Source organism: Flavobacterium panici, from assembly GCF_903819335.1.
In the GTDB taxonomy this organism is placed as follows: Bacteria; Bacteroidota; Bacteroidia; order Flavobacteriales; family Flavobacteriaceae; genus Flavobacterium; species Flavobacterium panici.
The window spans coordinates 57,672-110,401 of record NZ_CAIJDE010000060.1; the positions used below are offsets into that span (position 1 = coordinate 57,672).

The 52,730-nt window shown below is 33.2% G+C and carries 41 protein-coding genes (1 of these 41 only partly in view); 23 read left to right on the forward strand and 18 right to left on the reverse strand.

The annotated features are described in order from the left end of the window. Both FLAPXU55_RS19715 and FLAPXU55_RS19720 read left to right on the forward strand, forming a co-directional pair. Positions 1–744: the final stretch of an IucA/IucC family protein gene (locus FLAPXU55_RS19715; protein WP_180860543.1), read on the forward strand. 1,059 nt of this gene lie to the left of the window's left edge; 744 of the gene's 1,803 nt are visible here — the last part of the coding sequence; its start codon lies beyond the left edge, outside the window; its stop codon occupies positions 742–744. A 241-nt stretch (positions 745–985) separates the two neighbouring features. After that, positions 986–2,374: an MATE family efflux transporter gene (locus tag FLAPXU55_RS19720; RefSeq protein WP_180860546.1), complete on the forward strand. Its 1,389-nt coding sequence runs from the start codon at positions 986–988 to the stop codon at positions 2,372–2,374. Between the two features lie 11 nt (positions 2,375–2,385). Here the strand turns inward: FLAPXU55_RS19720 and FLAPXU55_RS19725 are convergent, their stop codons facing one another. The 4 genes from FLAPXU55_RS19725 to FLAPXU55_RS19740 form a co-directional block, all read right to left on the reverse strand. Further along, entirely contained in the window at positions 2,386–2,868 is a 483-nt protein-coding gene (locus FLAPXU55_RS19725; RefSeq protein WP_180860549.1) for a hypothetical protein, read from the reverse strand. 106 nt (positions 2,869–2,974) lie between these two features. Continuing rightward, positions 2,975–4,222, reverse strand: coding sequence for a hybrid sensor histidine kinase/response regulator (locus FLAPXU55_RS19730; protein ID WP_180860551.1), 1,248 nt, complete (start codon positions 4,220–4,222; stop codon positions 2,975–2,977). Between the two features lie 36 nt (positions 4,223–4,258). Next, entirely contained in the window at positions 4,259–4,699 is a 441-nt protein-coding gene (locus FLAPXU55_RS19735; protein ID WP_180860554.1) for a response regulator, read from the reverse strand. Between the two features lie 10 nt (positions 4,700–4,709). Next, positions 4,710–6,395, reverse strand: coding sequence for a PAS domain-containing sensor histidine kinase (locus FLAPXU55_RS19740; RefSeq protein WP_180860557.1), 1,686 nt, complete (start codon positions 6,393–6,395; stop codon positions 4,710–4,712). A 738-nt stretch (positions 6,396–7,133) separates the two neighbouring features. On the opposite strand from FLAPXU55_RS19740, the gene FLAPXU55_RS19745 reads away from it, so the two are divergent. After that, positions 7,134–7,478: a hypothetical protein gene (locus FLAPXU55_RS19745; protein WP_180860560.1), complete on the forward strand. Its 345-nt coding sequence runs from the start codon at positions 7,134–7,136 to the stop codon at positions 7,476–7,478. Positions 7,479–7,497: 19 nt separating this feature from the next. Next, positions 7,498–7,812, forward strand: a complete 315-nt coding sequence (locus tag FLAPXU55_RS19750) for a hypothetical protein (protein WP_180860562.1) — start codon at positions 7,498–7,500, stop codon at positions 7,810–7,812. Positions 7,813–7,977: 165 nt separating this feature from the next. Here the strand turns inward: FLAPXU55_RS19750 and mnmE are convergent, their stop codons facing one another. After that, entirely contained in the window at positions 7,978–9,378 is a 1,401-nt protein-coding gene (gene mnmE / locus FLAPXU55_RS19755; RefSeq protein ID WP_180860564.1) for a tRNA uridine-5-carboxymethylaminomethyl(34) synthesis GTPase MnmE, read from the reverse strand. A gap of 183 nt (positions 9,379–9,561) precedes the next feature. On the opposite strand from mnmE, the gene FLAPXU55_RS19760 reads away from it, so the two are divergent. From FLAPXU55_RS19760 to FLAPXU55_RS19805, 10 genes are all read left to right on the forward strand, one after another. Next, positions 9,562–10,395, forward strand: a complete 834-nt coding sequence (locus FLAPXU55_RS19760) for a universal stress protein (RefSeq protein ID WP_053472669.1) — start codon at positions 9,562–9,564, stop codon at positions 10,393–10,395. Between the two features lie 70 nt (positions 10,396–10,465). After that, complete coding sequence (locus FLAPXU55_RS19765; protein ID WP_180860566.1) at positions 10,466–12,238, forward strand: MutS-related protein; 1,773 nt, start codon at positions 10,466–10,468, stop codon at positions 12,236–12,238. A gap of 526 nt (positions 12,239–12,764) precedes the next feature. Further along, on the forward strand, positions 12,765–13,775 hold the full coding sequence (locus FLAPXU55_RS19770; protein WP_180860568.1) for a LacI family DNA-binding transcriptional regulator: 1,011 nt from the start codon (positions 12,765–12,767) through the stop codon (positions 13,773–13,775). Between the two features lie 283 nt (positions 13,776–14,058). After that, positions 14,059–17,151 carry a SusC/RagA family TonB-linked outer membrane protein gene (locus FLAPXU55_RS19775; protein WP_235992112.1) on the forward strand — a complete coding sequence of 1,031 codons (3,093 nt, stop codon included), beginning with the start codon at positions 14,059–14,061 and terminating at the stop codon, positions 17,149–17,151. Positions 17,152–17,162: 11 nt separating this feature from the next. Then, the gene (locus FLAPXU55_RS19780) at positions 17,163–18,677 is read left to right on the forward strand and encodes a SusD/RagB family nutrient-binding outer membrane lipoprotein (RefSeq protein WP_180860572.1); all 1,515 of its coding nucleotides are present in this window, start codon (positions 17,163–17,165) and stop codon (positions 18,675–18,677) included. A 447-nt stretch (positions 18,678–19,124) separates the two neighbouring features. Further along, entirely contained in the window at positions 19,125–21,113 is a 1,989-nt protein-coding gene (locus FLAPXU55_RS19785) for a beta-mannosidase (protein ID WP_180860574.1), read from the forward strand. Between the two features lie 394 nt (positions 21,114–21,507). Next, positions 21,508–23,787: a GH92 family glycosyl hydrolase gene (locus FLAPXU55_RS19790; protein ID WP_180860575.1), complete on the forward strand. Its 2,280-nt coding sequence runs from the start codon at positions 21,508–21,510 to the stop codon at positions 23,785–23,787. 142 nt (positions 23,788–23,929) lie between these two features. After that, positions 23,930–26,209 (forward strand): GH92 family glycosyl hydrolase, encoded by a 2,280-nt coding sequence (locus FLAPXU55_RS19795; protein ID WP_180860578.1) that lies wholly within the window; start codon positions 23,930–23,932, stop codon positions 26,207–26,209. Between the two features lie 5 nt (positions 26,210–26,214). After that, positions 26,215–27,678, forward strand: a complete 1,464-nt coding sequence (locus FLAPXU55_RS19800) for a glycoside hydrolase family 125 protein (RefSeq protein WP_180860581.1) — start codon at positions 26,215–26,217, stop codon at positions 27,676–27,678. 23 nt (positions 27,679–27,701) lie between these two features. Then, positions 27,702–28,601 (forward strand): ROK family protein, encoded by a 900-nt coding sequence (locus tag FLAPXU55_RS19805; RefSeq protein WP_180860584.1) that lies wholly within the window; start codon positions 27,702–27,704, stop codon positions 28,599–28,601. Positions 28,602–28,663: 62 nt separating this feature from the next. Here FLAPXU55_RS19805 and FLAPXU55_RS19810 read toward each other — a convergent pair whose 3' ends face one another. Then, entirely contained in the window at positions 28,664–29,293 is a 630-nt protein-coding gene (locus tag FLAPXU55_RS19810; RefSeq protein WP_180860587.1) for a DsbA family oxidoreductase, read from the reverse strand. Positions 29,294–29,694: 401 nt separating this feature from the next. Between FLAPXU55_RS19810 and FLAPXU55_RS19815 the strand changes: the two genes are divergently transcribed. Continuing rightward, entirely contained in the window at positions 29,695–30,348 is a 654-nt protein-coding gene (locus tag FLAPXU55_RS19815; protein ID WP_180860590.1) for a hypothetical protein, read from the forward strand. Between the two features lie 431 nt (positions 30,349–30,779). Here FLAPXU55_RS19815 and dnaN read toward each other — a convergent pair whose 3' ends face one another. From dnaN to FLAPXU55_RS19845, 6 genes are all read right to left on the reverse strand, one after another. Further along, positions 30,780–31,898 (reverse strand): DNA polymerase III subunit beta, encoded by a 1,119-nt coding sequence (gene dnaN, locus FLAPXU55_RS19820; RefSeq protein WP_053472764.1) that lies wholly within the window; start codon positions 31,896–31,898, stop codon positions 30,780–30,782. A 106-nt stretch (positions 31,899–32,004) separates the two neighbouring features. Next, the gene (gene gldG / locus FLAPXU55_RS19825) at positions 32,005–33,690 is read right to left on the reverse strand and encodes a gliding motility-associated ABC transporter substrate-binding protein GldG (RefSeq protein WP_180860593.1); all 1,686 of its coding nucleotides are present in this window, start codon (positions 33,688–33,690) and stop codon (positions 32,005–32,007) included. After that, entirely contained in the window at positions 33,690–34,415 is a 726-nt protein-coding gene (gldF, locus tag FLAPXU55_RS19830) for a gliding motility-associated ABC transporter permease subunit GldF (RefSeq protein WP_180860596.1), read from the reverse strand. Before gldF ends, gldG begins: the two co-directional genes overlap by 1 nt. Before the next feature lie 75 nt (positions 34,416–34,490). Further along, complete coding sequence (locus FLAPXU55_RS19835) at positions 34,491–34,787, reverse strand: putative quinol monooxygenase (RefSeq protein ID WP_053472655.1); 297 nt, start codon at positions 34,785–34,787, stop codon at positions 34,491–34,493. 343 nt (positions 34,788–35,130) lie between these two features. Then, complete coding sequence (locus FLAPXU55_RS19840) at positions 35,131–35,505, reverse strand: hypothetical protein (RefSeq protein WP_180860598.1); 375 nt, start codon at positions 35,503–35,505, stop codon at positions 35,131–35,133. A 34-nt stretch (positions 35,506–35,539) separates the two neighbouring features. Continuing rightward, a complete protein-coding gene (locus FLAPXU55_RS19845; protein WP_053472653.1) occupies positions 35,540–36,367 on the reverse strand; it encodes an SAM hydrolase/SAM-dependent halogenase family protein in 828 nt (275 codons plus the stop codon). 182 nt (positions 36,368–36,549) lie between these two features. On the opposite strand from FLAPXU55_RS19845, the gene FLAPXU55_RS19850 reads away from it, so the two are divergent. The 7 genes from FLAPXU55_RS19850 to FLAPXU55_RS19880 all read left to right on the forward strand — a co-directional run bounded on the left by FLAPXU55_RS19850 (position 36,550) and on the right by FLAPXU55_RS19880 (position 42,734). Then, on the forward strand, positions 36,550–37,500 hold the full coding sequence (locus FLAPXU55_RS19850) for a PhoH family protein (RefSeq protein ID WP_053472652.1): 951 nt from the start codon (positions 36,550–36,552) through the stop codon (positions 37,498–37,500). 130 nt (positions 37,501–37,630) lie between these two features. Beyond that, entirely contained in the window at positions 37,631–38,116 is a 486-nt protein-coding gene (locus tag FLAPXU55_RS19855; protein ID WP_180860600.1) for a hypothetical protein, read from the forward strand. Further along, on the forward strand, positions 38,113–38,475 hold the full coding sequence (locus FLAPXU55_RS19860; protein ID WP_180860602.1) for a DUF1801 domain-containing protein: 363 nt from the start codon (positions 38,113–38,115) through the stop codon (positions 38,473–38,475). The genes FLAPXU55_RS19855 and FLAPXU55_RS19860 overlap by 4 nt, the downstream gene beginning before the upstream one ends. A gap of 137 nt (positions 38,476–38,612) precedes the next feature. Further along, a complete protein-coding gene (locus FLAPXU55_RS19865; protein WP_180860604.1) occupies positions 38,613–39,437 on the forward strand; it encodes a Cof-type HAD-IIB family hydrolase in 825 nt (274 codons plus the stop codon). A gap of 328 nt (positions 39,438–39,765) precedes the next feature. Beyond that, a complete protein-coding gene (locus tag FLAPXU55_RS19870; protein WP_180860606.1) occupies positions 39,766–40,719 on the forward strand; it encodes a phosphoribosylaminoimidazolesuccinocarboxamide synthase in 954 nt (317 codons plus the stop codon). Between the two features lie 32 nt (positions 40,720–40,751). Further along, positions 40,752–41,882, forward strand: coding sequence for a glycoside hydrolase family 26 protein (locus tag FLAPXU55_RS19875; RefSeq protein WP_180860608.1), 1,131 nt, complete (start codon positions 40,752–40,754; stop codon positions 41,880–41,882). A gap of 465 nt (positions 41,883–42,347) precedes the next feature. Then, positions 42,348–42,734, forward strand: a complete 387-nt coding sequence (locus tag FLAPXU55_RS19880; protein ID WP_053472646.1) for an ankyrin repeat domain-containing protein — start codon at positions 42,348–42,350, stop codon at positions 42,732–42,734. A 475-nt stretch (positions 42,735–43,209) separates the two neighbouring features. Here the strand turns inward: FLAPXU55_RS19880 and FLAPXU55_RS19885 are convergent, their stop codons facing one another. From FLAPXU55_RS19885 to FLAPXU55_RS19910, 6 genes are all read right to left on the reverse strand, one after another. Beyond that, entirely contained in the window at positions 43,210–46,308 is a 3,099-nt protein-coding gene (locus tag FLAPXU55_RS19885; RefSeq protein WP_180860611.1) for an efflux RND transporter permease subunit, read from the reverse strand. 3 nt (positions 46,309–46,311) lie between these two features. Beyond that, positions 46,312–47,397 (reverse strand): efflux RND transporter periplasmic adaptor subunit, encoded by a 1,086-nt coding sequence (locus FLAPXU55_RS19890; protein WP_180860614.1) that lies wholly within the window; start codon positions 47,395–47,397, stop codon positions 46,312–46,314. 12 nt (positions 47,398–47,409) lie between these two features. Beyond that, complete coding sequence (locus FLAPXU55_RS19895; protein WP_053472643.1) at positions 47,410–48,657, reverse strand: TolC family protein; 1,248 nt, start codon at positions 48,655–48,657, stop codon at positions 47,410–47,412. Positions 48,658–48,744: 87 nt separating this feature from the next. Then, positions 48,745–50,106, reverse strand: a complete 1,362-nt coding sequence (locus tag FLAPXU55_RS19900) for a HAMP domain-containing sensor histidine kinase (protein ID WP_180860617.1) — start codon at positions 50,104–50,106, stop codon at positions 48,745–48,747. Further along, positions 50,103–50,783, reverse strand: a complete 681-nt coding sequence (locus FLAPXU55_RS19905) for a response regulator transcription factor (protein ID WP_180860621.1) — start codon at positions 50,781–50,783, stop codon at positions 50,103–50,105. The genes FLAPXU55_RS19900 and FLAPXU55_RS19905 overlap by 4 nt, the downstream gene beginning before the upstream one ends. A 63-nt stretch (positions 50,784–50,846) precedes the next feature. Beyond that, on the reverse strand, positions 50,847–51,935 hold the full coding sequence (locus FLAPXU55_RS19910; RefSeq protein WP_180860624.1) for a M42 family metallopeptidase: 1,089 nt from the start codon (positions 51,933–51,935) through the stop codon (positions 50,847–50,849). 81 nt (positions 51,936–52,016) lie between these two features. Between FLAPXU55_RS19910 and FLAPXU55_RS19915 the strand changes: the two genes are divergently transcribed. Next, positions 52,017–52,697, forward strand: a complete 681-nt coding sequence (locus tag FLAPXU55_RS19915) for a DUF4294 domain-containing protein (RefSeq protein WP_053472639.1) — start codon at positions 52,017–52,019, stop codon at positions 52,695–52,697. Positions 52,698–52,730: the final 33 nt, after the last annotated feature.

Sequence of the window (52,730 nt, forward strand, 5' to 3'; positions counted from 1 at the left end):
GGCCGAAGTATTTCGCATAATAAAATGCTGGCTGCATTATGGCGCGAAAGCCCGATTCCGAAATTAGAAAAAGGACAGGATATTATGACAATGGCGGCTTTATTGCACGTTGATCAATCCGGAAATGCCTTTGTATCAGAATTGATTCAAAAGTCGGGAATCAGCGCAAAAGCGTGGATCAGCCATTATTTAGAAGCTTATCTTTCACCTTTATTACATTGTTTTTACGAGCACGAAATGGTTTTTATGCCACACGGCGAAAACCTGATTTTAGTCTTAGAAAATCATATTCCGGTAAAAGCAATAATGAAAGATATTACCGAAGAAGTGATGCTTTTTAATGGAGAAATTCCGCTGCCCGAAAAAGCAAAACGTATTCATATCGATATGAAAGAACCGTTGAAAATTCTTTGCATTTTTAATGATATTTTTCAGTTTTATTTCCGTTTTCTTTCCGCCATTTTATCCGAAACCAAAACACTTTCCGAAGAAGATTTCTGGTCTGCCGTTGCCGATTGCATTCACGAATATCAGTCAGCACATCCACATTTGCAGGAACAATTTAAAAAATACAATTTGTTTGTTTCTGAATTCGATTCGTGCTGCCTAAACCGTTTGCAATTGCGAAACAATAAACAAATGTTAGATTTAGCAGATCCTATTGACAGTCTTCAGTTTGTTGGGAAATTGACAAATCCTATTACTGTATTTAGCAAAAAACTAAAGTCAGTTCCAGCATTATAAAAGTCATTTCTCGCAAAGTCGCGAAGTTGTTTTTGTCATTTCGACGAAGGAGAAATCTCCGCAAGTAACTCCGCAGAGAGAATCCAATCTTTGTAGAGCTTCTCGCGAAGATTTCTCCTTCGTCGAAATGACAAGATTGGGCTAAAAAACTTTGCGGCTTCGCGACTTCGCGAGATTATAACATCACAAATATTAAAAATAAAACTTTGCGCCCTGCGCCTTAGTGGCAATAAAAAAAACTATGTTCAAACGTTTAAAAAAAATATTACATACTGCAGAATCATTTGATTTCACCAAAGGAAGCATTAGAAAAGGAATCCTGATTCTCTCCATTCCAATGGTTCTGGAAATGGCGATGGAATCTGTTTTTGCTTTGGTCGATTTGTATTTTGTGGGACATCTAAAAGAAAGCAATTATGCGATTCAGGTTGTTGGTTTAACAGAATCTGTTTTTGCGATTATTTATTCGATTGCCATCGGAATCAGTATTGCAACAACAGCAATTGTCGCAAGGCGTATTGGCGAAAAGCAAACCCAAGAAGCTGCAAAATCTGGTGTACAAGCCATTATAATTGCAATTGCCATAAATGTATTTATCAGTTTAGGAGGATTTATTTTTGCCAAAGAAATACTCTTGTTAATGGGCGCTTCTGCACCTGCGGTAGTTTATGGCGTAAATTATACCAGAATCATGATGGCAGGAAGTATTTTTGTGATGCTGATTTTCCTGATTAACGGAATTTTCAGAGGTGCCGGAAATGCCATAATCGCCATGAAAAGTTTATGGATTGCAAATATTTCGAATATCATTTTATGTCCAATTCTCATTAACGGATTTTGGTTTATTCCCGCAATGGGCGTTACCGGCGCGGCTGTTGCAACCACAATTGGAAGAGGAATTGGTGTTTTATACCAATGTTATTTCCTGTTTTACGGACAGGGAATTTTAAAAATCAAATGGAATTACTTCCTGCCGAATTACAAATTAATTCAAGGGATTATAAAACTGGCAACTCCCGGAGTTTTGCAATATGTAATTGCTTCCTGCAGCTGGATTTTCCTGGCTAATTTGGTTGCCGTAACGGGTGGCGATTATGCTTCATCAGGTTATCAAACGGCAATCAGGATTATGATGTTTTTCATTCTTCCCGCTTGGGGATTAAGTAATGCCGTTGCGACTTTGGTTGGACAAAATTTGGGTGCAAATGAAATAGGAAGGGCAGAAAAAGCCGTTTATAAAACCGCCAAATACAATATGATTTTTATGGGATCTATTATGCTGGTTTGCTTTTTCAGTGCACATTATCTGATTTCGTTTTTTACAAATGACCCAATTATTATCAGGATCGCCGTAAATGCTTTACAGATTATAAGCGTTGGTTTTATTTTCTACGGTCTCGGAATGGTTTTAAACAATACGTTTAATGGAGCAGGAGATACCTGGACACCAACCTGGATCAACATTTTAGGATTCTGGATTTTTCAGGTTCCGTTTGCGTATCTTTTGGTTCATCATTATAAAATGGGACCAACAGGTGTTTTTATCGCGATTCCAACTGCCGAAACATTGATTACGATTTTGAGTGTACTTGTTTATCGACAAGGAAAATGGAAGAAGATTTTGGTTTAAGAAAATTTAATTTATTTCTTTTTATTCTCAAGCTGCACAGTGAATTTACCATAAAACGGATTATCAGCCATTTGCGAATGTCCAATTACCAAAATATAATTTCCTTTTTGTTCAAGATTTGTGTTCAGATCCATTCCGAAAGGCCCGTCTGAGCTTTTATCAGGAGAAATAATTTGATTGAAACGAATATTTCCTTTTCCGCCGGCTGGGATAATCTTTCCATTCAATTCACCTAAATCTTCATTTTTAAATTTCACATATATTCTCGAATGAATAGAATCTAAAGTGCCTTCAGCAATATAAAGATCTTTTTCATTCTTAAAATTCATGAAAATAGTATCACCAATTTGTTTGTTGTCTTCTTTGTTTTGCTTTACAACAACGGTATCTTTTGCAGCAATTGAATCTGAGGTCTGGACAGAATCGATTTTAGTTTCTTTTTGCTGACATGAAAAAAAGAGAATGGATAATAAGAGTATGGATATATTTTTCATTAGTTTATCTTTTAATATTCATCCCAAATTTAGTTTATTTTAAAATTGGGATATTACATAATAGCATTTGTATTTTTATAAAATCTTGATATCATGATTGGAATAATTAATTAAGATGCTGAAGATTTTGCTTATTTATGGGAATATAGATATTAAATGTAACTCCCTCATTTAAATTACCGTTTGCTGTAATAATTCCATTATGGTTATCTACAATTTTCTTTACAATAGCAAGACCAATTCCTGTTCCTGAATATTCTTCAATATGATGGAGTCTTTGAAATATAATAAAGACAATCTGGTTGTATTGTGGTTCAAAGCCAATTCCGTTATCCTTAAAAGTAAAATTCCAATAATCGCATACTTGCGGACTATTGGGCAGATTAAGCAGGCTGAATTCCTTATATTTAAGAATAGTGGATTCTATAGTTATATGTAGTTCACTATTTGGGATTGCGAATTTTAATGAGTTGCTGATTAAATTAAAAAGAAGCTGTCTAAATTGAAATGGTCTTATACATACAGGTATTAATTGCTTTACATTAAAAACAGCATTTTTTTGATATAAGGTATCTGAAAGTTCTGATTTTACATCTTCTATAATAGTACTCAGATCACTCATCTCATAGGGATGTTCCACAATACTTACTCTTGAAAAATTCAGTAAATCTTCTATAAGCTGCCTCATTCTTGTTGCGGAGACATGTATTCGTTTTAAATTGTTTTTTCCCGCTTCAGTCATCGTTTCCATCTCTTTTTCCATAATAATAGAAATGAAAGTCTGAATTTTTCGCAGTGGTTCCTGCAAATCATGACTGGATATAAAATTAAAGGCAAGTAGTTCTTTATTTACATTGAGTAATTCAACTGCTCTTTTTTCCTTTTCCGCATTTTGAAGTTCCAGTTCCTTATTTGCTTTAAGCAATGCTGCAGTCTGTATTTTTAGTTTTTCAACAAGCTCTTCTTTCTGAATTAATTCTTCGGCTTCTTTCAAGGCACGGATTATTTTTTGAATCAGCGATGAAAAATTACTTTTAGATACATAATCCGTTACACCTTCTTTTATAAGCATGACTGCATTCTCTTCTCCAATTGTGCCCGAAATTATTATAAAAGGTATATTAAGGTTATTGTTTTTTATCATTTTAAATGCAGAAACAGCATCAAATGAAGGAAGTGAATAATCTGATAATATAATATCCGGTAAAAATGTGTCAAGAGATTCTTCAAAAACTTTTTTTGAATCAACGATTTTTGACACAAATGTGAGTCCTGATTTTGTCAGGTGGCGGACTAATAAATCTGCATCAGATGTATTGTCTTCTAATATCAATGCTCTAATATCTTTTTTCATTTGTGAGAATCGTTGTTCGGTATAGTACTTAAATTCCTAATTGGCTGGCTGGCTCAATATCATCCAATACATTCCAAGTTCTTTTATTGCATTAAAGAAATTATTACTGTCTACCGGTTTTACAATATAGCTGTTGGCACCAAGACTGTAGCATTTTGCAATATCAGGATCTTCTTGAGAAGAGGTAAGAATGACAACCGGAATTGATTTAAGCATATCATCGCTTTTAACTTTTTCAAGCACCTGCATTCCGGACATCTTTGGCATTTTTAAATCTAAAAGAAGAAGCTTTGGATGCAATTTTGGATTCCTTTCAGAATAAATTCCTCTGCAGTATAAAAAATCAAGTGCTTCAGCACCATCTTTAACATGCAGGAGTTTGTTGGTAAAGCCGCTTTTATTAAGGGCACGTACTGTCAGTAAGGCATCTTCTATACTGTCTTCGGCAAATAAAATTTCAATATCTTCGTAATCCATTTTTATATTTTTAATGTTTAATATTTGGCAGGCTAAAGTAAAAATTAGCACCTGCATCAAGTTTTGATTCTGCCCACACTGTTCCCGAATGGCGGTTGACTATTTTTTGTACGATAGCCAGTCCAATACCCGTTCCTGCAAATTCATCTTGTGAATGCAGACGCTGGAAAACGCCAAACAATTTATCGTAATAGGCCATATCGAATCCTGCGCCCCAGTCTTTTACACTGTAAATAATTTTATCCTTTTCAAAGGTTGATGTAATTTTAATCCTGATTTCTGGTTTATATTTGGAATATTTAATGGCATTAGAGATTAAGTTGATCCAAACTTGTTTAATTAAAGACGGATCTCCATTTGAATGAGCAAGCTCTTCAATTTCAAAAATGGGGATATTTTCACCTTTTTCAACAGTTATTTCACTTATAACCGCGTTTACAAGTGCCAGCATATTTATATTGGCAGAAGACACTTCTTTACGACCTAATTTGCTAAAAGCAAGTAAATCATCTATTAATATTCCCATCTTATTAGAATTATTAATTATAGCCTGTATGATTTTTTTTCCATCATCATCTATTGAATCAGCATGATCCTCTATCAGGATTTGTGTATAACCATTGATCGCCCGGATTGGAGCACGTAAATCATGGGAAACGGAATAAGAGAACGACCCGAGTTCTTCCTGAGCTTTTCTTAGTTCGTCATTAGCCAGTGTAAGTTCACTGCTTCGTTTTTCCTGATAAGCAAGTTCCTTGTTTTTAACAATCAATTCTGCCGCCCTTTTTAACTTTTCCAATTTTCTTTTTTCTTTCAGAATCTTTTCAGAAGCAAGTTTCTTATTGGCTATTATAAGTTCAGCAGCACGTTTTTCCTTTTCCCTGCTTTGAATAGCCAGTTCTTTATTGGCATCAATTAACTCATTTGCCCGTTTTTCTTTTTGTTCATTCTGAAATTTTAATTCTTTATTTGCGATAATTAATTCTGCCGCCCGATTTTCTTTCTCTTTATTTTGAAAAGCCAGTTCTTTATTAGCAATAATTAATTCAGATGATCTTTTTTCTTTCTCTTCTGCCTGAACGGCCAATTGTAAAAACTGCGTTTTTGCAAGTGTTATATCAGTCGCTATTTTAAGGATTTTATACGGTTTTGACTCCGTATTAAAAATAGGATTATAACTGCCTAAAAACCATATCAACTGGCCATTTTTCGCCGTCAGGATAAATTCGTCCTTTTGGTAAATACCCTTTTTTAGATCGTTCCAGAAAAACTGATATGCATTTGATTTTGAATAGGAGGAATCAACTAAAAGACTGTGGTGTTTTCCCAGTAAATCTTTTGCAGTGTATCCCATAATTTTCAGGAAATTTTTATTGGCAGTCAAAATATTGCCCTCCATATCAAATTCTACAGCTGCATTTGTGGTGTTAATAGCATTGGTTAAATTTAATAAATACTGCTCTTTTGCATGAAGCTGTTCTTTAAGCTCAAAGATTTGAGTTTCTATTTGTTTTTTTTGAAATGCAGGTTCCCCGCTGTCAATAGCAGTATGGATTGTTTTTTTTGACTTCCTGATTTTCTGAAGCGGATTTTCTTCTGTAAGATGGTCTTTATTGGCTGGATGGTTTCCTTTTTGAAGGATTTCTTTATGGGAAAGGACAATTTCCTTATTACCATTTTTTTCTTTAATGCTCATATAAAGCGATGTTTTGTTTGAAAAATAATGGCAGTAATTTGCTGGAAAAGCACCTATATTTTAATAATTATCTGGATTAGTGGTCTTGAATTATAAATGAAGTAATTTGATATTAAACGAATGTAAGTAAATAAAACGGTTATACAAGTAATTATCTTAATATACAGCTATAAAAGGGTGTTATTAAAATGTAGAAATACTTTGAAAATCATTGACTTCTTCAGTTTACAAAAAGATTAGATAAGCATTTATAATAAATTAGTCAGTATATATACTAAAGAAAATTACAGCAGGTTAACAATACTTTTGATAAATGAGCTGTCACGATTTTGGATAAATAGTAGATCCAAATTTTCTAAAATTAGATGATTTAAATTAAAGAATTTTAATGATTGCGGTATTAATCCTCGTGTTTCATTTTTTTTAAAAAGACCAATTCTTTTCCGTATTTTTGTATTAATATTCTGATATTCAAGAATTTGATTTGTTTTTATCAGATTCATTTTTTACTAGCAGCCTTTCGCTATATAGGAATTCTTCCTTTAAAATTTAACAGCCTTTTTCATATATACCCTAATCTATAAGTTTAAAAACTTTTACGGGCAAAAATAAATTGATTTTCAAGAGAACTTTGCACCTTCAAATCTAGATGTTTGAATTTTAAAGACTTAAGAAAATAATTAAACACATAATAATTAAAAGGTTATGAAAAATAGATTACTCCCTTTATTTGTTGTTTTGGCTACCTTCTCGGCCCGTTCTCAGGTTGGTATTGGAACTAAATCACCAAATGCATCGGCCCAATTAGAGGTCACGACTAATGAAAAAGACCCATATGGTAATAGTACCAAAGGTATTTTGATTCCTAGGGTTACTTTAGAGAAAACAACTCAATTTGGTCCAATAGAAGGTGATCCAACTAAAAGTAATAGTTTACTGGTTTTTAATATTAAGGAACAGAATGATGTTACACCAGGTTATTACTACTGGTATGTTGACAGATGGATGAGATTTGCAGTTTCAGGTGAAGCTGGTTCGGGTACAGGAAAAAATGGTATGGATGGTATTCCTGGAACAAGATAATAAAAAAGAATTTTTAAAAATGTTTAAGAGAAAGTTCAAAGACAAATTTGAATTTTATCAGGACTCTTTTTCATTATGCAATGAAAGTAAATTGACCGATTATCAACGATGTATATTTGTTGTTTATAATCAGACAGAGTTGATGGATTTTTTCAAATTGGAAAAAGAAGGAATAAATGTGATGCTTTTTTTATCTAATAAATACCTGCATGATTGTATCTCTTTTTTTGACGATACCACAAACTTAAAATTGATAGACGCTTCAAAATCCAGAACAGAAATTTTAGATGATTTAAAATCCTATTTTTATAGTTCAAGAATTGCTGAAAGTTGATGTAAAGCTGTGATTAAATATAGTATTTCCTCGATAAATATAACGAAAAAGAGATACAAATTTATTCAAAGAATAGTCTGGAAATTGAATTAAAAAAAACGAGTTAAGTTATTGATAAATAATACTTAACTCGTTTTTTTTTTTATATTGTGATATTTTGCTTCTCTATTTGCCGATGCAGAAATTAGCAAAAATATTCCCCAGTAATTCATCATTTGACACCTGGCCTGTAATAAGCCCAAATTGGTATAAAGCCTCACGAATATCAAGCGCAATTAAGTCACTTGAAAGATTGGTTTCAAGACCAAATTTTACTTTTTGTATTTCATCTAAAGCTTTTAATAAGGAATCATAATGTCTTGTATTTGTGACAATAGTTTCGTTGTTTCTTAAAGCTCCGGTATTTACAAAAGATAGTAATTTGTCTTTCAATTCCTCAACGCCAATTTTTTCTTTGGCAGAGATTTTTAAAAGCGTTAATTCCAGAGTTTCCAGTTTTTTATTGATCAAATCAATTTCATTTTCACTCAATAAGTCAACTTTATTTATAACAACCAAAATTGGTTTTAGAGGATATTTATTTTTAACTTTTTCAATTTCGACAATATAGTCAGAACCTGAAACCTGAAATTTGAAACCATCAAACAAGAAGATTACAACTTGTGCCTGTTCAATTTTTTCAAAAGTTTTTTTGATTCCAATGCTTTCTACAACATCTTTAGTTTCACGGATTCCGGCCGTATCGATAAATCTAAAACCAACTCCGCCAATAACTAATTCATCTTCAATAGTATCACGTGTTGTTCCGGCAATGTCAGAAACAATGGCGCGTTCTTCATTTAATAAAGCATTCAATAAAGTCGATTTACCCACATTTGGTTCACCCACAATGGCAACAGGGATTCCGTTTTTAATAACATTTCCAACAGCAAACGAATCAATTAAACGTTTTAAAACAAATTCAATACGATTTAATAACTCATGAAACTGCGTTCTGTCTGCAAATTCTACATCTTCTTCTGCAAAGTCTAATTCCAGTTCAATTAAAGAAGCAAAATTCAAAAGTTCTTCACGTAATTTGGCAATTTCATTGCTGAAACCACCGCGCATTTGCTGCATGGCAATTTGGTGAGACGCTTCATTATCAGACGAAATTAAATCGGCAACAGCTTCTGCCTGCGATAAATCCAGTTTTCCGTTTAAGAAAGCTCTTAGCGTAAATTCTCCCGCATCAGCCATTCTGCAGCCTTTTCGCAATAATAACTGAATAATCTGCTGTTGAATATAAGTAGATCCGTGACATGAAATTTCAATCGTATCTTCGCCTGTATACGAGTTTGGTCCTTTAAAAACAGAAACTAAAACTTCATCAAATGTTTTTTCATTGTCCATAATATGACCCAAATGCAGCGTATGTGTTTTTTGCTTTGTTAAGTCTTTGTTTTTTATGGATTTAAAAACAGAATTTCCTATTGAAATAGCTTCAGCGCCCGAAATACGAATGATAGCAATAGCTCCGGCTCCAGATGGAGTTGCTAATGCTACTATAGAATCTTGATTTATCATGGTACAAAGGTAAGAAAAAAGCAGAAAAATCTAAAGCCTTAATCACAGGTTAGTTATCCTGTTTAAACGTTGAAAACGGTAATTATTTAAGAAATCATTAACTGTTAAATTCCTGATAATTATCAGGTTGTTTTGGATTTAGAATGATTAAATTTGAGTAACAAACCTATAATCTGAAATAAAATGAAAAAGATATTATTCCCTACCGATTTTTCTGAAGCAGCTACAAATGCGTTTGTACATGCTTTAGAATTTGCAAAAGTTGTAAAAGCCGAACTTATTTTATTGCATACATTTGAGATTCCGGTTTATGACAGCCAGTTTTTTCCAGAAAATTATGCATCAATATACAGTTCTATAGAATTGGCAAAATTTGAAATGTTTAAGGATGAAATTCCAAAACTTCGTGCAATTGCAGCCGAACGTAATCTTGATAACATTGTAATTAAACACCGACTGATGGACGGTGACTTGGTTTATAACCTGAAAAATGCGGTTGAAGAAGATGAAATTGATTTTGTAATAATGGGAACTACAGGCGTTTCTGACTGGACAAAATTCTTTACCGGATCTAATACAAATTCGGTAATTTCAGAAGTAAAAGTTCCGGTTTTATGTGTTCCTATTGATGCAAAATTCAAGAAAATTAAAACCATTGGTTTTACGACAAAATATCGTGAAAAAGATAAAGCTGAACTTAGAAAAGTACTTAAAATAGCTAAAAAAACAGATGCAAAAGTAAAAAGCCTTTATGTTAGATCTTCAAGTACAGATGTGACTGATATGACTATTAAAGAATGGCAGACTGAATTTGCTAATGAAAATGTAGAGTTCCTGGTGTTGCCAAGCGATGAAGTAAAAGAAACAATTCTTGATTTTGTACTTTTTAAAGACATCGATATCTTAACTACAATTAAGCATAAACGATCTTTCCTTGAATCTATTTTTGATTCAGGTTTTAGTCAGAAAATCACAAAAGAAGTTTCTATTCCAGTATTGATAATGCATGAGAATTAAAATTCTACTTTAAATGAATAGCTTTTTTGGAAGTGTAAAACCTATATTTGTATTTCATTAAATTTAAAAAATGGAAATATATTTAAGCAAGGTCGAACATTATTCAAAAGTTTTTAATCAAACCAGCAAAAGGTACAACAGCATAAGTCTTCTGCGACTTTTAAGCATATTTTTTTGTTTGTTTATGTTGTTTTATTACATCAAAACTAATGAAATTGGATATGCAGTAACTGCTTTTTTATCTTTTGCCGGTTTTCTTTTTTTAATGCGAATTCATTCGAAATTATCTTTTAAAAGAGAATTGATAAAAGCTATTTTGAAAATCAATGAAGATGAAATATCCTATTTAAAAAGAGAAAAACTTCCTTTTGAAAACGGAATTGAATTCAACGATTTTCACCATCCATATGCTTATGATCTGGATATTTTTGGAGAACATTCCTTATTTCAAAATTTAAATCGAACCGCTGTTTTTATCGGTAAAAAGACATTGGCAGATAAATTATTAAGCTTATCATCTAATGAAGTTATTCTTGAAAATCAGGAAGCCATAAATGAATTAAAAACGAAGATAGACTGGCGTCAGGATTTTGAAGCTCTTGCCATTGTCAGTACTGACAGTAAAAGTGCTTATGACTCATTAATTCATTGGATTTCATTTAAAAATAATTCTTTATCTAAAGTTTTAATTTCACTTTCAATTATCCTTCCGGCATTATTTTTTGGTTTTGTAATTGCTTATTTTATTACTTCAAAAGCAATACTTTTATCTTACGCGACTTATATTTTTATTTTCAATTTGATTGTTTTAGGAAGATCATTAAAACGAATTCAATCTGAAATTGCCAAAGCAGATAATATTGATAAAACAATTAAACATTATAGTTTATTAGTTCAAAAAATAGAATTGGAAAAATTTGAATCTAAAAAACTTATTGCATTACAAAAACAGTTGGTTTCTAAAAATATATCGGCAAGTTCTCATTTAAAACAATTGTCAGAGCTGTTCTCGAGAATGGATACGATAAGCAATTTTGTTACGGCTATTGTTTTTAACGGATCATTTTTATTTAACCTGCATGTTTTAAAAGCGCTTTTAAAATGGAAAGAAGATTATGCTCATGAACTGGAGAACTGGATTAATATTATTGGAGAATTTGAAGCTTTAAATAGTTTTGCAAATTTAGCGTTCAACAATGCAGATTTTGTTTTTCCGGAAATCAATTCAGAATATAAAATTGGATTTGAAAATTTAGGTCATCCGTTATTAAATCCAGCGACCAGAGTAGGGAATGATACTCATTTTTATCCGGAATCTTTTATGATTTTAACCGGATCTAATATGTCCGGAAAAAGTACTTTTTTAAGAAGTTTAGGAATCAATATGGTTCTTGGCGGAATCGGTTCAGTTGTTTGTGCTTCAAAAGCTAATATCCATCCACTTCCAGTTTTAGTTTCAATGCGATTATCTGATTCTTTGGCGGACAGTGAATCATATTTCTTTGCAGAAATTAAGCGTTTAAAACAGATTATGGATGCCCTGGAAGAAGGTCCTGCTTTTGTTTTATTAGATGAAATTTTAAGAGGAACAAATTCTGATGATAAACGTAACGGAACTATTGAAGTGGTTAAAAAAGTAATTGCAAAAAAAGCAATTGGAGCCATAGCAACACACGATATCGAAGTCTGCTTAACAACTAACGAATATCCTCAAACTTTAACGAATCAATGTTTTGAAGTCGAAATTCAAAATAATGAACTTCATTTTGATTATAAACTCCGCAGCGGAATCTGTAAAAATAAAAGCGCGACTTTTTTAATGCAGAAGATGGGAGTTATATGATTTTAGATTTTAGAATATAGATTTTAGAATATAGATTTTAGATTCGAGCTGAATGTTTTTTAACGCAAAGCACGCTAAGTTTTTTTTGCAATAGTTTGTATTTACAATATGAAAAGTTCGCAAAGGTTTGTACTCACCAAGCTTTGCGAACTTTTTTTATAAAATTTTATATGCAAAAAAAACTTAGCGTGCTTTGCGTTAAAACTACACATTAAGTTTTTGTTTCAAATTTTGAAATAATAGTTAAATTAACATAAATCCAAGATGATTTTTTTTCAAAATAGGGATCAAAAAATAACTTAGAAACACATCAAAAGCTTATCAAATTATCACATTTACTATTAAAAACGTTAATATAGTCAAAATGGAAATAAGTGAGTAAAATACCGTGATTACTGATAATTCTGTTTTATTTTGGGAGAAAAAAATCATTTTTTTGAAAATAAATTTTACTAAAACGATTTTGTTGGTTTCGTTTGCTATATTTGCCATGTACTAAAATAGTCAAGAATATAAATAATACCTGATGAAAAAGATTACAATTAAAGATATTGCTAAACAGGCAGAGGTATCTATTTCTACAGTATCTTTTGTTATCAATGGTAAAGGAGAGAAAATGGCGATAAGTCCGCCGGTAATAAAAAAAGTTCAGGAAGTTGCTCAAAAACTTCAGTATAAACCAAGCATGATTGCGAGCAGTTTGAGAACTGGAAAAACAAGATCAATTGGACTTATTGTTGAAGATATAGCCAACCAGTTTTTTGCAGATTTGGCAAGAGTAATTGAAGATGAAGCAAAAAATATAGATTACAGGGTTTTTTATTGCAGTACAGGTGATGATAATGATCGATCTGAAGAATTAGTTCAAAGTTTATTGCAGGCAAATGTTGAAGGATTTATTATTACACCAACAAAAAATTTAGAGCGAACCATTGGTATGCTTTTAAAAATGCAAAAACCGGTGGTATTAATTGACAGATATTTTGCCAATCAAAAAGTAAGTCACGTCGCAATGGATAATTATGAAGGTTCTTATTCTGCTGTTAAGTATTTAATTGAAAAAGGTCGAAAAAATATAGCCGTTGTAAATATTAAAACTGGAATGATCCAGATGAAATTACGGGAAAAGGGATATATAGAAGCTTTAAAAGAAGAAGGAATTTATAATGAAAATTTTACGCTGCATTTAGAATATCAGGTAAGTGAAAAAAGCAGGATTGATTCTATTACAAAATTTTTTAAAGAAAATCCTGAGATTGATGCTGTATTGTTTTTATCTAACTATTTGGGACTTGCCGGGCTTCAGGCCTGCAGAATTTTAAATTATAAAATTCCGGAAGATATTGCTGTAATAAGTTTTGATGATCATGACAGTTTCGAACTCCATACGCCAATGATTTCAGTAATTGCTCAGCCTATTGAAGAAATAGCCGTAAAATCAATACAATTGCTGATGAGCCAAATGACAAATTATGAAGATTTTAAAATAGAAAAAGTTCTCAAAAAAGGAAAATTGATTATTAGGGAATCAGTTTAAGAGAAAAAGTAAAAATAAGAAGAAGGCTATTTTTTTAGTCATTTCACTAAATCGATTTAGTTAAAACATCCCTTGAATTTACTGGTATTAACGCCATATTTAAGAAGTTGTTTTTTAAAGAAAAAACCATAAGATAACGCGTTTTTGAATATTCACCGTATTGTCCGAAAGGTTTTATATCCACAATTAAGTTCAAAATTTTATTAATTATTTAAACAAACACAAAACAAACAAACACAAACGAACAAAACAAAATCCAAAACCCAAACCAAAAAAAATGCTTATGAAACGAATATTAGCAGTGTTGGCAATCGTATTGTTGGGCAGCTTAAGTGCTGCGGCTCAAAACCGATTAATAACAGGCATAGTAACAGATGCAGAGAACAAAGGAATTGTTGCCGCATCAATCGAGGTTCAAGGAAAACCATTTAGTGCAATTACAGACGCCGAAGGGCGATTTCGAATGAATGTTCCTGAAGGTAAAGTTACCCTAAACATATCTTCAATAGGATTTGAGTCAAAGTCAGTAGTACTTCAGGAGAACGAAACAAGAGCTGCTGTTACCTTAACAGAAACTACACAAGAACTTAAGGATGTTGTAGTAACTTCTTTTGGAGTGAAAAAACAAAAGAAAAGTCTGGGTTATGCCGTAGGGGAACTTAAAGGCGAAGACCTGACAAAAAATAAAGAAATTAACTTAGGAAATGCTTTGCAAGGTAAAATTGCAGGGGTAAACGTTTCTGCTCCGGTTACAGGACCTTCTGGTTCAAGCCGTGTTGTTATTCGTGGAGCAACTTCTGCATCTGGGCTTAACCAGCCGTTGTATGTTGTAGACGGAATTCCAATTGACAATACACAGCAAGGAAATGCAGGAATGTGGGGAGGTGCCGACAAGGGTGATGGTATGTCTTCTTTCAATCCAGATGACATTGCTTCGATGTCAGTATTAAAAGGTAGTGCCGCTTCTGCTCTTTACGGGTACAGAGGATCAAATGGTGTTATCTTAATTACCACTAAAAAAGGTAAAAACGGAACTGGAATTGGAGTTGATTTCAATACAAACTCAACTTTTAATACACCAGCAAGTCTTTTAAACTGGCAGGATCAATATGGTGCTGGAGCTCCAAATGCAAGCGGCGTTCCAACAAGATTTACAAATCTGCAGGAACTTAGAGACTCATACTATTTTGCATGGGGTGATAAATATGACGGAACACCTTCTCTTGGTTTAGACGGTAAAACCAGACCATACCAGGCATACGGAAAAGATAATGTTGAAAATTTCTACAGAACCGGGTATTCTTTCAGTAATACTTTAGCACTTTCTGGTGGAAACGAAACAACTAATTTCAGATTATCTTTCGGAAATACTAAAGATGAATCTATTATGCCGGGAACTACTTTTGGCAGAAATAACGTGGCTTTGAGTTTAAATTCTTCTCCAAATAAAAGCATCAGCATTGAAAGTAATGCACAGTATATTTCTGAGAAAAGTCATAACAGACCTTATTTGAATGACTCGCCAAGAAACCCGTCTTTCCCAACTACTTTCATGACCCCAGGTTCTGATATTAGATGGTTAAGCAATCCATATGATGCAAACGGAGGTGAAGAAGATTTCTTAGGAGCAAACGTATACCATACAAATCCTTACTTTGCAACAAAATCACCATTAAACGATGACCTTAGAAAACGTTTTATTGGTTCTGCAAAAGTAACATACAATATTACAGATAAGATTTATGCGAAAGGTGTACTTGGAATTGATGATATCAACTACGAATACACTGAAATTGAACCAACTGGAATTAACTACAGTCCAGGCGGATCTATCGAAAACAGAATCGAAACCCGTTCTGAGGTAAATGCTTCAGGTTTCTTAGGATACAAAGGTAATATTGTTAAAAACCTTTCTTTAGATGCTTTCATTGGTGCAAACCGTCAACACAACAGATACAGCGGTATTAAAATGAAAGGAAACAACTTTATTGTTCCATTCGAATATTTCTACGGAAATACACAGCCGGACAAAACTGAAAAATTATTCTCTGAAAGTGAAGTAAACTCTCTTTTTTACTCTGCTGATATTGGATACAAAGATTTCTTATATGTAAGTTTAACAGGTCGTGAAGATTGGTTCTCAACTTTAGATCCTAAAAACAACAGCACATTTTATCCTTCTGTAAGTTCAAGTTTTATTTACTCAGAAGTTATAGGTCTTCCTGAATGGATTTCTTACGGTAAATTCAGAGCGGGTTGGGGTAACGTTGGTGGTGCATTGCCAGAAGCTTATGCTTTAGCATTGACTTATACTACGCCAGACGGACAAACAGATTCTTTAGGACAGCCAATTTTAGGTGTTAACGGAGAAACAATTCCAAACAGAACTTTGAAACCTTACAATGTAAGTACAATCGAATTTGGTTTTGAAAATACATTTTTCAATAACAGAGTAAGTACAGATTTGACTTTCTACCACAAGAAAACAACAAATGATATTACAGATGCTGACGTTTCTCAGGCTTCTGGTTACAGAACTACTAAAATCAACGTTGGAGAAATCTTAAACAAAGGGGTGGAGTTTGCTATTAATGTAAAAGCGATTAAAACACCAAGTTTTGCCTGGAGCGTAGGTTATAATTTTGCGTATAATGATAGTGAAGTTATCAGCCTTTCTGATAAAATTACAACAAAATCGTTAGAAGGAAACAGAGATGGTAGAGCTAATGTAGTTTTAGAAAAAGGACAGCCTTTTGGAGTTATTAAAGCGTATGATTATTTAAGAGATGCAAGCGGAAACATTGTATTGGATACAAACGGTAAATTCATGAGGGGAGATTTAATCATTGCCGGACAAGGTGTTGCGCCAACTTCAATGGGACTTTCAAATGATTTCTCTTATAAAAACTTTACACTTTCAGTTTTTGTTGATGCTAAATTTGGTGGAGAAATCTATTCTGCTACAAACCAGTTAGGAGCTCGTTACGGATTATCTGAAATCACACTTCCAGGTCGTGAAGGCGGTGTGGCAGTAAGCGGAAGAGATGTAAACGGAAACCCGGTTAACACAACAGTTTCTGCATACGATTACTGGAGAAGTTATAGTGATGTAACGTCAAACTTTGTATACGATGCTGATTTTGTGAAACTAAGAGCGATTTCTTTTGCTTACAATTTCCCAAAAATGTTTTTACAAAAAACACCATTCCAGTCTGTTAGTTTAGCATTTTCTGCTCATAATTTATGGACAATTTATGACAAAGTGCCAAACATTGATCCAGAGTCAAACTATTCTAATAGTAATGCACAAGGTATGGAGAGAGCTTCAATGCCGTTGACAAGAAACTATGGTTTTTCTCTTAATGTCAAATTCTAATACTAATAAAAATGAAAAATAGATATATAAAAATATTTTGTGTCGCAATTGTTAGTGCATTGACATTAGCTTCATGCGATAAAGGGTTCGAAGAAATGAATAAGAATCCAAATGCTTTGACAGATCCGGCTGTAAAATCAATGTTTACACTTGCAGAGATCTATGTTGACGGACAGGATTTTTCTAACACCAGAGGAAATAACTTATACGCAGCACAAATCGTACAGCAGTTTTCTTCACTTGGAGGACCAGGTTCTAAGTACACCTATTCTTCTGAATATTCTGCGGCTCTTTTTGGAGAAACATACGGAAAAGGATTAAATCAGATTTTCCAGTTATTATCTGTAATAGATAATACTCCTGAAAATTCAAACATGATTCAGGCATGCAGAATCATGAAAGTTTTCTTGTTCCAAAAATTGACAGATACGTATGGTGAAGTTCCTTATTTCGAAGCTGGAAAAGGATATAACGGAAACGTTTTTTCTCCAAAATACGATACTCAGGAAGCTATTTACAATGATCTTTTAAAAGAATTAGATGAAGCCGGAACTGCACTTGATGCAACAAAACCTTTTGTGGGCAATGCCGATTTGTATTACCAAAGTGATGTTGCAAGATGGAAAAAATTAGCAAACTCTTTAATGTTGAGAGTAGCAATGCGTTTGTCTAAAGTAAATCCTGCGAAAGCAAAAGAATATGTAGAAAAAGCATACTCAAAAGGAGTTTTTACTTCAAACGATGACAGTTTGGTTTTAAAACACGATGCAGGTCCTGCAGGGGTTAAAACAAATCCAATTACTTCCTCATGGGTTAGAAATGACTTAAATGGTGGAGAATCAAACATCAAATTCAGTAAAACATTCATCGATTTGTTGAAAAACACAAACGATCCGCGTTTAAGAATTTATGCAAAACTTGAAGCTACTGGAGATAACAATCCTGCAAATCAGCAAGGTTTGGCTAATGATGCAAAAGAATTTCCTGGAGGAGACAAAAAACTTTTCTCAGATCCTAATACGTCAACAGTATTACGTTTAGAAGCACCTACATTAATTATGTCTTATGCAGAAGTTCAATTTATTTTGGCAGAAGCTTCAGTAAAAGGATGGAATGTTGGCGGATCTGCACAAACTTATTACGAAAACGGAGTAAGAGCTGCCATGAATATTTTAACGATTTTTGGAGATAAAGTACCTGCAGTTACACCAGCAGAATATAACACTTATATCACAACATATCCTTTTAAAACTGCTGGAACAGATGCACAAAAAATTGAGCAGATTATTACACAAAAATGGATTGTTTTATTATTCAATGGTTTTGAAGCTTTTTCAGAATACAGAAGAACAGGTTACCCAGTATTAGTTCCGGTTAATGACCCAACAGGAGATACTAAGGGAACTATTCCAAGAAGATTAATTTATGATCAGTCAGAGCTTGTAACAAACGCGGCTAATTATAGAGAAGCAATTCAACGTCAAGGTTTAGATTTAATGACCACTAGAATCTGGTGGGATAAATAATTTTTAAATTGGTTGGTTAGTTAAAATAAGTCGGGTACTGAGCATGCCCGGCTTATTTTTAAATCTCTTTATAAATGTGCCCATAACAATCCGTATTAAATGAGTTTGATTTATTGATTCAAATACCTTTTTTTTCGCAAAAGCAAAGAGTGCTCTGCTGAAAAAGATGGGATTATCTTCAAAAATTAAAAAAATCTCAGAACAATACAGATGTTTAAAGTTCATTGATAATCAGAATTAAAAACAACATAAATCAAATTAAAAGCATACATAAGGCAGTAGTAAAAGAAAATATTTCCAGTTGTTTTTTTGAGTTAATAACGAAAAATAAATTCTGAGGAGAAGGAATAACTTTAGTACGTTCAATTCCTTCTCTAAGCTGCCAAATGATTAAATTGTTATACCTTTTTTAGTACTTTTAAAAGGTATAAATAGTATTAGAATAAAATGAATTTTCAAACAAAACTTCTTTGGATAATCTTTCTTTGTCTATCAAATTTTTCATGGGCAGCCTTTGCGCAAAATGTTGATTTGAAGAACAATTGGAGTTATCGGGAAGAAAAAACACAAAAGTGGTTTCCAGCGACAGTTCCGGGAGAAATCCATACTGATTTACTGAACAATAAATTAATTCCGGACCCATTTTACAGGGACAACGAAAAAAAGTTATTATGGATAGAACGTAAAAACTGGGAATATAAAACCACATTTAAGGCAACAGCAGCAATGCTGAAAAAGAAAAATACAGAATTGGTTTTTGATGGATTAGATACGTATGCATCTGTATACCTAAATAATCAGCTGGTTTTAAAAGCCGATAATATGTTTCGTCAATGGCGTGTTGATGTTAAAAAAGTACTCAAATCTGGAGATAATAATTTAGTAATAGTATTTCAATCGGCACAAAATGTTGTGGATTCACTTGCTAAAAAAGATCTGCCTTTTAAAATTCCAGACAATCCGCGTGCTTATGTTCGCAAAGCGCAGTATCATTTTGGATGGGATTGGGGACCAAAATTCACAACATGCGGAATTTGGAAAACACCGAGACTTGAAGCTTATGACGAAAAAACTCCAGAGAAACCATACGTTCTTAATCGTAAAATAGAATTAGTACAAGAACCGGATAGTCTGGGCCGTTCTTTTTATTTTAAAATAGACGGAAAACCGGTTTATATGAAAGGTGCCAATTATATTCCGTCAGATGCATTTCTTTCTCGGGTAACCAAAAAAGAATACGAAAAAGTAATTTTATCTGCGAAAGATGCCAATATGAATATGCTTCGTGTTTGGGGCGGCGGAATTTATGAAGAAGATTATTTTTATGATTTATGCGATAAATATGGCATTAATGTATGGCAGGATTTTATGTTTGCCGGAACAATGGTTCCAGGAGATAAAGCCTTTTTTGATAATGTAAAAGAAGAAGTACAATATCAGGTAAAACGTCTGCGCCATCATCCAAGTATAGTTTTGTGGTGTGGTAATAATGAATCTGATGAAGCCTTTAAAAACTGGGGATGGATGAGAAGTATGAAATTGTCAAAACAAGATTCTACCCGTTTGTGGCACGATTACGTTCGTTTATTTCACGATAGTATTCCAAAATGGGTTAAAGAAGTAGATGATAAACGTCCGTACTTAAGTTCTTCACCTTTACATCATTGGTCCAAACAAAAAAGCATTACCGAAGGCGACAGTCATTACTGGGGTTTATGGTGGGGATTAGAAGATATTGAAGCGACACAGAAAAAAACAGGACGATTTGTAAGTGAATACGGAATGTTGTCTATGCCGAATTATTCTTCTACAGAAAAACTCACATTGCCGGAAGACCGACATTTATATTCAGATGTAATAAATGCGCATCAAAAATCAAATAAAGGATTTATAAAACTGAATTCGTATTTGAACCGATATTTTATCGATTCAACCAAAATAAAAAAGATGAATGTGGAAGATTATACGTATCTGACACAGTGTTTACAATATTATACAATAAAAAATACCGTAGGCATTCATCGGTCTAAAGCGCCTTATAATATGGGAACTTTAGTCTGGCAGTTAAACGATTGCTGGCCCGTTGCAAGCTGGAGCATAACGGATTATGATAACCGACAGCCAAAAGCGGCCTGGTATGCAATTCGGGAAGCGTACAGAGATGATAAAACGCCAGAAATTGATCTTACACGCCCAATAGATTTAAAATTAGAAGACCCGAAAATAAGCTGGCAGATAAAAGGAAATAAAGTATTTTTAAAAGCCCAAAAGCAAGCAAAATATGTTTACATTTCCATCAAAGGATACTCCGGAAAATGGAGTGATAATTATATAGAGTTAGCCGCCGGAGAAGAGAAAATAATTTCATTTGAAGGAAAAATTGTGAATCCGGAGATTAAGGTTTTCTCATTATATGAGGTTTTAAAGAGGTACTAAGATGCTAAGTTGCTAAGAAGTGACAAAGGTTCAAAGTGACAAAGGTTTTCCGTAGAGACGCACAGCAGTGCGTCTAACACAAAGAAATTAAAACATTCGTGTAAATCGGTTTAATCCGTATCATCCGCGGGCTAAACAATATATTCAAAATGACAAAGATATTCCGTAGAGACGCACAGCAGTGCGTCTAACACAAAGAAATTAAAACATTCGTGTAACTCAGTTTGATCCGTATCATCCGCGGGCTAAACCAATATAATAAAAGTGACAAAGGTTTTCCGTAGAGGCGCACAGCAGTGCGTCTAACACAAAGAAATTAAAAAACATTTGCGTCAATCTGTTTAATCCGTTCCATTAGTGGGCTAAAACAATACGCAATCAAAAATAAAAATAAATGAGAATAATATTTAGCAGCTTTTTAGCTTTAAACCTATTTTTTGCAAATCCAGCAATATCACAGCATAAAAAGAGAAAACAAACAAAACAACTAAAACAAACAGATATAAATTACACACAATACGTAAATCCGTTGATAGGTTCTGCTGGTCACGGTCACGTATTTGTTGGTGCAAATGTTCCGTTTGGCGCTGTACAGTTAGGGCCCGTAAATGTTTTTGAAGGCTGGGATTGGTGCAGCGGATACAATTATGCGAGTAACACAATTTTAGGTTTTACACACACTCATTTAAGCGGAACAGGAATTGGTGATTTAAATGATATTTTAGTTTTGCCGGTATCTGGAAAAGTGGCACTTACCAAAGGAACAAAAGATGACATGACAACGGGTTATGGCTCTTATTTCTCCCATAATAATGAAATTGTAAAACCTGGATATTACAGCGTTTTATTAGATAAATATAACATTAAAGCAGAATTAACAGCGAGCGAAAGAGTAGGTTTTCATAAATACACTTTCAACTCAGACGATGATGCTCATATTTTAATTGATCTTGCAGACGGAATAGGCTGGGACAGACCCGTAAAAACCTTTATAAGAAAAGTTGATGAAACTAAAATTGAAGGCTACCGTTATTCTGCAGGCTGGGCAGCAGATCAGCGTATTTATTTTTCTATGGAATTTTCTGAACCAATTGCAAATCTTACTTTATACGACAGTACTGCTGTGGTAAGAGGTCATGGAGGTGAAGGTTTAAAAATGAAAGCAGTATTAGATTTTGCTGCCTTAAAAAACAAACAAGTTCTGGTAAAAGTTGGAATATCTCCGGTAAGTTCAGAGAATGCTGCAGCGAATGTTAAAGCAGAAATTCCGTCTTGGGATTTCGATAAAACAGTAAAAGAAGCGAATTCAAAATGGAATAAAGAGCTTAATAAAATTCAGATAAAAGGAGACGAAAAAACAATGAAAGTTTTCTATACTTCCTTGTATCATACCATGTTTGCGCCATCTATTTTCAATGATGCCAATGGAGATTATCTCGGAACAGATAAAAAAGTCTACGAAAAAGCAAATTTTACAAACTACACTACTTTTTCACTTTGGGATACATATCGCGGTTTACATCCTTTATACACGATTACGCAGCCGGAAAAAATTAATGATATTGTTAAATCATTTTTGGCGATTTATCAGCAGCAAGGAAGATTACCGGTTTGGCATTTAATGGGTAATGAAACCAACACAATGAACGGAAATCATTCAATTGCTGTTATTGTCGATGCATACTTAAAAGGTTACCGAGATTATGATACCGAATTAGCTTACGAAGCCATCAAAAAAACAGCCATGCAAACTCGCGACGGAATGGATTATGTTCAAAAATTAGAATATATCCCAGCCGATAAAATGCTGGAATCTGTTGGAAATGCGCTTGAATATGCAATCGACGATTATTGCATTGCACAAATGGCAAAAGCCTTAAATAAAACGGAAGATTACGCTTATTTCACGAAAAGAGCCAATTTATACAAACTTTATTTTGATAAAGAAACCGCTTTCATGAGAGGTAAATTAACCAATGGAAAATGGAGAACACCATTTAATCCGCTTTCATCAGCACACCGAAAAGATGATTATGTAGAAGGAAATGCGTGGCAGTATACTTGGTTGGTTCCTCAGGATCCGTATGGTTTAATCGATTTGTTTGGAAGCGAAGAAAGCTTTTTAAACAAACTGGATTCTTTATTTTTAATAACCGATAAAGTAGAAGGAGAAGATGTTTCACCAGATATCAGCGGTTTAATAGGGCAGTACGCTCATGGAAATGAACCCAATCATCATATTCCGTATTTGTATGCTTTTGCAGGTCAGCCTTGGAAAACGGCAAAATTAATTCGTGAAATCGATGATAAATTTTACTCCACAAAACCAGACGGATTATGCGGTAATGAAGATTTAGGTCAAATGTCGGCTTGGTATGTTTTATCTTCAATGGGATTTTATTCTGTAAATCCTGCAAACGGAATTTACGTTTTAGGAAGCCCGTTAGTAAATACAGCAGTTATAAATTATAAAAAAGGAATTTCATTTAAAATAAATGCAATTGATAACAGTGCAGATAATATTTACATTCAAAGAGCAGAGTATAATGGAAACCCATATACAAAATCATATATCACACAAGAAATGATAGCTCAAGGCGGAGAATTGAAATTATATATGGGAACCAAGCCTTCGTTAACATTTGGAGTAAAGAAAGAAAACAGACCTAATTGATTTTAGATTTAAGAGTGTAGATTGTAGATTTAAGAATAGGATCGTTCAGTTTTCTGCAAGGTTTTTAAAACCTTGTAGGTATAAAATTAAAGTTCAGTATAAAGCCTATAGCTTAAAGCCTACAGCATAAAAAACAAAAACTATGAAAATAAAAAGTTTAATTTTTTTTGGATTAATACAGTATTGCATTTCTGTAAATGCACAAATTAAAGAACCCGTAGAATATGTAAACCCTTTAATGGGAACGCAGTCGCTGCATAATCTTTCTAACGGAAATACCTATCCCGCAATCTGCAGACCTTGGGGAATGAATTTCTGGACACCGCAAACCGGTAAAATGGGCGACGGATGGGCGTATACGTATACCGCAGAAAAAATAAGAGGATTTAAGCAAACGCATCAGCCTTCACCGTGGATGAACGATTACGGTCAGTTTTCGATTATGCCCGTTACGGGTAAATTGGCTTTCGCCGAAGATGAACGTGCGAGTTGGTTCAGTCATAAAGCAGAAGTTTCAAAGCCTTATTATTACAGCGTTTATTTGGCTGATTATGATGTAACAACAGAAATTACAACAACCGAAAGAGCAGCACATTTTCAAATTACATTTCCTGAAAACGAAAAATCTTCAATTGTAATTGATGCATTCGACAAAGGATCTTATATCAAAATAATTCCGTCAGAAAATAAAATTATTGGATATACAACCCGTAACAGCGGCGGAGTTCCTCAAAACTTCAAAAACTATTTTGTTTTAGTGTTTGATAAACCATTTGCAACAAATTATGCTTGTATTGATAGAGTTTTGATTAAAGATAAATTAGAAGCAACTGGACTTCATACAGGCGCAATAGTGGAATTTAAAACCAAAAAAGGAGAGAAAGTTAACGTAAAAGTAGCTTCCTCTTTTATAAGTCCTGAACAGGCTGAACTAACTTTAAAGAATGAGTTAGGTTCAGCATCTTTTGAAGAAACTCTAGCACAATCTAAAAACGAATGGAACAAAGTTTTAGGAAAAATTACGGTTGAAGATACAAATGAAGATCAATTAAAAACTTTTTATTCTTGTTTATACCGCACCGTTTGTTTTCCGCAAAAACAATATGAAATAAATAAAGAAGGCCAAATTGTACATTACAGTCCGTATAATGGAAAAGTTTTACCGGGATATATGTATGCAGGAACAGGCTTTTGGGATACATTTCGTGCTTTATATCCATTGCTAAATTTAGTTTACCCTTCTATAAATAAAGAAATGCAGGAAGGTTTGATAAACGATTATAAAGAAGGCGGATTTTTGCCAGAATGGTCGAGTCCGGGCTTTAGAGACGTTATGGTGGGGAATAATTCTGCCTCGGTAGTTTCTGATGCTTATATGAAAGGATTACGCGGTTATGACATTAATACTTTATATGAAGCTTTACAGCACGGAGCAAATAATGAAGGCCCGCTGGAAGCTGTAGGCAGAAAAGGAGTGCAGTATTACAATACTTTAGGTTACGTTCCTTATGATGTTGAGATTAATGAAAATGCAGCCAGAACGCTTGAATATGCTTATGATGATTTTGCAATCTGGAAATTAGCCAAAGCTTTAGATCGTCCGAAAAAAGAAATCAACCTGCTTGAAAAGAGAATGATGAATTACAAAAAGTTATTTAATCCCTCTATCGGATTAATGAGCGGACGTAATAAGGACGGAAGTTTTCCAGCCAATTTTAATCCGTTTAAATGGGGAGACGCTTTTACAGAAGGAAACAGCTGGCATTACAGCTGGAGCGTATTTCACGACATTCAGGGTTTAATTGATTTAATGGGCGGCGAGAAAAAATTCACTTCAAAATTAGATGCTGTATTTACAACGCCTCCGGTTTTTGATGATAGTTATTACGGTTCTGTTATTCATGAAATTCGAGAAATGCAGATCATGAATATGGGGCAATATGCACACGGAAATCAGCCCATTCAGCATATGATTTATTTATACAATTATGCAGGCGAACCTTGGAAAACGCAATACTGGTCAAGAGAAGTGATGAACCGTTTGTATAAACCAACTCCAGATGGATATTGCGGAGATGAAGATAACGGACAGACTTCTGCCTGGTATATTTTCTCTGCAATGGGATTTTATCCGGTTTGTCCCGCAACAGAAGAATATGTTTTGGGCGCGCCATTATTTAAGAAAACAACTTTACAGCTTGAAAACGGAAAACAGCTTATTATAAACGCTCCAAATAATTCAGATGTAAGCAAGTATGTAAACGAATTGAAATGGGATAATGCAGCTTACACTAAAAACTATATCAATCATTTTGATGTATTAAAAGGCGGAGAATTGAATTTTGATATGACAAGTTCTCCAAATTTAAAAAGAGGTACAACATCAGAGGCGTATCCATATTCTTATTCAACTTCAAAGTAAAATTTATGCAGTCACGTAGAAAATTTATAAAAAATACAGGAATTTTTTCCGCAGGATTATTAGCGCTTCAAACCGATGTTTTTGGATTTAATTCAGATACATTTCAGTTTCCTTTAAAAGATTTTATCAGCCAAAGACCTCCGCTTGCCGAAAGAAAATTTACAAGTAAAGCAGTCGAAGCAGCAATTGTGAGAATCAAAAAACAAATAGCAAACCCGGAATTGGCATGGTTATTTGAAAACTGTTTCCCAAATACATTAGACACTACAGTCGATTTTGAAATCATCGACGGAAAACCGGACACGTATGTAATTACAGGAGATATTGATGCAATGTGGCTGCGTGACAGTACAGCGCAGATTTGGCCTTATATTCCATTTGTAAAAGAAGATCCAAAACTAGCCGAATTGGTAAAAGGAGTAATCAACCGTCAGGCAAAATGTATTTTGCTTGATCCTTATGCGAATGCTTTTTATAAAGATTTTACCAAAGAAAGCGAATGGAAAAATGACCTGACTAAAATGCAGCCCGGAATTCACGAAAGAAAATGGGAAATTGACAGTTTGTGTTATCCCGTTCGATTAGCGCACGGCTATTGGAAAGAAACCGGAGATATTAGTTTGTTTGATGCCAAATGGAAAGAAGCCATGCTGCTAATTCTGCAGACTTTTAAAGAACAACAAAGACTGGATGGAAAAGGTGGCCCGTATAGTTTTCAGCGCCAAACGGCTTGGGCTACAGACGGAGTTCCGTTAGGCGGTTACGGCTATCCTGTAAAACCTTGCGGCTTAATTGTTTCTACTTTTAGACCAAGTGACGACAGTACTTTGTTTGGATATTTAATTCCAAGCAATATGTTCGCAATTGAAATATTAGGCTATTTAATCGAAATTTTCTCTTTACCGGCTTTAAAAGACAATGATTTAGTTGCCAAAGCAACAGAGTTAAGAGATCAGGTTCAAAAAGGTTTAAAAGAAAACGGAATTATAGAACATCCAAAATTCGGAAAAATCATTGCTTTTGAAGTAAACGGATTCGGCAGTTTCCATATGATGGATGACGCCAATGTTCCTTCATTATTATCACTTCCTTATTTGGGTGCAATTGCTCCAAACGACCCTTTATATCTAAATACCCGTAAAGTGGTATTATCAGAAAACAATCCGTTTTTCTATAAAGGAAAAGCCGGAGAAGGAATTGGCGGCCCGCATACGGGAGTAGATACTATTTGGCCAATGAGTATTGTTTTGAGAGCGATTACAAGTGTGGACGAAAAAGAGATTAAAACTTGTATTAGCAATTTGATTAAAACAAATGCCGATACAGGTTTTATGCACGAATCCTTTCATAAAGACGATGTAAACAAATTTACCCGTAAATGGTTTGCATGGGCAAATACACTATTTGGAGAAATGATTGTACATACGAGTATTCATTATCCTCAAATTTTAAAAGATAAAAATATCTAGTACTAAAAGTTAAACGATTAAAAATGAATACATCATATGCCATAGGGCTAGATATAGGAGGAACACATATTACCGCAGCAGTTATCAATAAAACAGAAATGAAAGTGATGGAACTTTCATTATATAAAGAATCATTTGACTCTAATTTACCTGTAAATCAAGTAATAGCTATTTGGAAAAAAGTCATTAATACCGCAATTGAAAATTCAAAAGTTGAAAATATTACAGGAATTGCCGTTTGTATGCCCGGCCCATTTGATTATGAAAAAGGGATTTGCTGGATTAAAGATCAATCTAAATACGAACATTTCTACGGATTGAATGTCAGAGATTTACTTTTAGAAAGTCTTAATTTTTCAAATGATTTTCCGGTGCTTTTTGAAAATGATGCTGTTTGTTTTGGAAAAGGAGAAGTTTTTAAGCAGCAGGAAAATCTTTCTAAAAAAGTAATGGCAGTTACTTTAGGGACTGGTTTAGGAGCTTGTTTTATTGATAAAGGAGTATCAATAAGTACAGGAAATGAGGTACCAACAGATGGAGAGATATACAATTTGGAGTATAAAGAAGGTATTGCCGAAGATTATGTTTCTGTGAGAGGCCTTTTATCTCATTATAAAACGTTAAGTGGTTTTACCCTAAAAAATGGTTTAGAGCTTTATGATTTAGCCATTAACGGAGATCAACAAGCTGTAAAAGTATTTGAAACAATGGGTGAAGATTTAGCCGAAGTTGTAATTCCGTGGATAAAGAATTTCTCGGCAGAGCATATTATCATTGGTGGAAAAATTGCCAATGCGAGTGATTTATTTCTGTCTTCATTTAATAAAAGCATAAAAAAATCAGGTTTAGAAATACAGGTTTCCATTTCTACAGATAATGAAATTGCGGCCTTATTAGGCGCAGTAAGTTTTCTTCGCGATTAGATTAAAAACAAAAACGGATGAGCAATTTACTCATCCGTTTTGTTTTCCTATTTCAATTTAAATTATTTTAAACCTTCTTTGATTGTCTGAACAAAAGCTTCAACTGGCTGAGCGCCCGAAACGGCATATTTTCTGTCAAAAACAAAAAACGGAACTCCTTGCACGCCAATTTCCTGTGCTTCTTTAATATCGCTTTGAACTTCTTTTAAATATAAACTTTCGCTTTCCAGAACTTCTAAAACATCATTTTTACTTAATCCTGCTTTTTCAGCTAATTCAATTAAAGTTGGACCGTCGTTTAAGTCTCTTCCTTCTGTAAAATAAGCTTTAAAGAAGATTTCCTCCATTTCATCGCCTAATTTTTTAGTCTTAGCCAATTGAATAATTCTATGCGCTTCTAAAGAATTTGAAATAACTGCTTTGTCAAAGTTATAATCTAAACCAGCACTTTTAGCACGTTCTGCGACACCTTTATGCATTTCTCTTGATTGTTCAACAGACATGCCTTTTCGTTCCGCTAAATACGTATAAACGTCTTTTTCTGGTTGTGGCGTAATAGTTGGATCAAGCTGAAAGCTTTTCCACTCAATTTCAAAATCATTATTTGGAAATTCAGCTAAAGCCGTTTCCAACTGTCTTTTTCCGATATAACAAAACGGACACATGATGTCCGACCAAATTTCTATTTTCATTTTACAAAGTTAAAGAAAAATTTGTTTCAGGTTTGAAGTTTCAGGTTTTAAGCTGTGCGTATAATTTTTAACGCAAAGCACGCTAAGATTTTTTTTAAGTTAGGTTTTTATAAAACCGCTAAGTTCGCAAAGCTTTGTGTAAATCTAGCTTTGCGAACTTAGCGCATTGTAAATGCATCTATATCAAAAAATCTTAGCGTGCTTTGCGTTAAAAAAAACAACACAAAGTTTAACTCTGCAGTTGAGATTGCTTCGTTCCACGCAATGATGCATTTGTCTGCTTTGAAGTTTATTTTTATGATAAAAGAAAAATCCTTTTCATATATAAAAAACAAGTATTTTTAGTACAAAAGTCAATGGAAAACTAATTTGTTGATTTATATGTAATTATAAAATTTATTATGAAGAAAAACATTTTCTATTTTTTATTGATCTTACTTTCAGCCAATTCAAATGCGCAGATTAGAGGTTTTGTTGATTTATCTTTTTATCGTCATACTGATTTTCAAGGTTCTGGTTATATTCAGGGTGGGTTAGGTTTAGAAGCTAAAGTGTACAAGTTCTTAAAACCTGAGTTTGGGGTAACTTATTATTATGGAACTCTCGAAGATTATAATAAAACAGATGCTGTTGGAAACATTACAAGTGTGGCAAAAGTAAATGCTAAAGCTTTAAATTTTGGATTTACTCCTAAAATATGTCTTTCTTGCGGGGAATATAGTGCAGGAGATGTTCTTCTTCAAATTCTTCCTGTTTATAATATATCAAGAATCGAAGCCCAGCAGAATTATACCACGATCAATCAAAATAATCCGTCTCAATCGAAAACCCAAAAAGATATTGTTACAGAATGGCAGCAATCTGTAGGGATTGGACTTGGTATTGATATTATCCTTTCAGATAAAAATTATGATTCTCTGGCAGTCAATTTATATTATACAGGTGTAAATATGGGAAAAGCTATAGGTGAGGTAGAAAGCACCAATACAAGATACGACAGCCGTACTTTAGGATTTGGATTGAACTATTATTTTGGTTTCAAGAAGAAGGATTAAAAGACTGGTGAATTGTTTCAGGTTTAAAGTTTCAGGTTTCAGGTTGAAATGCGATTAAACTTTGTGTAGATTTTTAACGCAAAGCACGCTAAGATTTTTTAATAAGTTAGGTTTTTATAAAACCGCTAAGTTCGCAAAGCTTTGTGTTGATATAGCTTTGCGAACTTAGCGCATTGTAAATACAATCTATATCAAAAAAAACTTAGCGTGCTTTGCGTTAAATATCACAACGAACCTGAAACATGAAACCTGAAACCTGAAACCTAAAACTTGAAACAAAAACCATCAAAAATAAAAAACCGCAACTCTTTTAAAGAATTGCGGTTTCTAGGTATAAAAAATGGTTGGTTAATAGCGATATTTTTTTTTACAATGATATGTCTTTAATTTTAAATTAAAAAAAATCCCTGTAACAAAAAGAAGTTTTGATGTTAACTATTTAACATTACCGGCATTACCAGCATTGTTACGGTTTCACCTTCTTCTAAACCGTCTGCAGGCGTTAAAATTCCGGCTCTGTTTGGTAATGACATCTCTAACATAATCACATCAGATTGAAGGTTTGTCAGCATTTCGATTAAGAAACGAGAGTTAAAACCAATTTGTAAATCATCACCTTGATAATCACAAGTCAATCTTTCTTCTGCTTTGTTTGAGTAATCGATATCTTCTGCAGAAACATTTAATTCAGCTCCTGCAATTTTTAAACGAATTTGGTGTGTAGTTTTGTTTGAGAAAATCGCAACACGACGAACAGAGCTTAAAAATAAAGAACGGTCGATTAATAATTTGTTTGGATTTTCTTTTGGAATTACCGCTTCGTAATTAGGGTATTTTCCGTCGATTAAACGACACATTAAGATATAATTGTCAAATGAGAAAGTCGCATTTGAATCGTTGTATTCAATTTTTACTTCAGCGTCAGAACTTCCTAAAATACTTTTTAAGATATTTAAAGGTTTCTTTGGCATAATAAAATCAGCAACCTGAGATGCTTTTACATCTGCACGTGCATATTTTACTAATTTATGAGCATCTGTAGCAACAAAAGTTAAACCTTCTGGAGAGAACTGAAAAAATACTCCAGACATTACCGGACGTAAATCATCGTTTCCGGCAGCAAAGATCGTTTTACTTACAGCTGTTGCCAAAACATCAGCAGGAACTAAAGTAACAGACGGATCTTCAAGATTTACAGACTTAGGAAATTCTTCTCCGGCAGCGTATGCTAATGCATATTTACCTGAGTTAGAACTAATCTCAACTGTATTATTGTCTGCAACAGTAAAAGTTAAAGGCTGCTCTGGAAATGTTTTTAAAATTTCAAGTAAAAGTTTTGCCGGTACAGCAACACTTCCTTTGCTTTTAGAATCGATTGATAATGTAGCCGACATTGTCGTTTCAAGATCTGAAGCCGAAACAGTCAACTCACTATTGTTTAGTTCAAATAAAAAGTTGTCTAAAATAGGCAACGTATTGTTACTGTTAATTACACTACCTAAAACTTGTAATTGTTTTAATAAGTACGAACTCGATACTATAAATTTCATCTCTTTTGTTTTATTTTTTGAGGTATTCCCGAGCATTTAGGCGCCAGGCATACGGATTACAAATATATCGTAAACATTCTTAGTTTCGCAATTTTTTTATTAACATCTATCGGCTGTATTTCTTTTTTCGGAGAAAGGTAAATACCAATCCGAAAACCAATAAAATAAGGATTGGAAGCCCGATAGTTATGAATTGCGTTGTCGTATAATTTTCGTAAACTTTTTCTTTATCCAATAAAGGCAGTTCAACATCTTTGCTTCTAATGTTAATAAGTCCTGTATCGTCAAGAAGATAATTGACACAATTCATCATAAAATCTTTATTATCATAAAGGTTTCCGGTTCTTTGGTCATAGCCCAATTCAACAGGCATCATGTTTTTATCCAATTGATTTCTCGCAATATCTCCATCGGCAACAACGATCATTTTGGTTGGTTTTCCTTTTGACTGAAAAGAACTTTCTTTAAAAGGCAAAACACGGTTTTCAAATGCCGAATGGAAACTTCCTTCCAGTAAAACAGAAAGATTTATATTTCCTTTATTAGCATAATCTGCCGGTGTAGTTTTCTCAGTTACAATATTCAGATTAATTTCTGACGGAGTTCCAATTGTTTTAGAATATTGAGACGATTGTAATAAAACCGTTTTTTTAATTCCGTTTTTCAAAGTGTCGATTGGACTGGCAAAATCAAATTTAATTCCGCCTAGATTTTTCACAATTGGATGCTGGCTTGATGGCTGAACCAATGGCGCAAATTTCCAGATAAAATCCTGGTATTGAGTAGCACTTCCTTGTTCTCCGGTTGCCAGTTTTATTGGGCTTCCGTTTTCGTCTTTAACCAAATCAGGATTAATTCTGAATCCGTATTTAAAGAACATATCGTTTAAATTCAAATCTCTAGGATAAGCCAAAGTCGCACCAGCCTGATTGTATAAACTGTCCATATCTGCCGCAACCTGATCAACAAGCCATAAAGTTTTTCCGCCGTTCATGATAAACTGATCCAGAACTTGTTTTTCTTCGTCTGAGAATTTTTCAGTTGGTTTTGAGATTATCGCTAAATCATATTTTTCTAAAGCATCTAAAGTCCCGTTTGGATCTTTGGCAACAGAATCTAAAGTAAAAGGACCGATATAATAACTTTCTTTAATTTGTCTCAATAATTTACCAATATGAATTTCAGACAATTCGCCATTTCCTTTTATAATGGCAACTTTCTTTTGTCTGTCTTTGGTAATTTTATTGATAGCATCGGCAATAGAATATTCTAAATGCTGAATCGATCCAATTACTTTTTGCGTAGTCGAAGCTCCCATAATGTTTTTCAACAAAGGAATATTAACTTCTTTATTATTGTAAACCGCAACTGCCCAAGGAAAAACCATTTCCTGAGATTGTTTTCCTTTATCGTCAACCGTTATGTTTATTGGCGTAAGTCCTTTTTGATAAAGAGATTTTACAACTTCCATATTGTCTTCTCCGTCTTCCATTGGGTTAACGAATTCGAAAACAATATTGCTGTTGTAAGCCTGAAATTCTTCCAGTAATTGTTTAGTTTCCAGTTGTAAGCGTCTAAAATCTGCAGGAAGTTCGCCCTGCATATAAATCTTAATCGACAGCGGATTTTTAACCTGTTTTACAATTTGTAAAGAAGTTGGTGATAAAGTATATCTTTTGTCTTTCGTTAAATCAAAACGATGAAAGAATAAGCTTCCGAGAACATTTAAAACAATTAAAATAAAAATTGTAATGCCTAATGTCTTTAAATTTAATTTATTAGATGCTTTCATTACGCTTTAAAAGATTTTAATTGATAAACGGTAAAAGATAAAAACAAAACGCTGATGCTTAAAAAGTAAATTACATCGCGGGTATCAATAACTCCTCGGCTCATACTTTTAAAATGATCCTGCATTCCAAATGCCGAAATAATGTTCGATTGTCCCGGAACTAATGAAGCTAAACCTTCAAATCCAAAATAAAATAAAAAGCATAAAAACACGGCAATAATAAACCCAACAATTTGATTTTCTGATAGAGTAGAAGTGAAGATGCCAATTGCTGAATAAGAAGCAATTAAAAATAATAATCCAAAATAAGAACCAATTGTGCTTCCCATATCAATGTTTCCTTCTGGTAATCCTAAACTCGAAATAACTTTTACATAAATGAAAGTTGGTATAATAGCCAAAATTATAAGGAGGAACGATCCAAGAAATTTTCCGTTTACAATTTCCCAAATCGATAATGGTTTGGTTAAAAGCAATTCAAGAGTTCCTTGTTTTCTTTCGTCAGAGAAACTTCTCATGGTTACAGCCGGAATCAGGAAAATTAAAATCCACGGCGTTAAAGTGAAAAACGGAGTTAAATCGGCATAACCGGTATTTAATATATTGTAATCTCCCTCAAATACCCATAAAAACAGTCCGTTGCTGATTAAGAAAATCGCAATGACCAAATAGCCAATAGGAGAGCCGAAAAAGGATTTTATTTCTCGTAAAATGATTGATTTCATTTGTGTTTTTTGTTTTTATTGTTTCAGGTTTTATGTTTCAAGTTGTCCGCTTAACGTGAAACTTGAAACATGAAACTAATTTAAGCTAACCAATTTATCCACACTCCACGCTTCTGGTTTTGCATTGAATAGTTTTTTTGTAAAATCCCAAACTGTATTAAATAATTCAGATTGTCTGTAGTTTTCTAAATCTTGTTCGGTTTCCCAATAACTATAGGTAAAGAAAATACATTTATCATTTTTATCCTGATACAATTCTAAAAAACGATTTCCGTCTGCATTTCGTATTTTATCTTTTACCGATTCAAAATTCTCCAGAAAATCAGGAATTTTTTCTTCGTGAAAACTCATTTTTACTATTCTTACGAACATGTATTCAATTTTAGATTTTAGATTGTTGATTTTAGATTTGTTCGAAACCTAAAAGTCTTACGGGTGCGCAAAAATACCAAAATTGATTGTTGTTTTTAAGAAAAAATAAAATATTCTAAAGACATAGTTTTTCCACAATATTGTCATTGCGAGGAACGAAGCAACCGCACTAATAAAAGATCACTAATTGATTAAGTAAATGAGATTGCTTCGTTCCTCTCAAAGACCAATCTTTACGGAGTTACTTACGAAGATTCCTCCTTCGTCGGAATGACAAGAAGACGAAATATAATCAGTGTAAATCCGTTCAATCCGTAAAATCTGCGGGCTAAAAACATTTTTATTATTCAATAACCTTATCTAATCTCAAAATTATTGTATCATTCGCTTTAATAAGATAAATAGAGTCGTTGTTCTTTTCTTTGAAAATCTCAAAAGGCGCTTCAATATCCGATAAACGAGGTATATTCGTTGCACCTTGCGGTCTCCAAATTGCATCATCTTCAATATGAATACCTTTGATGTTTTCTGGAAGTAAAAGTGAACTATTTAAATAATATTTATCATTCAATATATAGATTCCTCTTTCATTATATGCTCTATTAACTTTAAGAGTTAATTTGGATGATTGATCTATTTCAATTAAATCAGTTTGATAATTGTTACATGCTATTTGCGAAACAATCAGCATTACGAAGAATATTTTATTAAATTTCAAAACATCTTTTTTAGTTTACTTGACATATAAATAATTACGAAAACTTAATGGTAATCACATCACGATAATTCAGTCCCAACAAACTATTTGCAGAACCCACTTTAGAAGGATTACTTCTAAAAATAGCAATTTCAAGAAAACCGGCTTCATTAAAAATGGCCAGTTTCTCACCTTCATAAGTTTTAATTGGATATTTGTCTGAAGTTGCAATAGCCGAATAATTTGGCAGAATCGTTTTGATACTTTTTGGCTTCATCACAATTTCATACGGACGACCTTTAGCTACCTCTAAAAATTGTTGTTTTGAAATATTAGTAACAACGTTTCCAAAATGATCAATATAAATGACGTAACCTTTTAATGAATTTCCATCGGCTGCAACTACGGCTTGTAATTCGGTTACTTCTTTAACAGCAGGGATTTCTTTGCCAATAACATTTAGTAAACCGCCTTTTGCAATATGGCAGGCCACTTGAATAAAAATATCCAAATCGCTGAATTCAATAGGAAAACGATCATGAATATTGATTTCGACAATTTTTTGCGGTACAATCTTCTGCGTAAGCATGCTTAAAATTCCGTTATCGGCACAAATAAAGAAATGATCGTTCCATTGCATAGCAATATGCTGGTTCTCTTTATTGCGTTCAATATCGACCCCTATTAAGTGTACAGTCCCTTTTGGAAAACTCAAATAGGAGGCTCCAACAATGTAACTTGCTTCGGCAGTGTTAAATGGATCAATGTCATGCGAAATATCAATAATTTTTGCCTCTGGAAGTTCAGAAATGATTTTACCCTTCAGCGAACCCACAAAGTGATCTTTTAAGCCGTAATCAGTAGTGAGGGTAATTATTGACATCATTTTGTTTATAACTATTGATAGTATTTAAATCTAATTTTCATTAAATTTGAGAAATGCAAATCTAATAATACTAAATGCAAATTGAAAGTAGAAAAAACAAATTGCACTTAAAGATATGAACATACCCGACAACAATAGATTTTCAAAACAAATTTATTTTTAATTTAAATTTATCTCATTTGAACGAAAGAATTATCGAGCTTATAGACATCGCTCCAAAAGACTTTTGGGGCGCGCAGGATTCTCATCTTGAAATAATTAAAAAGTACTACCCAAAGCTTAAAATCGTAGCGCGAGGGACAACTTTGAAAGCCTTTGGCGAAAAAGATGTTTTAGATGAATTCGAAAAGAGATTTCAGAGGCTTATGCTTCATTTTACCAGATACAACAACATTGATGATAATGTAATTGAACGTGTAATAATGAGTGATGGTCAGGATGAAAAAAAAGCATACGATCATGACAAAATATTAGTTCACGGAGTTGGCGGTAAGATTATTAAAGCCATGACACCTAACCAGCAGTTACTGGTAGATACCATCAGAAAAAATGATATGGTATTTGCAATTGGTCCTGCCGGAACCGGAAAAACTTACACGGGTGTTGCAATGGCTGTTAAAGCACTTAAAGACAAAGAAGTAAAAAGGATCATATTAACGCGTCCGGCGGTAGAAGCAGGAGAAAATCTTGGTTTTTTACCAGGTGATATGAAAGAAAAACTAGATCCTTACATGCAGCCTCTTTATGATGCTTTGAGAGATATGTTACCAAACGAAAAACTCGAAGATTACATTTTAAAAGGAATTATTCAGATTGCGCCTTTGGCATTTATGCGCGGGCGAACACTTGATAACGCCTTTGTAATTTTGGATGAAGCGCAGAATACAACGCACTCACAAATGAAGATGTTTTTGACCCGTATGGGAAAAAACGCCAAGTTTATGATTACGGGAGATCCTGGTCAGGTCGATTTACCACGCAGAACTATTTCGGGTCTTAAAGAAGCTATTTTAGTTCTTAAAGATATAGACGGCATCGGAATTATTTATCTTGATGATAAAGATATCGTACGCCACAGATTAGTGAAAAAGGTAATCGACGCTTATAAGCAAATAGAAAACCACGACTAAGTTTTATTTTTAGTGAAATGTTAAATGTAAATCGTAAAATGTGTTTTAACATTTATTAATATTCGTTTTATTCATTTTTTTTAGAAATGAGTAAAACGAATATTTTTTTTGAATTTTTAAAGAACTATAAATGACAAATAGAATATTTGGGTTAGTATTATTTGCAGTTTTTATTTCATGCAAAAAACATGAAAACCTGCCAAATAAATTCCTCGGAACTTGGCATGATACAGAATATATTATTCCGGGAAAATCAAGTATAAAAATAAATAATGATAGTACATTTTATTACAGAAGTCATGGTTGTGAAGGTGGTTCTGTTTCAAAAGGAAATTGGAAAATTGTTGGTGATTCAATTGAATTAAATAGCATAAGTAGTGATACTTGTTATAAAATGTTTCCCTTTATATTTTGTTTTCCGTTAGAAAAAAACAGCAAAATAGATCTACTGACAATCCCTAATTGTAATCCTGATAACAATACATTTTTTGCAATATTTTCAAAAGAAATATTTTATATTAAAAATGATTCCTTAGTTTATAAATTAAAGCAAAGTTCGAATTGTCCCGATACTTTGAAAATTGTTTTTGCTAAAACTCAAAAGATTAGAAAATGAAGCAACTAGATGATTTCTACTTAAACCAAGAAGAACCCATAAAAGGAACATTTCTGGCATTAAAAGATATTATCTTAAAACAAGACAAAGACATTACACATGTTTTAAAATACGGAATGCCGTTTTTCTGTTATAAAGGAAAAATGTTCTGCTATTTATGGATTCATAAAAAACTGAAACAACCTTATATTGGAATTGTGGAAGGAAAACATTTTGAAGATTTTTTTTTGATTCAGGAAAAACGTTCGAGAATGAAAATTATGATGTTTAATTCTGAGGAAGATTTACCATTAGAAAAGATTGAATTTGTTATTCAGAAAGCAATAAACTTGTATAAATCTGGAATTATTAAAGTTTAATTGTTTAAAATGCAGTATTTAACGGAATAGTTAAATAAATAATAAACTTGCCCCATTTTTGGCTTTCAAGGCTCGTAATCTTTGCTCAGCTGAGCGTAAAGCCGTAAATTTGCACATCATAAATATTTGATATTGATATGACAAAACTTAAAAATATAAAAGTCGTAGTAAGTGATCTTGACGGAACTTTACTCAACACTCAACACAAAATTTCAGATTATACTAAATCCATTTTTCAGGAACTTCACAATCAAGGATATCTTTTAGTTGTTGCAACAGGCCGTCATCATCTTGATGCAATGGCTATTGTTGAAACACTTGAAGTTCCCGTTTATTTAGTGAGTTCAAACGGAGCGAGAATTCATTCACCAAATAAAGAAGAGCTTTTTGCATTTAATTTAAATAGTGATGTTGTAAAAGCAGCTTTAAATGTAGAAATCGATCCTGAAATTACAGTAGTTTTATTTAAAGAAAATGTTTGGCAGACCAACAGAATAAGCGAAAAACTAAATGCTTATCAGTCAGAATTAAATTATCGTCCGGAATTAGTAGATTATAAAACGCTGGAAGATTTTGGCGCCATTAAAATATTCTTTTCATGCGATAACCATGAAAAATTAGTAAAACTAAAAGATGACGTTTTAGCCAATTCTTCAGAACATTTACACCATGCTTTCAGCTTACCAACTTGTTTAGAATTTATGGACAAGTCAATAGATAAAGCCGTTGCAATTGAACAAGTTTTGGAAAAAGAAGGTTTCACTTTAGCCGAAGCAGTTTCATTTGGAGACGGTTTTAATGATGTTCAAATGTTATCAGCGTCTGGAAAAGGGTTAATTATGGGCAATGCACCCGCATTATTAAAAGAAACTTTACCTGATTTAGAAGTTATTAAAACAAATGCCGAAGATGGCGTAGCAAAATATATCGCTTCAAAAATACTGGATAAAGAACTAGTCTAGAGTTTTTTGCCACGACCCGAGCGATAGCGAACAGGCGAAGCAATTACACAAATTTCCACGAATTTTTTAATTAGCAAATCAACTCGACTACTTCAACAAATAATTTATGAAAATTCGTGCAATTCGTGGCAAACCAAACCTAAATTATCACAAATTTTTAGCTAGAGAATCATCTCAATTACTTCAACAAACAATTCGTGGAAATTCGTGTAATTTGTGGCAAACCAAACCCAATTAATAACATTTCTTATTTATCTTTTTCTTTGATGATGTAACTCTCTGAAATAATTTTAAATTTGCATTCATAAAAAACAACACAACTAAGATAATGAGCAATACAATTACAACCACAAATTTTAATTTCCCGAATCAGAAATCAGTTTACCGCGGAAAAGTTAGAGAAGTTTATAACATCAATGACGATCTTTTAGTAATGGTAGCAACTGACAGACTTTCGGCTTTTGATGTGGTTTTACCAAAAGGAATTCCGTACAAAGGACAAATTTTGAACCAGATTGCGACAAAATTCATGGAATTAACACAGGATATTGTTCCGAATTGGTTAATTGCAACTCCAGATCCAAACGTTGCTGTTGGACATTTATGTGAGCCTTTTAAAGTAGAAATGGTTATTCGCGGTTACCTTTCCGGACATGCAGCACGTGAATATGCAGCAGGAAGAAAACAAATCTGCGGTGTAGCTATGGCAGAAGGTTTAAAAGAAAATGATAAATTCCCGGAACCAATTATTACGCCAACTACAAAAGCGGATAATGGTTCGCATGATGAAGATATTTCTCGTGAAGATATTCTATCAAAAGGAATTGTTTCAGAAGAAGATTATTTAGTTTTAGAAAAATACACTCGCGCTTTATTTCAAAGAGGAACTGAAATTGCTGCTTCTCGCGGATTAATTTTAGTGGATACCAAATATGAATTCGGAAAAACAAAAGACGGAGTAATTGTTTTAATTGATGAAATTCATACTCCGGATTCGTCACGTTATTTTTATGCAGAAGGATATGCAGAAAGACAAGAAAAAGGAGAGGAGCAAAAACAATTATCTAAAGAATTTGTTCGCCGCTGGTTAATCGAAAACGGTTTTCAAGGACAAGAAGGACAGCAGATTCCAGATATGACAGATGCTTATATTGAATCTGTTTCTGAAAGATATATTGAATTGTACGAGAATATTTTAGGAGAAAAATTCGTGAAAGCAGATATTGATAATATTGACCAACGTATTGATAAAAACGTATTACAATACTTAAGTTCGAAATAGTAATTTTCGGGTTTAAACTAACTATTTAAACCATGAACTTTATAACAAATAAAACAAATGCCTTGTTATCTATATGTATGATAACAGGGCATTTTCTTTTTGCACAGATTGATAAAAAAGCCACAAAAGAAACCAAAATTTTATATCACAATTTAAAAGCTATTTCAAAAGAACATATTTTATTTGGTCATCAGCACGCTTTAGAATATGGCCATGGATGGAGTAATGAACCGAATAAATCGGATATAAAATTAGTTATCGGTTCACATCCTGCAGTTGTTGGAATTGATTTCAGCGGTTTTTCAGGATATTCAAAAGAAGAAATTGAAAAAACAAAAACAGTTTTAAGAAAGAATGTTATTGATACTTATGAACGCGGCGGAATCACAACTGTTTCCTGGCATTTTAATAATCCGGTTTCTAAAAACGGATTTTACTGGAAAGATTCTGTTTCTGTAGCAGCAATGTCGTTAATCAAAAAAGGAGGTTCGCGTCACGAACAATACAAGGAAATTTTAAAAACTATTGCCGATTTTGCTCATTCTGCAAAAGCAAAAGACGGAAAATTGGTTCCAATGATCTTCAGACCTTTTCATGAATTTGACGGTGATTGGTTTTGGTGGGGGAAAAAATATACTTCCCGCGAAGATTTTATAGAAGTCTGGCAGTTTACAGTTTCTTATTTAAGAGATACTTTAAAAGTCCATAATTTTATTTACGCCTTTTCTCCAGATAATCGATTTAATTCAGAATCAGAATATTTAGAACGTTATCCCGGCGATGATTATGTAGATTTATTTGGAATGGACGATTACGGCGATTTTGGACGTGATGGAAAATATGATTTAGATGCTGGAATTAAAAAACTCAAAATCATATCTGATATTGCTATTCAAAAGAAAAAACTTGCCGCTTTTACAGAAACAGGTTTAGAATCTATTCCTAATGAAAAATGGTGGACAGAAACGCTGTTGAAATCCCTGCAAAAAGAAAAAATAGAACTCTGCTATGTTTTAGTCTGGAGAAATGATGCCAAAAGTCCAACACATTATTATGCTCCATTTCCTGGGCAGATAAGCGAAAAAGATTTTCTTAAATTTTATAATGATCCCTACACTTTATTTGAAAACGATTTAAAGAACATTTATAAGAGGAAATTTTAAATAATTTCCTCTTTTTTTAAATTCATGACTAAAAACTACTTCGTTATAATTTAGGATTTTTCCTATTTTATATACCTGCTGCGAAAGTTTTTTATTTTAGTGAGAAATCCACAAAATCTTGCTTAAAAATTTTGTTTTAATGAAAAATTTCTGCCTTTTTTGAGCATAATAATATTGTATAGTTAAAAAGGTGGAGTATTGCTTTTAATTTTTCTTAAAAAAACTACTATCCAAAATGAAAAAATATTTGAATTCGTGTAACATTTCTACATTTGCTGCGTCTTTTATATAGAATTTCAATTTTAGAAAGACAATATTTCGAATTCATTAATAAAACGTTAAGAATTAGTTAAAACAAAGTACTTGGTAATACAAGTTACTAAAATTAGATTACATTTGTCAAGAATTTAAATCAATTCATTATCAATCAAATAATTATCAATCAATTTAACAAACCCAATCATTATGAAAAATTCAGTTATTTATTTAGGATTAGCTTTAGTAACATTTGTAAATGTAGCAACAGCTTCAAATAACACATCAGTAGTTAAAAATCAAGTTGCAGTATCAGCTGTATACGATGACGGAACACCCCTAGTAGTTGCTGTAAGCAAAGGAGATATCGATACAGTAAAGAAATTTATTGAATACGGTGTTAATGTAAACGAAAAATCAGACGATATGTCTCCATTAATGACTGCAGCTCGTTACAACAAAGTTGAAATCATTAAAGTTTTATTAGCAGCTGGTGCTCGTCCATCAGATAAAAATGAAAAAGGATATACAGCATTAAAATTTGCTCAATTATCAAATGCTACAGAAGCTATTGCACTTTTGAAAGACGCAAAATAATAGTTTAAAAAGTTTGAGTTAGTACACAAACGGCCATCTTTGAACAGATGGCCGTTTTTTTGTACTCTATTGTTTCGTTGAATAATTTATATAAGCAAAAATAGGCTGTCTCAAAAGTGAGTCGGATCTTTTACTATAATTATTTTTGTTTTTTTAGTGACTTAATTGGTCACTTTTTGATATCCGATTTATCATTCCATAGGAATGTTTCGTAGGTAGAAAAAAATAACGGTTAGCCACATTTACGTTCCGTTGGAACGTTTGACAGCTCAGTTTATTAAAGACAATGTCCAAAATCAAACGTTCCAACGGAACGTAAACCATTAATAACAATATAATCTTCTACCAATGAAATGTTCCTACAGAACAAAGGAAACATGTAAAATAACAAAGAGGCTGTCTCAAAGTTGAGACAGCCTCTTTTCTTTCTAAACCAAATTAATCTAACCAAAAATTAATTTTATTGTAAATGCAGCTATTCTATAGGAGCATGTTTTTTCTTGTTGAATATCCAGAATAAAATTGGGAATACTAATAACGTCAGGATTGTTGCTGTTACCAATCCTCCAATAATTACAATTGCAAGAGGTTTTTGAGATTCAGAACCAATTCCTGTTGAAATTGCTGCCGGCATTAAACCTATGGAAGCCATAAGTGCAGTCATAACTACAGCTCTTGTTCTTGCTTTTACTCCCATAAAAATGGATTCTTCAAGGGAGAATTTTGCCTTGAGATTATGATGGAATTCTGATATCAGAATTACTCCATTTTGAATACAAATTCCCAGTAAAGCAATAAATCCAACTCCCGCCGAAATTCCGAAATTCATTCCGGTTAAGTGTAAGGCAATAATTCCTCCAATTACAGCAAACGGAACATTAGCTAAAACTAATAGTGAATCTTTGAAATTTCCAAACAAAATAAACAACAGCACAAATATTCCAATTAAACTTATTGGCACAACCTGAGCCAGACGCGCACTGGCACGAACCTGATTTTCAAATTCTCCAGTCCAGCCTGTTGTATAACCTGGCGGCATTTTTACTTCTGCCACTTTAGATTGTGCCTCGGCAATTGTACTTCCTAAATCTCGGTCACGAACAGAGAATTTTACTCCAATAAAACGTTTTGTATTATCTCTGTAAATAAAAGCCGGACCAGTTATCGTTTTAATGTCGCAGATTTCTTTCAACGGAATTTTTGCTCCGCTGATGGTTGGTACTTTTAATTCTGCCAAATCTTCTTCGTCTTTACGGTATTCTTTAGAAAAACGAACTCGTACGTCAAATTTCTTTTCATCCTCATATTTTTGAGTAGCTGTTTTTCCGCCAAAAGCCAATTCTAAAACCGCCTGCGCATCGCTTAACGTTACGCCATAAGCAGCCATTTTTTCTCTGTCGAGAATTACACTAATTTCCGGCTGACCAACATTTCTAAGAATTCCGACATCTTTAATACCAGGAATATTTTTAATTTTTTCCAGAACCTGATTCGACAATTCATCTAATTTATCTAAATCATCACCATAAATCTTAACCGCATTTGAAGCTTTAAAACCAGCAACAGATTCCGCAACGTTATCAATTACAGGCTGAGAATAATTATACGTAATTCCCTGATGAACTTTTAGTTTGTCATCCATTTCATTAATTAAACCATCCATCGTGATTTTTCGTGTCCACTCTGATTTTGGTTTCAAATCAACCTGAAGCTGAATAAATCCAAATCCATTCGGGTCTGTTCCGTCATTGCTTCGTCCGGTTTGCGAAAGCACATTTTTTACTTCGGGAAAACTTTCCAGATCTTTTCTGATCATCGCCGCGGTTTTCACACTTTCAGGTAATGAAGTACTCATCGGTAATTCTGCCGTTACCCATAATGCACCTTCATTTAACTGCGGTAAAAACTCTGTTCCTAAAAATGTAGCCGAGAAAAAAGTTGCAGCAATCACACTTAATGAAATAACTAAAGTTTTTACTTTATGTTTAAAGGTCCACGCAAAACCTTTTGCTACATTTCTGTCCCAAAAGTTTACAAACGGGTTATTTTTTTCTTTTACGTTTTTATTCAATAAAATATGAGATAAAACCGGAACCAAAGTCAAGGTAAAAAGTAACGCTCCCATTAAAGCAAATCCTAAAGTGTAGGCTAAAGGAGAGAACATTTTTCCTTCTACTTTCTGGAACGAGAAAATTGGCAGTAAAGCGGTAATAATAATTAATTTAGAGAAAAAGATGGCTTTACCCATTTCTGTTCCTGTTTTCTTAATAATGCTTCCTTTTGCAATTTTATTATAAGCAGTCATTCCTAATTGATGCGCTCGATGATCAAGTACAACAAATAATCCTTCGACCATTACAACCGCACCATCAATAATAATCCCAAAATCGACGGCACCTAAACTCAGTAAGTTGGCGCTCATTCCCATCATTTTTAGACATAAAAAGGCAAATAATAAAGAAAGTGGAATTACGATAGAAACCGTAAAAGTAGTTCTCCAGTCGGCCATGAAAAGAAACACAACGCACGTAACCAAAATAATACCTTCAAATAAATTATGCATTACCGTTTCAGTAGTGAAATTCATTAAGTTGTCACGATCATAAAAAGTTTCAATTTTAATATCCTTCGGAAGAACATTATCATTCAAATCCTTTATTTTATCTTTAATTAATGCTAAAGTTTCCTGTGCATTTTCACCTTTACGCATTACAACAATCCCTTCAACAGCATCATCGTTTTTACCAATTCCGGTTTGCCCGACTCTTGGCATCGAGCTTTCATAAACTGAAGCTACATTTTTTACCAAAATTGGATTTCCGTGAGCATCATCTACAATAATGTTTTCAATATCCGATATTGATTTTAAAAGTCCAACACCACGAACTACAAAAGCCTGTCCGTTTTTTTCGATAATATCACCACCAACATTTAAGTTTCCTGAATTTACAGCATTATAAACCTGAAGCGGCGTAATATTGTATTTAGCTAATTTTACAGGATCAACACCAACTTCATAAGTTTTAGTTTGTCCTCCAAAAACATTCAAATCAGCAACTCCCGGAACTGCACGTAATTGTTTGTCAATAACCCAGTTTTGATAAGTCAGCAGCTCACGGCTGTCGCGGCTGTCACTTTTTACAATATATCTGAAAATTTCGCCAGTAGGCCCGTAAGGCGGCTGAACGTCTGGTTCAACATCATCAGGAAGCGTCACATTTTTAAGTAAATTGTTTACCTGAAAACGTGCAAAAGTATCATCGACACCATCATCAAAAATAATTTTGATAACAGATAATCCAAACATCGTAATACTTCTAACACTTGTTTTTTTCTGAACCGAGTTCATCGAGATTTCGATAGGAGTAGTTACAAAACGCTCTACTTCTTCAGCACTTTTACCATTCCATTGCGTAATGATAATAATTTGAGTATTCGTTACATCCGGAAAAGCGTCAATTGGCATATTTTTGAAGGAAATAAATCCGGCAACGGCCAATATTCCAACCCAAAAAAAGGTAAATGCTTTATTCTTAAGTGAAAAAGCAATTATATTTCGTATGAATTTGTTCATGTCTTAATCGTTTAAAGCGCGATAAATAAATAATTGATTATTGGTAATGACTTTTTCATTTTCCTTTAAACCGCTTGAAATGTAAGTTGTGTCGCCAACAACTCTGTAAACTTCAACTTGTCTTGTTTCGATATTATGGCGATCTTTAAAAATCATGACGAAATTTTTACTTTTATCAAAAACAATCGCATTACTTGGAATTGCAATCATTGATTCATTTTCGTTATATGATAATTTGATATTGGCGTTCATATCTGGTTTTAATAAAAAACCCGGATTTTGAAGTTTAATACGTGCCTGCATCGCTTTGGTTTCAGGATCAATTACGTTGAAAATTTTATCGACTTTTCCTTTAAAAACTTTATCAGGATAACTTAAGGTTGTTACACTTGCATCAATTCCAAGTTTAATTTTATTAATGTCAATTTCATTAATATTGGCCATCGCCCAAACTTCACTGATTTCAGCAATGTCAAAAATATTCTCAGAACGGTCAGAACGTAAAAGCATATCCTGATTGATACTTTTTTGAATAATAAATCCGCTGATAGGTGCCGTTACTTCATAAATAGAACCCGCTTTAATATTATAGATTTTATACGTTTCCTGAATTTTACTCAATTGAGACTGCGCTTTATTTACTTCGGCTTTTGCCTGCAGCACATCGCTTTCAGAATTTAATTTTCCGTCAAATAATTCCTGAGCCACTTTTAAATTATTTTTCGCAACCAGTAAATCACTTTTAGCATCGATAGACTGCTTTTCAAAATCAGCAACATCAGTACTTTTTATCGTTGCAAGAACTTGTCCTTTCTTTACATAATCTCCAAGTTCTACATTTACTTTAATCACGTTTCCGCCCACAAGCGGGTAAACATCAATTAATTTATTGTTGTCGGCTGTTATTTTTCCGTAAAAACTCAATTCGTTTTTTACAGTTTGTTTTTCTGCAGTTGCCGTGCTTGTAGTTTTTAGCATACTATCGCTCAAGGCGAAAGAAGTATTTGTCTGTGGATTTTCTACTTCCTTTTTACAGCCTGTAAGCGATAAGCTTACAATTGCAATTCCTATAATTAGTGTATGTTTCATTATTATTTAATTTTAAAATAAATCCTTGTTGATGGTAGTATTTAATTCTTCGCCTGATAGAGCCAGTTTTTTCTTCAATTCATTTAACTGAATATTAGCTTGATTATAACTTTCCATAAAATCTGTAAATTCTAATAAGCTGATATTTCGCTTTTGAAAATTGGTTAAGATTCCATTATAAACAGCTTCAAAATCGGAGTTTACTGTAGGTTTGATAACCGCATAGTTTTTACGGGATTCATCCCATTTATTCCATGCCGATGTAATTTCAGTTTCCAGTTGAAGTCCAAAATTTTGTTTCTCAACTTTAGATTGTTCCAGAACGACCTGAGCATTTTTAATATTTCCTTTGTTTTTGTTCCAAAGAGGCAGCGGAATTCCAACAGAAACATTTGCTTCTCTATTAAAAGCACCGCTTCGCTGATCGTAGTTTGCACCTAAAGTAATATCAGGAATCGAAAGTGATTTTTGCCATTTTACATTCAGTTCATTGGCTTCAATTTCTTTTTGTTTGGCTAAATAATCAGGACGATTGGCAATAGCATCATCTTCAAAAGATTTTAAATCAAAAGGAATAATTTTTAGATATTTATTAAAATCATCTTTAGAAACATCGGGAATTATCGTTTCAGTTGAATTTAATAACAATTTTAAATTTGCCTGCTCTTCAATACTGCTATTCACAACTTCCATTCTTTCATTTTTAAAATTCAGATAAAGAGATTGTAAACGCACAACATCCCGCAACGGAATATTTCCCTTTTGAGCCTGAATAGAGTAGGAGTTGATTAAGTCTTCAATATGAGCAAGCTGCTTATCTGTTATTTCAAGACTTTTTGTATTGTAATAAACCGTATAAAAACTTTGGCGTAACTGCAGTTTTAATGTTCTAAGTAAATCATTAAACTGAAGTTCTGCTAATTGTTCGTTAGTTTGTGCCAGCTTAACTTCATTGCGCTTTTTTCCGCCCAGATAAATTAACTGCTCAATTCCAAAAACTTTTTGGCCTTCTTTCCCAATATCAAAGAATTTGTCTCTTTCAGGATTGTAGGCATTTAATTCTGCAGTAATTGTTGGATTGTCCCATATTCGGGCCTGAATGGTCATGGCTTTTGCAGCATCGATATTATAATGAGATGCCAGCAAAAAAAGATTATTTTTAAGAAACTGGCTCTCACAATCTTGAAGTGTGATTGTTTTTTGAGCCATAACTGCCTGATTTAGGAGTACAAGCAGCAATAATGCATATAGTTTTCTCATTGTATCTATTTTATTTTGTACAAATATGCTATCGCCAGACTTTAAGAGTGCTTAAAATCTACCTTAAAATTAGCTTAAAATAAAATATTAATGAAAGAATAGTTGGAATAAATTTTCCTTATCGTTTGGTATGCTGTAACTTATAGAAGATTTGTGCAGCGTTAAAATACGGTTTACAATACGCAAACCAAGACCAAAACCAGAAGTTCCTTTAGAATTTTTTCCGCGCATAAAAGGCTGAAAAAGATTTTTTTGTTCGGCTTCGCTTAAGGTTTTTCCAGTATTTAAAACCGAAATAACCAAATGATTTTCCTGAGTGCTTATTTTTACCAAAGCCTGTTTATTATCTGAATAGACACAAGCATTTTTTAAAACATTAATTAAAGCAATCTCTAAAAGGTTTTTATTACCCTTAACTTCTAATGCAGTATCTAAATTGTCACTTTCTTCAATTTCAAACAAAATAATAAACTCAGGAAAGCTTTTCTTTAAATTTTCAATTGCAGAAAATAGAATTTCATCCATTCTGTGAACTTCATTGTCCTCATTATTTTTATTGTTATCAATTTTTGACAATATCAATAAAGAACTAATCAATTCCGTTAAATGATTTACATCTGATAAAATAGTCGTTAAGAAAGTTTTTCCTTTTGCAGATGTTGCAGGATCAGCAACTGTATTTTCTATTTGAGCCGTAATTCTCGAAAGCGGCGTTCTAAGTTCATGCGAGGCGTGAGCCGTAAACTCTTTTTGTTTTTGATATGAAACCTCAATGCGGTCCATCATAAAATTAAATTCATTGGCAATCAAATCAATTTCATCTTTATTACTTTTTGAAGCAATACGAGTGTCGAGATTATTTTCGTTGATATTTTTTATTTTCTGATGAAATAAACTCAGCGGATTCATAGCCTTTTTTACCATAAACGAAGTTAAAACCCAGCAAATACAAGTAAATAGAATATAAGATATAATGAGAGTATATCTTAAAAAAAGCAGTTTTCTCTTTCCGTAATCATCCGTAGCCGAAATTAAAGCATAAAAATCTTTATCCTTCGTATCGTAAAAAACACCATAAACCTCATAATCACCTTGCTGTTTAAAGAAAGTTTTATGCTTTTTAAGATATTTTAAATCCTCAACAGACCAGTTTATTTTAGCATCATCAATACTGCTGTAAATAAGTTTAAAATGAGAATCAAAAACCAAAGTCTTTTCATCATATAACTTATTGATTGAGTTTTGATCAATAATTTTCAAAAGCTGGTCATCAACTTCTTTTACATTAACTAAAAGTTTGATGTTCGAAAGTGCTTTAATCTCTAAACGATCCCGAAATTCTTCTTTTCTAAAATTAGAATACAAAACAAAAATCACCGTAGAAGCCAACCCAAAAAGGATTGTAAACAGTAAACTTACTAAAAGTGATATTCTGTTTTTTAAAGTCATTCTTCGCTGCTTAAATAATACCCGTAGCCAATTTTGGTTCGGATAAGTTTTATCTCGTGATCTTTATCGATTTTTTTTCGAAGGAAATTAATGTACACTTCAATCGTATTTTGATTCGTTTCAATATGATAATCCCAAAGTTTATCAGCAATAAATTGTTTTGACAAAACTTTTCCTTTGGCATGAGCCAAAATTAAAATCAGTTTAAACTCTTTTGGAGTAAGTTTAATTTCTTCACCAGAACGAAAAACCTTCATTTCCTCTTCCAGAATTTCTAAATCTTCAACAATAATTTTCTTTTCTGTTTGCTGCGGGATTTCTTTTCTCCTTAATAAAGATAAAATTCGGGCGTACAATTCATCAAAATGAAAAGGTTTAACCAAATAATCGTCGGCACCATTATCAAAAGAAGCCAGTTTATCTTCAATTTCACTAAAAGCCGTCAGCATTATAATAGGAGTCTTTTTATCAACCTCTCTAATTCCTTTACAGACATCAATACCGTTTGTGCCGGGAACATTAATATCGAGAATGATTAAATCATACTCATAAGGAAAATATTTTTTTAATAATAAAGAACCATCATAATAAGGTATACACTCGAATTCTTTAGTAGTAAAGAATGCGGAGATTTCTTTAGATAAAGTAAAATCATCTTCGAGTAGTAAAATTTTCATGCTTTGTTGGTTAATAAATTCGGCTGTCTAAAACAAACAGCCGAATTTATGTTTCTAAAAATATTATTTAAAATAAGAAAAACTTTGATTGTTTTCTATTTTCAACAGTGATTCATAAATCAGCTGAATCACATTTTCCACATCTTCTTTGTGAACCATTTCAACCGTTGTATGCATATAACGCAACGGAAGAGAAATCAAAGCCGATGCAACACCGCCATTGCTATAAGCAAAAGCATCAGTATCAGTTCCCGTAGCTCTCGATGTTGCATGACGCTGAAACGGAATTTTATTTTCTTCGGCAGTATCTACAATTAAATCACGAAGTTTATTTTGAATAGCTGGAGAATAAGCAATAACAGGACCTTTACCCATTTTTAAATCACCTTCCACCTTTTTATCAATCATTGGAGTAGTAGTATCGTGACAAACATCGGTCACAATCGCAACGTTTGGTTTAATCGTATGCGCAATCATTTCGGCACCACGAAGACCAATTTCTTCCTGAACCGAGTTTACAATATATAATCCAAAAGGGAGTTTCTTTTTATTTTCATGTAATAAACGAGCCACTTCAGCAATCATGAATCCACCCATTCTGTTGTCAATCGCGCGGCAGACAAATTTGTTTTCGTTCAAAATCATAAATTCATCTGGATACGTAATCACACATCCTACATGAACGCCCATTGCTTCAACCTGCTCTTTAGTTTCGCAGCCCAGATCAATAAAAATATTACTCAGTTTCGGAATTTCTTCTTTATCACGCAAGCGGGTATGAATCGCCGGCCATCCAAAAACACCTTTTACAATTCCTTTTTTAGTATGGATATTAACCCTTTTCGAAGGAGCGATTTGATGATCAGAACCACCATTTCTTATTACATATAATAAACCATCATCCGTAATATAATTTACATACCATGAAATTTCATCAGCGTGTCCTTCAATAACAACCTTAAAAGGAGCATCCGGATTAATAACACCCACAGCCGTGCCATATGTATCCGTAATAAAAGTATCAACATAAGGTTTCAAATAATTCATCCACAATTTTTGCCCTTCACTTTCGTAACCAGTCGGCGAAGCATTATTTAGATAGCTTTCCAGGAAAGCAACAGAAGTATCAGTTAAGATAGATTTCGTACTCATAAAAATATTTTTGCGCTAATTTATAAATTTGGTATTAGAGTTGTATATAAATATATAATTTTACATTTAAATTAAGACTCTATGAGATTTACCAGTATTTTGTTTTTACTATTGATTGCATTTACAAGTCAAGCCCAGGTTACTCCAAAAGAAAATCAGGAAATGGGCAATATTTTAACCGAACAAGATTCTATTCTGAATGATACTATTCAGCTGCCCGAGATCATTATCTCAAAAGGAGAGAGAATGAGTGCCGAAGAAATGAAGCAGTTTCAGATTCTGCAAAACAGGGTTTATAAAGTGTATCCTTATGCAAGATTGGCTGCAGATAGATTAACGGCACTAAATAACGGAATGGCGCGATTGAAAACCAATCGTGAAAAAAAGAAGTATTTTAAAATTGTAGAAGACTACCTTAATAACGAATTCGAAGACAGACTTAAAAAGCTTTCCAGAAAACAAGGGCAGATTCTTGTAAAATTGGTGCATCGCCAAACCGGTAAAACAACTTATGAGTTAATCAAAAACCTAAAAAGTGGTTTCAAAGCCTTCGTTTCAAATACAACAGCCAATTTATTCGACATAAGTTTAAAAACCGAATATAAACCCTACGATGTAAACGAAGACTATTTAATAGAAACAATCCTCGTACGCGGCTTCGAATCTGGTCGTTTATTAAATCAAACCCCAGCCAATCCCGTAAACTATAACAATCTTATGGAACATTGGGAAACCAAAGCCAAGGAACTCAACAAAAAATAACATACATATATAAGTATACTATATATACTATAT

Coding starts and splice junctions, on each gene's coding strand:
- FLAPXU55_RS19795 (WP_180860578.1), top strand. CDS start 23,930: ATGAAAATAAAAAGTTTAATTTTTTTTGGATTAATACAGTATTGCATT.
- gldG (WP_180860593.1), bottom strand. CDS start 33,690: ATGAAAGCATCTAATAAATTAAATTTAAAGACATTAGGCATTACAATT.
- FLAPXU55_RS19800 (WP_180860581.1), top strand. CDS start 26,215: ATGCAGTCACGTAGAAAATTTATAAAAAATACAGGAATTTTTTCCGCA.
- FLAPXU55_RS19870 (WP_180860606.1), top strand. CDS start 39,766: ATGAGCAATACAATTACAACCACAAATTTTAATTTCCCGAATCAGAAA.
- FLAPXU55_RS19855 (WP_180860600.1), top strand. CDS start 37,631: ATGACAAATAGAATATTTGGGTTAGTATTATTTGCAGTTTTTATTTCA.
- FLAPXU55_RS19740 (WP_180860557.1), bottom strand. CDS start 6,395: ATGAGCATTAAAGAAAAAAATGGTAATAAGGAAATTGTCCTTTCCCAT.
- FLAPXU55_RS19890 (WP_180860614.1), bottom strand. CDS start 47,397: ATGAAACATACACTAATTATAGGAATTGCAATTGTAAGCTTATCGCTT.
- FLAPXU55_RS19780 (WP_180860572.1), top strand. CDS start 17,163: ATGAAAAATAGATATATAAAAATATTTTGTGTCGCAATTGTTAGTGCA.
- FLAPXU55_RS19805 (WP_180860584.1), top strand. CDS start 27,702: ATGAATACATCATATGCCATAGGGCTAGATATAGGAGGAACACATATT.
- FLAPXU55_RS19895 (WP_053472643.1), bottom strand. CDS start 48,657: ATGAGAAAACTATATGCATTATTGCTGCTTGTACTCCTAAATCAGGCA.
- FLAPXU55_RS19885 (WP_180860611.1), bottom strand. CDS start 46,308: ATGAACAAATTCATACGAAATATAATTGCTTTTTCACTTAAGAATAAA.
- FLAPXU55_RS19775 (WP_235992112.1), top strand. CDS start 14,059: ATGAAACGAATATTAGCAGTGTTGGCAATCGTATTGTTGGGCAGCTTA.
- FLAPXU55_RS19875 (WP_180860608.1), top strand. CDS start 40,752: ATGAACTTTATAACAAATAAAACAAATGCCTTGTTATCTATATGTATG.
- FLAPXU55_RS19865 (WP_180860604.1), top strand. CDS start 38,613: ATGACAAAACTTAAAAATATAAAAGTCGTAGTAAGTGATCTTGACGGA.
- FLAPXU55_RS19905 (WP_180860621.1), bottom strand. CDS start 50,783: ATGAAAATTTTACTACTCGAAGATGATTTTACTTTATCTAAAGAAATC.
- FLAPXU55_RS19765 (WP_180860566.1), top strand. CDS start 10,466: ATGGAAATATATTTAAGCAAGGTCGAACATTATTCAAAAGTTTTTAAT.
- FLAPXU55_RS19730 (WP_180860551.1), bottom strand. CDS start 4,222: ATGAAAAAAGATATTAGAGCATTGATATTAGAAGACAATACATCTGAT.
- FLAPXU55_RS19720 (WP_180860546.1), top strand. CDS start 986: ATGTTCAAACGTTTAAAAAAAATATTACATACTGCAGAATCATTTGAT.
- FLAPXU55_RS19770 (WP_180860568.1), top strand. CDS start 12,765: ATGAAAAAGATTACAATTAAAGATATTGCTAAACAGGCAGAGGTATCT.
- gldF (WP_180860596.1), bottom strand. CDS start 34,415: ATGAAATCAATCATTTTACGAGAAATAAAATCCTTTTTCGGCTCTCCT.
- FLAPXU55_RS19915 (WP_053472639.1), top strand. CDS start 52,017: ATGAGATTTACCAGTATTTTGTTTTTACTATTGATTGCATTTACAAGT.
- mnmE (WP_180860564.1), bottom strand. CDS start 9,378: ATGATAAATCAAGATTCTATAGTAGCATTAGCAACTCCATCTGGAGCC.
- FLAPXU55_RS19760 (WP_053472669.1), top strand. CDS start 9,562: ATGAAAAAGATATTATTCCCTACCGATTTTTCTGAAGCAGCTACAAAT.
- FLAPXU55_RS19785 (WP_180860574.1), top strand. CDS start 19,125: ATGAATTTTCAAACAAAACTTCTTTGGATAATCTTTCTTTGTCTATCA.
- FLAPXU55_RS19860 (WP_180860602.1), top strand. CDS start 38,113: ATGAAGCAACTAGATGATTTCTACTTAAACCAAGAAGAACCCATAAAA.
- FLAPXU55_RS19845 (WP_053472653.1), bottom strand. CDS start 36,367: ATGTCAATAATTACCCTCACTACTGATTACGGCTTAAAAGATCACTTT.
- FLAPXU55_RS19810 (WP_180860587.1), bottom strand. CDS start 29,293: ATGAAAATAGAAATTTGGTCGGACATCATGTGTCCGTTTTGTTATATC.
- FLAPXU55_RS19880 (WP_053472646.1), top strand. CDS start 42,348: ATGAAAAATTCAGTTATTTATTTAGGATTAGCTTTAGTAACATTTGTA.
- FLAPXU55_RS19735 (WP_180860554.1), bottom strand. CDS start 4,699: ATGGATTACGAAGATATTGAAATTTTATTTGCCGAAGACAGTATAGAA.
- FLAPXU55_RS19790 (WP_180860575.1), top strand. CDS start 21,508: ATGAGAATAATATTTAGCAGCTTTTTAGCTTTAAACCTATTTTTTGCA.
- FLAPXU55_RS19815 (WP_180860590.1), top strand. CDS start 29,695: ATGAAGAAAAACATTTTCTATTTTTTATTGATCTTACTTTCAGCCAAT.
- FLAPXU55_RS19750 (WP_180860562.1), top strand. CDS start 7,498: ATGTTTAAGAGAAAGTTCAAAGACAAATTTGAATTTTATCAGGACTCT.
- FLAPXU55_RS19910 (WP_180860624.1), bottom strand. CDS start 51,935: ATGAGTACGAAATCTATCTTAACTGATACTTCTGTTGCTTTCCTGGAA.
- FLAPXU55_RS19835 (WP_053472655.1), bottom strand. CDS start 34,787: ATGTTCGTAAGAATAGTAAAAATGAGTTTTCACGAAGAAAAAATTCCT.
- FLAPXU55_RS19725 (WP_180860549.1), bottom strand. CDS start 2,868: ATGAAAAATATATCCATACTCTTATTATCCATTCTCTTTTTTTCATGT.
- dnaN (WP_053472764.1), bottom strand. CDS start 31,898: ATGAAATTTATAGTATCGAGTTCGTACTTATTAAAACAATTACAAGTT.
- FLAPXU55_RS19900 (WP_180860617.1), bottom strand. CDS start 50,106: ATGACTTTAAAAAACAGAATATCACTTTTAGTAAGTTTACTGTTTACA.